Consider the following 55967-nt stretch of genomic DNA (forward strand, 5'->3'; position numbering starts at 1 on the left):
GGCTTCAGGCCGGCCACGCCCTCCAGGGTGACGCCGGCGCGCGGGCCGTCGTCCTTGCTGACCACCGTGCCGTCGGGGAGCGTCACCGGGGTGATCTCGCGCTCCCAGAACCCGTTCTTGATGGCCTGCTCGGCGAGGTTCTGGGAGCGGACGCCGAACTCGTCCATCTCCTGCCGGGTGACGCCCTTCCAGCGGGCGAGGTTCTCGGCGGTCTGGCCCATCGCGATGTACGGGTCGGGCAGCAGGCCGTCCTCGCGCGGGTCGTGCCAGGTCGTGCCCTCCTGCCCGGCGACGGCCTCGGTACGGGCCTCGGCCTCGGCGAACAGCGGGTTGTGCGTGCCCGGCAGGCCGTCGGAGCTGCCCTTGGCGTAGCGGGAGACCATCTCGACGCCGGCCGAGATGAAGACGTCGCCCTCGCCGGCCTTGATGGCGTGCAGCGCCATGCGGGAGGTCTGCAGGGAGGAGGAGCAGTAGCGGGTGACCGTGCAGCCCGGCAGGTGGTCCATGCCCAGCTGTACGGCGACGACGCGGCCGAGGTTGTGGCCCTGTTCGCCGCCGGGGAGGCCGCAGCCGAGCATCAGGTCGTCGATGTCCCTGGGGTCGAGCTCGGGGATCTTGTCGAGCGCGGCCCGGATGATCGTGGCGGTGAGGTCGTCGGGGCGCAGGTCCTTCAGGGAGCCCTTGTTCGCGCGGCCGATGGGGGAGCGGGCGGTCGAGACGATGACGGCTTCGGGCATCACGGCTCCAGGGGAAGGGGGTTCGGGCAGGGCCGGTTCGGAAGTTACCCGGCCGTATGGCCCAGGTCACCGGTACGGCGGTGTGACACTGACCGCAGTTTTCTAAGCGCTTGCTTGGCCGCCCGGCCCTCGCCCGCCGCCCCGCCCGACCCGCCCCGCAGGAAAGCCCCGGCACCGGGACCCGGCCCGCGAACGGGCCCCGGCTGGGACGACGCGGGACGGGGGCCGGTTCGCGGGGCGCCTCGACAGACGGTGCCCCTGCCCCCGGGCGGGTCCGCCGCGTCGGGAGGACCGGCCCTCGGTCTTCCGGGCGTCTTGGGCGGGGGAGGGTTCGCTGTGCCGGGACTGGCCCGGGCGCGGGCAGCGGTGTCGCTGTGCTGTGCTGGGGAGGGCGGTGCCGGGCCCGGGCTTGCCGGCTCGCCGCGTCAGGTGGGGGTCGGTTCGCGGGTGTGTCGATGAGGGTGCCCCTGCCCCCGGGCGGGTCCGCCGGGCCGGGAGGACCGGCCCGGCCGCGAGCAGTGGTGCCGCCGTGCGGTGCCGGAGAGGGCGGCCCCGGGCTTCCCGGGGCACCGCGTCAGGCGGGCGGGTGGACCCGGTCATACCGACGGAGTCGCCGGTTCGGCTTCCGGGACGTGGCGGCGGCGTCTTCGCTTGAGCAACGCCCACGGCCCGCGCGGCCCGGTCGGCATCGCCGCCGTGACCTCCGTGCCCGCCTCCGACGCCGCCTCGGCCGCGGCCCGGGCGACCGGCAGGAAACCCTCGCGGCGCGACACGTCCGGCCGTTCCTCCTCCGCCGGCCACAGCCCCAGCGCCGCGCACACCGTCGGCAGGAGGGCCATCGCCGCCGTGGCGTACCCCTCCGCCGACGGGTGGTAGTTGTCCGGCCCGAACAGCTCCCGCGGATTCGCCTCGAACTCCGGCCCGAGCAGATCCCCCAGCGACACCGTCCGCCCGCCCTGCTCCACCACCCCGATCGTCTGGGCCGCCGCCAGCTGCCGGGACGCCCGCCGGGCCAGCCAGCGCAGCGGCTGCTGCACCGGCTCGATCGTGCCGAGGTCCGGGCAGGTGCCGACCACCACCTCCGCGCCGGCCGTGCGCAGCCGCCGTACCGCCGTCGACAGATGCCGTACCGACCGGGTCGGCGGCATCCGGTGGGTCACGTCATTCGCGCCGATCATGATCACGCACACGTCCGGGACGGGCCCCGGAGCGGACAGCACCAACCCCACCTGACGTTCCAGGTCGTCCGACCGGGCGCCGGTCACCGCCACGTTCCGCAGCTCCACCGGGCGCTCGGCCACCGCCGCCAGCCCCGAGGCCAGCAGCGCCCCCGGTGTCTGGCCCGCCCGGTGCACGCCCTGCCCCGCCGCCGTGGAGTCACCGAGCATGGCCAGCCGCAGCGGCGGTTCCCCCGGGATGTCGTAGGCGCGCCCGTACACGCCCTCGGCCGCCGGCACCCGGTCGCTGAGCCCGTTGCCCAGCTGCCGCCGGGCCAGCCGTACCTCCGCCAGCACCAGACCGACGACGGCCGCGCCGACCAGACCGGCCCCGCCACCGCCGTACGCCGCCCCGGCCGCGATGCGCCGGGCCACCCGCGCCCTCGACATGCTCGTCATGCGTCGCCGCCACCTCCTCGTAGCCGTACACCCACTCCTTGCCCCGTACGCACCGTGCGCCAATCTCGACGAGGAGTGAACGACCACGCTCTCCGGGCGCCTGGCCTTAGGCTGGCGACACCACTACGAACACGTCTTTTTTTGCAGCGACCGGAGACAACGGTGCAATACCACGACTCGATGATCAGCCTCGTCGGCAACACCCCGCTGGTGCGGCTCAACAACGTGACCAAGGGCATCCGGGCGACCGTCCTGGCCAAGGTGGAGTACTTCAACCCCGGCGGCTCCGTGAAGGACCGCATCGCCCTGCGCATGATCGAGGCCGCCGAGAAGAGCGGGGAGCTGAGGCCGGGCGGCACGATCGTCGAGCCGACCAGCGGGAACACCGGTGTCGGACTTGCCATCGTGGCCCAGCAGAAGGGCTACAAGTGCATCTTCGTCTGCCCGGACAAGGTGAGCACCGACAAGATCAACGTGCTGCGCGCGTACGGCGCCGAGGTCGTGGTCTGCCCGACCGCCGTGGCGCCGGAGCACCCGGACTCGTACTACAACGTCTCCGACCGGCTCGTCCGTGAGACCCCGGGCGCCTGGAAGCCCGACCAGTACTCCAACCCCCACAACCCGCTCTCGCACTACCACTCCACCGGCCCGGAGCTGTGGGAGCAGACCGAGGGCAGGATCACCCACTTCGTGGCGGGCGTCGGCACCGGCGGCACCATCTCCGGCACCGGCCGCTACCTGAAGGAGGCCAGCGACGGGAAGGTCAAGGTCATCGGCGCCGACCCGGAGGGCTCGGTGTACTCCGGCGGTTCCGGACGGCCGTACCTGGTCGAGGGCGTCGGCGAGGACTTCTGGCCGACCGCCTACGACCGTGAGGTCGCGGACGAGATCGTCGCCGTCTCCGACAAGGACTCCTTCCAGATGACCCGCCGGCTGGCCAAGGAGGAGGGCCTGCTGGTGGGCGGCTCCTGCGGCATGGCCGTCGTGGCCGCGCTGAAGGTCGCCGAGCGGCTCGGCCCGGACGACGTCGTGGTGGTCCTGCTCCCGGACAGCGGGCGCGGCTACCTCAGCAAGATCTTCAACGACGAGTGGATGGCCGACTACGGCTTCCTGGAGGACGAGGGCCCCAGCGCCCGCGTCGGCGACGTCCTGAGCGACAAGGTCGCCGGCTCCATCCCGTCCCTCGTGCACATGCACCCGGAGGAGACCGTCGGCCAGGCCATCGAGGTGCTGCGCGAGTACGGCGTCTCGCAGATGCCCGTCGTCAAGCCGGGCGCCGGCCACCCGGACGTGATGGCCGCCGAGGTCGTCGGCTCCGTGGTGGAACGGGAGCTGCTCGACGCCCTGTTCAGCAAGCGGGCCTCGCTGGACGACCCGCTGGAGAAGCACATGTGCTCCCCGCTGCCCCAGGTCGGCTCCGGTGAGCCGGTCGGCGACCTGATGCAGGTGCTGGGCGCGGCGGACGCGGCGATCGTGCTGGTCGAGGGCAAGCCGACCGGCGTGATCAGCCGGCAGGACCTGCTCGCCTTCCTGGCCAAGGGCGGCAACAAGTAACCGGGTCCGGCGGAGGGGACGGGGGTTCGCGCAAGTGGTACGAGCGTGTCACGTGCGCGCAGCACCCGCTTAACACGCGTCCGGCAGATTAGGGGGCGTCGGCAGGGCGGGTACGGCTCCCCGCCCGGGCCGGCGCCGAACGGCGCCAGGACCTCCGGAGCGGCTCCCGGACCTCCATGGACGCCACGGACGCGCACCACCGGTCCTGACCGGCCCGCGTCCCTCGCGGGGACCGCCGTCGTCCCGCCCCCCGGAAACGGGGGTGCGGCGGTCCCCGCGACAGTCTTCCCTGGGGCTACAGGGTGGCCCAACTTCCCAGCAGCGCCAGTCGTTCCGCCGTCTCCGAGCTCGGTTCCGGGGTGTAGACCACCAGGGTCTGGTCCGGCTGGGACGGTACCGTCAGGGTTTCGTACGGCAGGGTCAGCAGGCCCGCGACCGGGTGCTGGATCCGCTTCACGCCGTAGGCGCACTCCCGGACCTCGTGGTCGGCCCACAGGCGGCGGAAGTCGTCGCTTTTCAGGGAGAGTTCGCCGACCAGCGCGCACAGGCGGGCGTCGTCGGCGTACCGGCCGGCGCTGAGCCGCAGGTGGGCCACCGCCTGCGCGGCCACCGCCGCCCACTCGGGGTACAGCTCCCGGGCGCCCGGGTCGAGGAAGAGGTGCCGCGGCATGTTCCGTCCGGCCGGTGCCATCCGGCTGAAGCCGTTCACCGCGTCGCCGAGGGCGTTCCAGGCCAGCACGTCCATGCGCTGGTCCAGCACGAACGCCGGGCTGCGCTCCATGCCGTCGAGGAGCGCCTGGATCCCGGGGCGGACCCGGGACGGCCCGGCGGTCCCCGCGCGCCGCCGGCCGGGACGCGCCACCGTGCGCAGGTACGTGTGCTCGGTCTCGTCCAGCCGCAGCACCCGCGCGACCGCGTCCAGGACGGCGTCGCTGACGCTCGTGCCCCGGCCCTGCTCCAGCCGGATGTAGTAGTCGACGCTCACGCCCGCGAGCTGGGCCACCTCCTCGCGGCGCAGGCCCGGCACGCGGCGCCGCCCGTGCGCGGGCAGCCCCACCTCCTCCGGCCGGATGCGGGCGCGGCGCGAGCGCAGGAAGTCGCCCACCTCTGCTTCGGTCCAGTCCCCGTCCATGCGCCGATCGTAGGGGACCGGTGCCGGTCCCATCCTGGTACTGGCAGACCCAGGAAAAGCGCATCCCTGGGTACGGCGGCCGGACCCGGCGACAGTGGTGCCGACCGCCGGGGAAGCGCCCCGGACGGCAGTCACGAGGGAGCACCCCATGTCGTACGAGAGCCTGTCCGGCCGTACCGCCGTCATCACCGGAGCCGCCAGCGGCATCGGCGAGGCCGTCGCCCTGCACCTGGCCGCCGAGGGCGCCCGGGTCGCGCTGCTCGCCCGCCGCGCGGACCGCCTGGAGGCGCTGGTGGACAAGATCCGGGCGGCCGGCGGGCAGGCCCTCGCCGTGGCCGCCGACGTCACCGACGACGCGTCCGTGACGGCCGCCCGGGACCGGATCCACGAGGAGTTCGGGGCCGTCGACCTGGTCGTCAACAACGCCGGTGTCATGCTGCCGGGCCCGGTCGACGAGGGCCGGCTCGACGAGTGGCAGCGGATGCTGGACACCAACGTCACCGGAGTGCTGCGGATCATCCGCGCCTTCACCGCCGACCTGGTCGCCGCCGCGGCCGGGGGCGGCACCGCCGACCTGGTCAACGTCTCCTCCATCGGCGCCCACGTGACCTTCCCGAACTACGCGGTGTACGGGGCGACCAAGGCGGCCGTGACCTATCTGTCGCAGTCCCTGCGCGGCGAGTTCGGGCCGCGGGACGTCCGGGTCACCAACATCGAGCCGGGGCTGACCGAGACCGAGCTGAAGACGCACGTCGGCAGCCCCGAGCTGTCCGGGCAGCTGGAGGAGATGTTCGGGGCGATCGGCGGGCTCTCGGCGGCGGAGGTGGCCGATGTCGTCGCCTACGCCACCAGCCGCCCCCGGCACGTCAACCTCCGCCAGATCATGGTGCTGCCGACCCGGCAGGCGTGACCCGTCCCGGCCTAGTGAGCGGTGGGTGCGGCCGCCTCGGCGCCGGCGGCCCCCGGTTCCGGCGCCGGGGCGGCCGGCGGGACGCGGCGGGCGACCAGCCGGTACAGCAGCGCCGGCACGGCCAGGCCGACGATCCAGGAGATGTCCGCGCCGCCGAGCGGGCCGACCAGCGGGCCGGTCCAGAAACCGGTGGCGAGGAACGGCAGCTGGGCGAGCAGACCGGCCGCGTACACCGCGAGGGCGTCCCAGCGCCAGGCGCCGTAGCGGCCGTGCGGGTCGGTGAGGGCCGCGAGGTCGTAGCGCTCCTTGGAGATCAGGTAGTAGTCGACCAGGTTGATCGCCGACCAGGGCGTGAAGAACGTCAGCAGGAACAGCAGGAAGTCCTTGAAGGAGGACAGGAAGCTGTCCTTGCCCAGCAGGGCCACCGCGGTGCCCGCCGCCATCACCAGCGATATGTACGCCACCCGGCCCGCCGGTGACAGCCGGCGCTGCCCGCGGAAGCCGCTCACGCCCGTCACCAGCGACATGAAACCGCCGTAGGTGTTGAGGACGTTCACGGTGAGCTTGCCGAGCGCGATGACGAAGTACAGGAAGGACGCGACCAGTCCGGTGCCGCCGAGGCCGACGACATACCCGACCTGGCGGTCCAGGAACGCCTCGCCGGCCGTGGCCGCGACCAGCACCCCGAAGGTCATCGACCACTGGGAGCCCAGCGCGGAGCCGGACAGCGTCCACCAGAAGGTCGCCTTCGGGGACGTGGTGCGCGGCAGATAGCGGGAGTAGTCGGCCACGTACGGCCCGAACGCCAGCTGCCAGGACGCCGACAGCGACACCGCCAGCAGGAACACCGGCAGCGAGAAGTGCGCGTCGTGCAGCAGCGCGGAGGTGTCGGCGCGGTCCAGCAGGCGTACGGCGAGGAAGACGAAGGCGAGCGCGCACACCGTGCTCGCCACCCGGCCGAGGGCGTGCACCACCCGGTAGCCGGCGGCGGCGATGACCCCGGTGACGGCGGCGAAGACGAGGATCCCGGTGGTGTCGTCCGTGTGCGTCAGCTCGCCCACCGCCTGCCCGGCCAGCACGCTGCCGGACGCGAAGAAGCCGACGTACATCACGACCACCAGCAGCAGCGGCACGACCGCCCCGCGCACCCCGAACTGGGCCCGGGACTGGATCATCTGCGGCAGGCCCAGGCGCGGCCCCTGCGCGGAGTGCAGGGCCATCACCGCGCCGCCGAGCAGGTTGCCGAGCAGCAGGCCGAGCACCGACCAGACCACGTCGCCGCCGAAGACGACCGCGAGGGCGCCGGTGACGACGGCCGTGATCTGGAGGTTGGCCCCCAGCCACAGCGTGAACTGGCCGAAGGCCCTGCCGTGCCGTTCCTCGTCCGGGACGACATCGATGGAGCGCGGTTCCACGAACTGTGCCATGCGTTCTCCCCACACCGGGCTGTATAACGGTATGCAGCGACACACTGTCTGAATAGGCGGCCGGTGTTTGTCAATGCCCCGGCGCTGTACTCTCCCGGGGCGTCGAGGAGATCTGGAGGGGGAGTACCGCATGAGCGCGAGCGACAGCCCTGCGACCCGGTTGCAGGCGCTCTTCGAGGGCCACCGGCTCACGCCGACCCAGCGCCGCATCGCGCACAGCATGGTGCGCCGGGCCGCCGACGTGCCCTTTCTGTCCAGTGTGGAGCTGGCCGAACTGGCCGGGGTCAGCCAGCCGTCGGTGACCCGGTTCGCCGTCGCCCTCGGCTTCGACGGCTATCCCGCCCTGCGCCGGCACCTGCGCGAGGTCGTCCCGGCCGGACCGGCCCCGGGCGACGGCGCCTACAACGAGTACCAGCAGGCCGTCGAGGCCGAGATCGAGAACCTGCGGCACCTGGCGGAGCTGCTCGCCGACCCGCGCCCGGTGCAGCGGGCCGGCCGGATCCTCGCCGCCTCCCGCCCGCTGCCGGTGCTGGGCCTGCGCGCCGCCGCCTCCCAGGCCTACGGCTTCGCCTACTTCGCCGCCAAGGTCCACCCGGACGTCCGGCTGCTCCACGAGGGCGGCACGATGATCGAGGACCGCATCGACGGCGCCGTCCGCGCCGGGGCCACCGCCCTGCTGTGCTTCGCGCTGCCCCGGCACCCGCGCGAGGTCGTGGACACCCTCGCCCACGCCAAGGACGCGGGCCTGACCGTGGTCACGGTCGCCGACTCGGCGTTCGCGCCCGTCGCCAAGCACTCCGACCTGCTGCTGCCCGCCGCCGTCGGCACCGGGCTCGCCTTCGACACCGCGTGCGCGCCGATGCTGCTCGGCCGGGTGCTGCTGGAGGCGCTGTGCGACAACCTGCCGGAGGCCCAGGCCCGGCTGGAGGAGTTCGACGCCAAGGCGGCGGCCCGGGGGCTGTTCGTGGAATGAACCGGGGGACCGGGCCCCGCCGCTCTCAGACTGGTCTCACGTTCTGCTATTAGCTTCCCTGCGAGACACAAGCGCTGTGTGGACACGTGACACGGGAGGCTGACGTGGCGCGCGGAGGACGTGGAGGACAGGGGCTGGCGCGGGTGGCCGTCGTCGTACGGGCGGGCGCCGCGCCGCTGTGGTGGCTCGGGGTGGTCGCCGCCGGGATCGGCGCCGTTCCCGAGGGGCTGACCGGGCGGCGGATCGGGGTGACGGCCGGGGCGGCGCTGTTCCTGCTCGGCGCGGCCGGTGTGCTGCTGGCCCACCGGGGCCGGTACCGGGCGCTGGCCCGCGGGGCGGCCCGCGCGGGCAAGTACGACGTGCTCCAGGACCGCGCGGTGACCGTGCGCCTGTGGCGCCGGGGGCACCGCTGGTGGCTGCTGCTGGGCTGGGCGCTCGCGCTGGGCTCGGCGTTCGCGGTGCCCGCGGCCGGCGGGCTGCTGCTGGCCGGGCTCGGGGCCGGGCTGTGGCTGAAGGCGGCCTGGATCGGGCGGCTGGAGCGGTCCGCCGAGGCCCTGCTGTGGGTGCGCGTCGACTGGCTCGGCCGCGGCGGCGGGCGCCCGGCGGGCAAGGCGGTCAGGAGCCTGCGGGCCACGGGTATCGCGGCCGGCGACGCGGCCCCGGGCGGGGCCCGCCGCCGTACCCCGGCGCTGGTCTGAGCTGCCGTCAGACCTCCAGGTCCTCCTCGATCCGGCGCAGCTGGTGCCGGGCCATCGCCAGGTTGGCCCGGCCGGCGTCCAGCACCAGGTAGAGGAACAGGCCGTTGCCGCCGCGGCCCCGCAGCAGGCGGATCAGGTGGTACTGGTCCGTGAGGGTGATCAGGATGTCCTCGATCTCGCCCTTGAGGCCGAGGAGTTCCATCGTGCGCATCTTGGCGCGGACGACATCGGTGTTGCCGGCGGCGGCGACGTTCAGGTCGAAGCTCTGGCCGCCGCCCAGCGTGCCCAGCGCCATCCCGCTGGTGTAGTCGACGAGCGCGGCTCCGGTGGCGCCCTCGATGGTGGTGAGGGCCTGCTTCAGCGCGGTCGCGGTGTCGGACATGGGGGTCCTCTCAGCTGTCGGTTGCGGTACGGGCCTCGGCGGCCGTGGTGCGCGGCGCGCGGGGGCCCTGGGTGCGTGCGGGGGTGGTGCCGGGGAGCGGACGGACGGCCTCGGCGGCGTCCAGCAGCTCCCCGATGCGGGCGCCGGCCCGGCGGCCCTCCAGGTGCAGCCGGCCCACGTTGACCCGGTCCTGGGCGAGCAGCGTCAGCACGGCGGTGCGGCCGGCCGCGTAGCTGGCGACATAGCCGTGCTCGCCGCGCACCAGCAGCTCCCGCAGGGCTCCCCGGCCGGTGGCGTCGGCGGTCCGTACGGCGACCCCGAGCGCGGCGGCGGTGAGCGCGGCCAGGCCCTCGGGGTCGACGCCGGGGGTGTCGTGGGCGACGACGAGGCCGTCGACGCCGGCCGCGAGGGCGCCGGTGAGCTGCGGGACCCGGGTGCGCAGCCGGTGCAGTTCGGCCAGCACGGTGCGCAGGTCCTCCTCGGTCACCATGAGCTGTCTCCTCTCGGCGGGGCGGTGCCGTTCAAAGCGCCTCCAGCGCATCCCTGAGCCTCTTCAGCAGCGCGATGTCGGGGTCGGTGGCGGCCGGGCGGGGCGCCGGTGCGGGCGGTGGCGCGGGCGGTGGCGCGGGGCCCGCGGACACCGGCGCGATCCAGCCGGCCGCCGTGAGCCGGCGGACGTCGACCAGCGTGTGGAAGGCCTGCCGGCCCAGGTCCCGGGCGAGGCCGGCGGCCGTGCGGACGCCGTCCACGCGGTCCAGGACGGCCCGCTGCCGGTGGGTGACCGGCGCGGCGGGGGTGCGGCCCAACGCCGGGTCGGCGCGGATCAGCGGGGCGCTGTCGGCGGCCGGGTCGGGCCACAGCCGGTGCAGCAGCAGCCGGCGGCGCAGCGTCTCGCGTTCCAGCGCGACCACCGGCACCGAGGGCAGCGGGCCGAGCCGTGGCCCGGGCTCGTACCGGAACCGGCCCGGGGTGCCGCTCGGTGCCAGCGCGAAGTACCCGGCGTCGTACAGCGCGTCCAGGTGGCACAGCTCCAGCGCGCCGGTGGGCAGCACCCCGGAGCGCAGCAGCAGTTCCGCCGCGTGCGCGGGGTCCGGGGCGTGGGCCGCCGCCCGCTGCCAGGCGGCGGTGGCGAGGGTGCCGTGGGCCGTGAGGAGCACGCCGAGATCCGGGGCGAGGGGGCTCTCGGCGTGCACCACCCGGCCCTCGGCGAGGTGCAGGACGCCGTGTTCGCGGACCAGGACGCCGGTGGCCCGCTCCTCGGCGAGCCGGGTCAGCATCGGGGACAGGGCGCGCGCGGCCCGCCGGTCCCGTACCGGCAGGGCCGGCGGAGGTGTCCGGACCATGGTCATCCCAGCACCAGCCGGGCGGCCATCTCGGCGAGCCGGATCCGGGCGAGCGCGAGGTTGCCCTCCTCGCGGCCGAGCCACAGGTGCAGGAACACGCTGCTGTCGAAGGAGGTGGCGACGAACCGCAGCAGGTGATAGCTCTCGCCGTTGCTGACGATCACGTCCTCCATGGGCGGCAGCCCCTCGCCGGCCGGGGCGAAGGTGCCGTGTTCGGCGGCCGTCCGGGCCAGTTCCGCGGCCTCGGCGGCGCTCGTCTCGTGGTCCCCGCCGGGGGCCTCGCCGACCGTGCCGAGGGCCAGTCCGCTGGTCCAGTCCACCAGCGCGGCTCCCCGGGCACCGGGCAGTCGCATCGCTTCCAGTAAGCACTCGTCGATTCCGGGCACCGTGGCTTCCTCCCGCCTGGGACTCCGGCTGAGTGACGTTGACACTACGCAACGTGTGTGCGGGACGCGGGGCCTTTGGCATTTTCCGATGGAACATGCGTCCGACGTACTAGAGTTGCCCAACTGACGTGTGTTCCGCGGCCGTTGCTCCCTCCGCCGGCGGCCACGCCCTCCCCCTCCCGGCCCCGGTTCCCTGCGCGGCCCTCCCGCGTCCCGCGCGGCCGGGTGCCCTTCCCGGGCCTCTCCGTTCCGCCCCCGGCTCCCGGCGCCTCCAGCCGGACACCTCCCGCGCCCGGACGGGACCGTGCCCCTATTGACTAGCTCTATTCAGCTCGACAGGATGTGAATAGTCGTAGGCACAGGAGGAGACAGAGATGTCGGGACCCCGCCCCGTACGAGCACCGCGCGGCACGGAACTCAGCGCCCTGGGATGGCAGCAGGAAGCCGCCCTGCGCATGCTGCAGAACAACCTCGACCCCGAGGTCGCCGAGCACCCGGACAAGCTCGTCGTCTACGGCGGAACCGGCAAGGCCGCCCGCGACTGGCGCTCCTTCGACGCCATGGTCCGCACCCTGAAGACCCTCAAGCAGGACGAGACCATGCTGGTCCAGTCCGGCCGCCCGGTCGGCGTGATGCAGACCCACGAGTGGGCCCCGCGCGTCCTCATCGCCAACTCCAACCTCGTCGGCGACTGGGCCACCTGGGAGGAGTTCCGCCGCCTGGAGGCCCTCGGCCTGACCATGTACGGCCAGATGACCGCCGGCTCCTGGATCTACATCGGCACCCAGGGCATCCTCCAGGGCACCTACGAGACCTTCGCCGCCGTCGCCGCGAAGAAGTTCGGCGGCACGCTCGCCGGCACCATCACCCTGACCGCCGGCCTCGGCGGCATGGGCGGCGCCCAGCCGCTCGCCGTCACCATGAACGACGGCGTCGCGATCTGCGTCGACTGCGACCCGCGCGCCATCGAGCGCCGCATCGAGCACCGCTACCTGGACGTCCGGGCCGACTCCCTCGACCACGCCCTCCAGCTCGCCGTGGAGGCCCGGGACGCCCGCCGCCCGCTGTCCATCGGCGTCCTCGGCAACGCGGCCGAACTGGTCCCGCAGCTGCTCGCCATGAACGCCCCCATCGACATCGTCACCGACCAGACCTCCGCCCACGACCCGCTGTCGTACCTCCCGGCCGGCGTGGCCTTCGAGGACATGGCCGCCGAGGCCGCCAAGGACCCGGCCGGTTTCACCACCCGCGCCCGCGAGTCCATGGCCCGGCACGTGGAGGCCATGGTCGGTTTCCTGGACGCCGGCGCCGAGGTCTTCGACTACGGCAACTCCATCCGCGGCGAGGCCAGACTCGCCGGCTACGACCGGGCGTTCGCCTTCCCCGGCTTCGTCCCCGCCTACATCCGCCCGCTGTTCTGCGAGGGCAAGGGCCCCTTCCGCTGGGCGGCCCTGTCCGGCGACCCGGCCGACATCGCCAAGACCGACAAGGCGATCCTGGACCTCTTCCCGGAGAACGAGTCCCTGGCCCGCTGGATCAGGCTGGCCGGCGAACGGGTCCGCTTCCAGGGCCTGCCCGCGCGCATCTGCTGGCTCGGCTACGGCGAGCGGGACAAGGCCGGTGAGCGGTTCAACGACATGGTCGCGAGCGGGGAGCTGGCCGCGCCGCTGGCCATCGGCCGGGACCACCTGGACTGCGGGTCGGTCGCCTCGCCGTACCGCGAGACCGAGGCCATGCTCGACGGCTCCGACGCGATCGCCGACTGGCCGCTGCTGAACGCCATGGTCAACGTGGCCTCCGGCGCGTCCTGGGTGTCCCTCCACCACGGCGGCGGGGTGGGAATGGGACGGTCCCTCCACGCGGGACAGGTGACGGTGGCCGACGGCACGAAGCTGGGCGGAGAGAAGATCCGGCGCGTGCTCACCAACGACCCCGGCATGGGCGTCATCCGGCACGTGGACGCGGGGTACGACATCGCCGAGTCGGTCGCGGCCGAGCGGGACGTGCGGGTGCCGATGCGTGAAGGTGACCCGGCGTGACGCAGGACGGCAACGCCCCGCGGAACGACCGCCCGCAGCCCGCGCGGGGCCACGACCCGGAGCCGGTACGGGGCGCCTCCTTCCACGAGATGTGGCGGGAGCTGCTCCCCCTCGGCCGGCACCCCGAGTCCGGTGGGTACCGGCGGTACGCCTGGACCGGCGCCGACGCCGAGTGCCGGGACTGGTTCAAGGAGCAGGCGAAGGCGCGCGGGCTGGCGTACGAGGTCGACCGGAACGGGAACCAGTGGGCCTGGCTGGGCGACCCGGCCGCCGGGGACGCCGTCGTCACCGGATCCCACCTGGACTCCGTACCCGACGGCGGGGCCTTCGACGGCCCCCTCGGCGTGGTGTCCTCCTTCGCCGCCCTGGACGAACTGCGCGGCCGGGGCGCACGGTTCGCCAGGCCGCTCGCCCTCGTCAACTTCGGCGACGAGGAGGGGGCCCGGTTCGGGCTCGCCTGTGTCGGCTCGCGGCTCACCGCCGGGCACCTGACCGCCGGGCAGGCGCACCGGCTCACCGACGGCGACGGGATCACCCTGCCCCGGGCCATGGAGGCGGCCGGGTACGACCCGGAGGCCATCGGACCCGACCCCGAACGGCTGGCCCGGATCGGCGCCTTCGTGGAGCTGCACGTCGAACAGGGCCGCGCGCTGGACCTGTCCGGCGACCGCGTGGGCGTCGCCAGCGCCATCTGGCCGCACGGCCGCTGGCGGTTCGACTTCCGGGGCGAGGCCAACCACGCCGGCACCACCCGGCTGGCGGACCGCCGCGACCCCATGCTGTCCTACGCCGAGACCGTGCTCGCCGCCCGCCGCGAGGCCTCACTCGCCGGTGCCGTCGCCACCTTCGGGAAGATCGCGGTGGAGCCGAACGGCGTCAACGCGATCCCCTCGCTGGTGCGCGGCTGGCTCGACTCCCGCGCCGCCGACCAGCAGACCCTGGACACCGTGGTGGCCGGCGTCGAGAAGGCGGCCCGGGAGTACGCCGACGCCCACGGCATCGCTCTCGACGTCGTCCGGGAGTCCTTCACCCCGGTGGTCGAGTTCGACCACGCCCTGCGGGACGAACTCGCCCGGATCCTCGGCAAGGACACCGGCCTGACCGTGCCCGTCCTCGGCACCGGAGCGGGACACGACGCCGGGATCCTGTCCGGGAGCGTCCCGACCGCCATGCTGTTCGTGCGCAACCCCACCGGCGTCTCGCACTCCCCGGCCGAGTTCGCGGCCGAGGACGACTGCGTGGCCGGGGTGCGCGCACTCGCCGACGTACTGGAAGGACTGGCCTGCCGGTGACCCAGGGAACCTACTGGCTGGAGCACGCCTGGCTCGGCGACCGGGTCGAGCCGGGCGTGGCCGTGGACGTGGCCGGCGGACGCGTCGGCGCCGTGCGCACCGGCGTGGACGCCCCGCCCCCGGGCGCGCAGGTGCTGCGCGGGCTGACCCTGCCGGGGCTCGCCAACGCCCACAGCCACGCCTTCCACCGCGCGCTGCGCGGCACCGTCCAGGTCGGCAGCGGCACCTTCTGGACCTGGCGCGAGGTGATGTACTCCGTCGCCGACCGCCTGACCCCGGACAGCTACCACGCCCTGGCCCGCGCGGTGTACGCGGAGATGGCGCTCGCCGGGATCACCTGTGTCGGCGAGTTCCACTACGTGCACCACGCGCCCGGCGGCACCCGGTACGCCGACCCCAACGCCATGGGGGAGGCGCTGATCGCGGCCGCCGCCGAGGCCGGCATCCGGATCACCCTCCTGGACACCTGCTACCTGTCCGCCGGCTTCGGCGAGCCGCCCAGCGCCCATCAGCTGCGGTTCTCCGACGGCACTGCCGCGGCCTGGGCCGAACGCTGTGGAGTTCTCAAGGAACGGGATCACGCGAAGATCGGGGCGGCCGTCCACTCCGTACGGGCCGTGCCCGCCGGGCAGCTGGCGACGGTGGCCGAGTGGGCCGGCGAGCGCCGGGCGCCGCTGCACGTGCACCTGTCGGAGCAGACCGCCGAGAACGAGGCCTGCCTCGCCGCGCACGGCCGTACCCCCACCCGGCTGCTCGCCGACCACGGCGTCCTCGGCCCGCGCACCACCGGCGTGCACAACACCCACCTGACGGATGAGGACATCGCCCTGCTCGGCGGCTCGGGCACCGGCACCTGCATGTGCCCCACCACCGAACGGGACCTGGCCGACGGCATCGGCCCGGCCGTGGCCCTCCAGCGGGCCGGCTCCCCGCTCTGTCTCGGCTCCGACAGCCACGCCGTCATCGACCTGCTCGAAGAGGCGCGCGCGATGGAGCTGAACGAGCGGCTGCGCAGCCGTACCCGGGGTCACTGGACGGCCGCCGCCCTGCTGCGGGCCGCCGGCGCCGACGGGCACGCCGCCCTCGGCTGGGACGACGCCGGCACCATCGAGCCCGGCGCGCTCGCCGACCTGACCACGATCGCCCTGGACTCGGTCAGGACGGCCGGACCCCTGCCCCGGCTGGGCGCCGAGACGGCCGTATTCGCGGCGGGCGCGGCGGACGTACGGCACACGGTCGTGGGCGGCCGGCACGTCGTGCGCGACGGGGCGCACACGCGCGTACCCGATGTGCCGCAGGCCCTGGCGCGGGCCGTCGCGGCCCTCCGCGCCTGACGATCACCCACGAGGACACCATGAGCAGCAGCACCGTCATCACCAACATCGCCACGCTGGTCACCAACGACCCCTCCCTCGGACGGGGAGGCTCCCCTCTCGGCCTGGTCCGGGACGCGGCCGTCGTCATCGACGGCGACCGGGTCGTGTGGACCGGTGAGTCAAGCAAAGCACCCGCCACTGACAACCGGGTCGACGCGGACGGCCGGGCGGTGCTGCCGGGCTTCGTGGACTCCCACTCCCACCTGGTCTTCGCCGGGGACCGGACGCAGGAGTTCAACGCCCGCATGTCCGGCCGCGCCTACAGCGCTGGCGGCATCCGCACCACGGTCGCGGCCACCCGCGCCGCGAGCGACGCGGAACTGGAGGCGAACCTCACCCGCTACCTCGCCGAGGCGCTGCGCCAGGGCACGACCACGCTCGAGACCAAGTCGGGCTACGGCCTCACGGTCGAGGACGAGGCCCGCGCCCTGCGCCTGGCCGCCCGGCACACCGAGGAGGTGACCTACCTCGGCGCGCACGTCGTCAGCCCCGACCACGCCGACGACCCGGCCGCCTACGTCGCCCTGGTCACCGGGGAGATGCTGGACGCCTGCGCGCCGTACGCCCGCTGGATCGACGTGTTCTGCGAGAAGGGCGCCTTCGACGGCGACCAGGCCCGCGCCGTCCTCACGGCGGGCAGGGCGAAGGGCCTGCACCCCCGTGTGCACGCCAACCAGCTCTCCTACGGCCCCGGTGTGCAACTGGCCGTCGAACTGGACGCGGCCAGCGCCGACCACTGCACCCACCTGACGGACGCGGACGTCGACGCGCTCGCGCACAGCCGTACGGTCGCCACCCTGCTGCCCGGCGCCGAGTTCTCCACCCGCGCCGAGTGGCCCGACGCCCGCCGCCTGCTGGACGCGGGCGTCACCGTCGCCCTGTCCACCGACTGCAACCCGGGCTCGTCCTTCACGTCGTCGGTGCCCTTCTGCATCGCCCTGGCCGTCCGCGACATGCGGATGACCCCGGACGAGGCGGTCTGGTCGGCGACGGCGGGCGGCGCCGCCGCCCTGCGCCGCACCGACATCGGACGGCTCGCCCCGGGCGCCCGCGCGGACCTGCTGCTGCTCGACGCGCCGAGCCATGTCCACCTGGCCTACCGCCCGGGAGTCCCGCTGGTCGCCGGGGTGTGGCGGGCGGGCGTGCGGGTCGTCTGACCGGCGCGCGGCGGGTCCGGCCGCACCGGCCGGACCGCTCACCGCACGCGCGAGGCGTCCCGCGGCGGGTCACTCCTCCAGGGTCAGCCCCTTGCGCAGCCGTACCAGCGTGCGCGACAGCAGCCGGGAGACGTGCATCTGGGAGATGCCCAGTTCCTCGCCGATCTCCGACTGGGTCATGTTCGCCACGAAGCGCAGGGAGAGGATCTTCCGGTCGCGGGGCGCGAGCGAGGCGATCAGCGGCTTGAGGGACTCGATGTACTCGATGCCCTCCAGCCCGTGGTCCTCGTAGCCGATGCGGTCCGCGAGCGCGCCCTCGGTGTCGTCCTCCTCGGGCTGGGCGTCCAGCGAGGAGGCGGTGTAGGCGTTCGAGGCGGCCATGCCCTCGACGACCTCCTCGCTGGAGATGCCGAGGCGTTCGGCGAGTTCCGCGACCGTGGGCGCGCGGTCCAGCTGCTGTGCCAGCTCGTCGCCCGCCTTGGCGAGGTCCAGCCGCAGCTCCTGGAGCCGGCGCGGGACCCGCACGGACCACGAGGTGTCACGGAAGAACCGCTTGATCTCGCCGATGATGGTCGGCATCGCGAAAGTGGGGAACTCCACACCGCGGGAGAGTTCGAAGCGGTCGATGGCCTTGATCAGGCCGACGGTGCCGACCTGGATGATGTCCTCCATCGGCTCGCTGCGGGAGCGGAAGCGGGAGGCGGCGAACTTGACGAGCGCGAGGTTCAGCTCGACGAGGGTGTTGCGGACGTACGCGTATTCGTGCGTCCCTTCCTCCAGCGACTCCAGCCGCTCGAAGAGGGTCTTGGACAGGGCCCGCGCGTCGACCGGGCCGATCTCGTCGTAAGGGGGGATCTCCGGGAGGCCCTCGAAGGGGTCGAGGGGGTCGATGGGATGATCCAGCGGTACCGGTGGGGGTGTCGACGTCGCGATCGGGGTATGCGATGCGTCGAGCCGGGGTGACATGGGTGTCCTCCATCGTTCTCGGCATATGGCTGCCGAAGCCAGTACGTGCACTGCGGTGTGCGGCGCCTCCGAAGCCGGCGTGTAGGGGTGTGTGTCCTTTACTAGCCCTACCCGCTGCACCGAGAGAGTCGCAAGTGCGTTCTGTTGCGGTATGTCCGTTTGTGTGCGGTTGTTCGGGTGTCGGAGTGCGCAGGGAAGGCGTAATGTTCGAGGGCATCAGCAGCCACGACCTCGGGAGAGAGAGACGGCATGGACCACGGGACGGTCGGCAGCGCACAGTCGGGCCGGCTTCTGGTGGAGGTGCGGGAAGAGGGCTCCAGCGCCGTTGTGACACCGGCGGGGGAGCTCGACCACCACACCGCCGATCTTCTGCGTGAGCCCCTCGACGACCTGCTCGACAAGGGCTTCTCGCGGCTCGTCGTGGACTGCTCCCGCCTGGAGTTCTGCGACTCGACGGGACTGAACGTCCTGCTCGGCGCCCGGCTGAAGGCGGACGCCGCCGGCGGAGGGGTCCACCTGGCCGGCATGCTGCCGGTGGTGGCCCGGGTGTTCGAGATCACCGGGGCCGAGACGGTCTTCACCGTCCACGACTCCGTCGAGGCCGCCCTGGCCGACGGTGCCGACTGAGCCGCCGTGTCCTGCCGTACGGACCGGCCCGCACCCGGCCCCCGCGGGTGCCTCGAGGGTCACCCCGAACACGGGGGTGTTCCCTGGGATCGGCCGGGCAGGAGAGGGCACAAGAAGGCGGGGGGCGGCCTGCACGGAACGCGCACGGGGCGTGCGTCCGGCGGACAGCCGGCCGGCCCCCGGGCGGCGCGACGGCCGCCGCGGCCGGCGCCTGTCGCCCGGCTCCTGGACCGGACCGCGGCCCGCGGTGCCGGCCCCGACCACTGACCGGACTTTTGTAATCGTGAACTGGTGAATCGGTGAGGTGAAGCGCTGATGAGCACCACCCGGCCTTACTCGCCGGGCGAGCGCGGCCCGGAGCCCAGCGGCGCTTCCGGGGCGTCCGAGGGGGGCGCGCCGACCGTAGGCGCGGCCGCGGGGGCAGCCGTGCCGTCCGTGCCGACCGCCGCGGGGGCGGCCACGCCGTCCGCGCCGGCCGGCGGCACTCCGCAGGGCCGCGAGCCGCAGGTGCGCAGACTCCGCCTGGAAGGCGAGAGCGGGGTCGTCCCGCTCGCGCGCGACTTCACCCGCCAGGCGCTGCACGCGTGGGGGTGGCTGCCCGCCGCCACCGCCGACCGGCGGGCCGCCGCCGAGGACGTGCTGCTCGTCGTCTCCGAGCTGGTCACCAACGCCTGCCTGCACGCCGAGGGTCCCGACGAGCTGCGGCTCACCTGTGACAACAAGGTGATCCGGATAGAGGTCTCCGACCAGGGCACCGGCCAGCCGGCCCCACGCACCCCGCACCGGGCCGGCCGGCCCGGCGGCCACGGCATGTTCATCGTGCAGCGGCTGTGCCTGGACTGGGGCGTCATCCGGATCACCGGCACGCCGGGCAAGACGGTCTGGGCAGAACTGGGCGCCCCGGCCTGACCGAAGACGGCACCTCGGTCTGACCGCAGGCGGCGACGTCCCGGACCGAGCCGCACGCGGGCGTCCGGCCGACCGCGGACGGTGACGCCGCCCCGGCCCGCCCTGGTCGTCGAGCCAGGCGCCCCGGTAGGTGAGCCACGGGTGGACCGGCGGCGTGCTGCCGCTGCGGAGACCGGTGGCCGGCGGCCTTCCGCCGTCCGGGACAAGGCTCGGCGTCAGCGGCGGGCCCCTCGACGACATCTTCGCCGCAGCCGTGCCCGAACTCGCCCGGGCTGACCGGCTCGGCCTGCCGGGGCCCTTCCCGCCCCGGTGGGGGACGCCGGCTACCGGTGTGCCGCCAGGAACGGCAGGATCACGTCGGCCATCTCGTCGGGTACTTCCTCCGCGAGGTCGTGGCCTGCGTCGAAGACGTGTCCGGTGACGTGGTGGGCCACGAGCCGTGCCTGGGACTCGTTGCGCTCGCCGATGAAAGCGGAGCCGCCGAGCGCCAGGACCGGGATGTCCAGCTTCCGCCGTGCGGCCTGCCGGTTCTGTTCGGCGTCGGTGAGCATCGCCCGGTAGACGGCGAGCATCGCGCGGATTCCGCCGGGCATGGAGTAGCAGCGCACGTACTCCTCGATCGCGTCGGGGGTGGCGGTGTCGGGGTGGCTGCGCTCGTTCTTGATCATGTAGGTGATCAGTTCACGTTCGTGTCCGGATATCAGCATCTCGGGGACGTCGGGCTGGAAGTAGAAGCCCAGGTGCCACAGGTGCATGCCGCTGGAGACGTTCTCGGCGGTGAGGGCGGTGTGGTCCTCGAAGCCGAAGCCGGGGAACAGGGCCTCGGCGTGGACCAGTGCGGTGGCGTGGTCGCGGTGGCGGGCGGCGAGCTGGTAGCCGATCACCGCCCCCCAGTCCTCGCCGATCACGGCGTAGGTCTCGTGTCCGAGGCGGGCCATCAGCTCGGCGATGTCGTCGCTCATCGTCGCAGAGTCGTAGCCGTCGGCGGGGTGGTCGGAGTCCCCGAGACCGCGCAGGTCGGGCACGACGACGGTGTGGTGGGGCGTCAGCCTCGGGACGAGGTGGCGCCAGTGGTAGCCGGTCTTGGGCACGCCGTGCAGCAGTACCACGGCGGGGCCGGTTCCGGCCGTCCGGTAGTGCAGGCTCGTTCCGTTGACGGCGGCACGGCCGGTGCGCAGGGGCGTCGTGGTGTGGTCGTACATCATGACGTGGTGCTTCCTGTCCTGGGTGCGGTGGGTCGATGGGGTGAGCGGGCGGCCCGGACCCCCGGCGCTCATGAGGGTGCCGTGATCGCGGCGAGACAGGGATCCGTTCTTGATCGATCGTTACAGATTCTGGGCATGAGAGCCCTGGGCCGAGACGGCCGGCTTCTCAGTCGAGAATGGTCAGCGCGAGTTCCACGAGGGGTGCGAGGGCGGGCGCGTCGGGTGTGATCTTCGAGGAGACGAGCAGTCCGTTGAGGAAGGTGACCAGGAATGCGGCGAGCGTGTGCGGGTCGTGCCGTGCCGCGATCTCGCCCCGCTCCATCGCGGCACGCAGTACCTCGGTGAGTGCTTCCCGGCTCGCGTCCTGCATGTCGCGCACGGTGCGCCGGGTCGCCGCGTCCTGGGGCAGCCGTTCGCAGACGGCGTTGACGGCCAGGCAGCCCTGACCGCCGTGCCCGACGGCGACGCGGATCCGTTCCGTCAGCAGCGTACGGATCGCCGCGCGGGCGTCCGCCTCCTGCTCCAGGTCGCGCAGGGCGGCCGCCGCGAGGGTGGTGCGGTAGTGCTCCAGCGCGGCCCGGTACAGGCCGTCCTTGTCGCCGAACGCGGCGTACAGGGATCCCTGGCCGATCCCCAGGTGCTGGGTCAGGTCGCGCACGGAGGTCGCCTCGTAGCCGCGCGTCCAGAACAGCTCCATGGCGCGGCTCACCGCCGCTTCGGTGTCGAACTCCCGGGTCCTCGCCATGACCTCACCGTAACTTATGTGGATCGTTCGCTCAAGAAAAGGGGCGGAGGGCCGTTCCGCAACGGAAGAGGGCCGCCGTACCCAGCTGGGTACGGCGGCCCTCCCGGCCGGGACCGACGCCTAGTTGACGTTGCCCATCAGCTTCTTGACCTTGTTGCGGTACATCCACACCGCCACGCCCGCGACCACGGCGAGCACGGCCTCCAGGGCGACGAAGCCCTTCTTGTCGAGGTTGACGCCGCCGACGGCCGGGTTCGACAGCAGGGCGGTGACGGAGTCGCCCGCGGTCACCGCGAGGAACCACACGCCCATCATCTGGGAGGCGTACTTCTGCGGAGCCATCTTCGTGGTCACCGACAGACCCACCGGCGACAGCGTCAGCTCACCGACGGTCTGCACGAAGTAGATCGCGACCAGCCACAGCGCCGCGGCCTTGTGACCGCCCTCGGCGACCGACAGCGGGGCGAGGAAGACGAAGAAGGACACACCGACCAGCACCAGACCGGAAGAGAACTTCACGATCGTGCTCGGCTCCTTGCCGCGCCGGTTCAGCCACAGCCACAGCCACGCGAAGACCGGCGCCAGCGCCATGATCAGCACCGGGTTGACCGACTGGTACCAGGAGACCGGGAAGTCCCAGCCGAGGACCGAGTTCTCCGCGCTGTCCTTGGCGAACAGCGACAGCGTCGAGCCACCCTGGTCGTAGATCATCCAGAAGACGGCCGCGGCGACGAAGAACCAGATGTACGCCGACACCTTCGAGCGCTCGCCCGCGTCCAGGTCCTTGTCCCGCATGATCCGGGCGATGACCAGGATCGGCACGATCAGGCCGATGACGGTGAGCGGGATCAGCGCCCAGTTCAGGGTGAAGTGACCGGTGCCGCCGACGACGCCGTAGAACACCGCGGCGACGGCCAGCCAGACCAGGCCCTTGCGCAGCGTGGCGGCCTTCTCCTCGGCGGTCAGCGGGGTCGGGACCTCGCTGCTCCTCGGGTTCAGGTGGCGGCCGCCCATCAGGTACTGGGCCAGGCCCAGCGCCATGCCCAGCGCGGCCAGCGCGAAGCCCAGGTGCCAGTTGACGTTCTCGCCGATGGTGCCGATGACCAGCGGGGCGACGAAGGCGCCGAGGTTGATGCCGATGTAGAACAGCGTGAAGCCACCGTCTCGGCGCGGGTCCTCCGGGCCGTTGTACAGGTGGCCGACCATCGTGGAGATGTTGGCCTTCAGCAGACCCGAACCGATGGCGACGAGCACCAGGCCGACGTAGAAGCTCGCGGCGAAGGGGACCGCCAGGCACAGGTGGCCCAGCATGATGACCGCGCCCGCGACGGCGACCGTCTTGCGGGGACCGAGCAGACGGTCGGCGAACCAGCCGCCGGGCAGGGCGAGCAGGTACACGAGCGACAGGTACACCGCGTAGATCGCGCTCGCCGTGCCACCGCTGAGGTGCAGGCCACCCGGGGCCACCAGGTACAGCGGGAGCAGGGCCCTCATGCCGTAGTAGGAGAAACGCTCCCACATCTCGGTCATGAAGAGAGTGGCCAGTCCGCGGGGGTGGCCGAAGAAGGTCTTCTCGGAACCGGGGGTGCCCGGTCGGACCGAGTCCTTCGTCAGGCTGGACGCCATGGTCGTTCCTTGCTGGTCGGGACGCGCGGCTGGAGCGTTGCGCGCCCGGTGGGGGTGCGGCCGGCACCGGCAGGTCGGTCGTCCACCCCCACGCCCATGGGGGAGTCCGCCTCCGGATCGCGGAGGCGGCGGACGGCGACCACCGGGATCCACGCCCCACACGCGTCGCTGCGCCCGGAGCCCGGCCAGAGGTCATTCCTTTCGAGGCTGATCCGATCAGCCCGTACACAAAAGAGACCTTCAGCGTCGACTGCTCGCCAAAGGTCCCCGGTGCGTACTACAGGCGTTCAGGTCACCATACGGCAGGACACCGCCGGATATGGAAGGACTTGAGACGCGGATCACAGGTGTCGCGGGAACCGCGCGACCGGTTTCGAAGGTCTCTCCTACGATCCCATCCCCAGGTCAATGGTCTGTACCGGGAGCGTACGAAGGTAAGAAGCCGGGAAGGCGATCACGCCCCGGCACCGCACACGGGCGGACTACCATCACCTCATGACCCGTGTACTGCTCGCCGAGGACGACGCGTCCATCTCGGAGCCGCTGGCCCGCGCCCTGCGCCGGGAAGGTTACGAGGTCGAGGTGCGCGAGGACGGACCCGCCGCGCTCGACGCCGGAATGCAGGGCGGCGTCGACCTGGTCGTGCTGGACCTGGGCCTGCCCGGCATGGACGGCCTGGAGGTCGCCCGCCGGCTGCGGGCCGACGGCCACACCGTGCCGATCCTCATCCTGACCGCGCGGGCCGACGAGGTGGACACCGTCGTCGGTCTGGACGCGGGCGCCGACGACTACGTCACCAAGCCCTTCCGGCTCGCCGAACTGCTCGCCCGGGTCCGGGCGCTGCTGCGGCGCGGGTCCGCGGAGCCGCAGCAGCCGCCGGCCACGCACGGGGTGCGCATCGACGTCGAGTCGCACCGCGCCTGGATGGGCGACGAGGAGCTCCAGCTGACCGCCAAGGAGTTCGACCTGCTGCGGGTGCTGGTGCGGGACGCCGGCCGCGTGGTCACCCGGGACCAGCTGATGCGCGAGGTCTGGGACACCACCTGGTGGTCGTCCACCAAGACCCTCGACATGCACATCTCCTGGCTGCGCAAGAAGCTCGGCGACGACGCGGCGAACCCCCGGTACATCGCGACGGTGCGCGGCGTGGGCTTCCGCTTCGAGAAGAGCTGAGCCGGGCCGGCGGCGATCACCTCAGGTAACGGACCATGCGCCGACGTCTCATCCAGTCCACACTCGCCGTCGTGCTGGTGGTGATCGCCGTCTTCGGTGTCTCGCTCGTCATCGTCGAGACCCGGACCATCAGCAACAGCGCCCAGGAGCGGGTCGAGTCCGAGGCGGTGCGGCTGGCCAGCATCGTGGACAGCCGGATCCTGGCCGCGGAGAACATCAACGCGGAGGTGCTGGCCAACCCGGTCAGCAAGGACCAGTACGCGGTCATCAGCATGCCCGGCAAGGCGCCCATAGAGATCGGCAGCAAGCCCGAGGGCGACACCATCTCCTACACGCAGCGCGGCGAGGAGGGCGAGACCGTCACCGTGCAGGAGCCCCGCTCCGCGGTGACCCGTGAGGTCGGCCGGACGCTGGTGATCATCGGGCTGGTCGCGCTGCTCGCGGTGATCGCGGCGGTGCTCCTCGCCCTCCGGCAGGCGAACCGGCTCGCCTCCCCGCTCACCGACCTCGCCGAGACCGCCGAACGCCTCGGCTCCGGCGATCCGCGCCCGCGGCACAAGCGGTACGGCGTGCCCGAGCTGGACCGGGTCGCCGATGTGCTGGACTCCTCCGCCGAGCGGATCGCACGGATGCTGACCGCCGAGCGGCGCCTCGCGGCCGACGCCTCGCACCAGCTGCGCACCCCGCTCACCGCCCTGTCCATGCGGCTGGAGGAGATCACCCTCACCGACGACCCGGAGACGGTGAAGGAGGAGGCCACCATCGCGCTGACGCAGGTGGAGCGGCTGACGGACGTGGTGGAGCGGCTGCTGACCAACTCGCGCGACCCGCGCACCGGCTCCGCGGTCGCCTTCGACCTGGACGAGGTCATCCAGCAGCAGCTCGCCGAGTGGCGCCCCGCCTACCGCAGCGCCGGCCGGGCCGTCGTCAGCTCCGGCAAGCGGCACCTGACGGCGGTGGGCACACCGGGCGCGGTCGCGCAGGTGCTGGCCGCGCTGATCGAGAACTCGCTGATGCACGGCGGCGGCACCGTGGCCCTGCGCACCCGGGTCACCGGCAACCAGGCCGTGATCGAGGTGACCGACGAGGGGCCGGGGGTGCCGGCGGACCTGGGCGCGCGGATCTTCGAGCGGACGATCAGCGGGCGGAACTCCACGGGCATCGGCCTGGCCGTCGCGCGGGACCTCGCGGAGGCCGACGGCGGCCGGCTGGAACTGCTCCAGGCGCAGCCCCCGGTCTTCGGCCTGTTCCTCTCCCGCACGCCCCCGGCGCGCAAGGAGACGGACGAGGACGAGCCGACGGTCCGCTGACGGATCCGACCGGTTCGCTGACGGGCCCGGCCTGTTCGCTGACGGGCCCGGCGGTCCGCTACGGAACCCGCTGGCGCGGCGCGGGCCGGCGCGACTCCTGCTTCAGAATCGATTCCGCACCCGACACGGCCTCCCCGGCCGGCCGCGTCCGGAACACCCAGCTGCGGTAGGACCAGAACCGGAACAGCGTGGCCACGCCGATGCCGACGAACTTGAAGACGTTGCTCTGCAGCGGGGTGTCCCACCCGAAGGTGTACGTCGCCAGGTACAGCAGGCCGTTCTCGATCACCAGGCCGGCCACGCTGAACAGCAGGAACAGCACCAGTTCCCGGGTGCGCCCGCTCTTGTCGCGGTCGCGGTAGGTCCAGTACCGGAATCCGACGTAGTTGAAGACGATGGCCACGACGGTCGCGATGACGCTCGCCCGCACCACCGGCAGGTCCGACACGTGCCGGACCAGGTTGAACACGGCGAGGTTGACGAGGACCCCGGCGCCGCCGACGGCGCCGAATTTGATCATCTCGCGTACGAGCCGTTGCAGCCTCGAGGAACGAGGTTCCATGGCTGGGCAGCTCCCGTCGGTAGGGTTCGTCAACCCGGCCATGCTAGCCGCGCGGGCCTCCGGGCGCCCATGGACCGGGCCACAGCCGGGAAACCGGCCGGGAAACCGGCCGGAAAGGGACGGGGAAGGCCCGGGTAAGAGTTCGGGAGGGGACGCGATCCGGCCGCCCCCGTGTGGCCGATACGCTAGGGGTGTGACGTTCCCGGTAGTCGGCATGGTCGGCGGGGGGCAGCTCGCGCGTATGACGCACGAGGCGGGCATCCCGTTGGGCATCAGGTTCAAGCTTCTCAGTGACACCCCTCAGGATTCCGCGGCGCAGGTCGTGAGCGATGTCGTCATCGGCGACTATCGCGACCTGGACACCCTGCGGGAATTCGCGCGCGGGTGCGATGTGATCACCTTCGATCACGAACACGTACCCACCGAGCACCTCCGTGCCCTGGAGGCGGACGGCATCCCCGTGCGTCCGGGCCCGGACGCGCTGGTGCACGCCCAGGACAAGGGCGTGATGCGGGCGAGACTCGACGCGATCGGCATCCCGTGCCCACGGCACCGGATCGTTTCCGATCCGCAGGACGTGGTCCGGTTCGCGGCCGAGGGCGAAGGATTCCCCGTCGTCCTCAAGACCGTCCGCGGCGGCTACGACGGCAAGGGCGTGTGGGTCGTGGAGAACGCCGAGGAGGCGGCCGAGCCGTTCCGCGCCGGCGTCCCGGTCCTCGCCGAGGAGAAGGTGGACTACGTCCGCGAGCTCGCGGCCAACGTCGTCCGCTCCCCGCACGGCCAGGCCGTGGCCTACCCGGTGGTGGAGTCCCGGCAGGTGAACGGCGTCTGCGACACCGTGATCGCGCCCGCCCCGGACCTGCCCGAGGACCTGGCCCTGCACGCCGAGCGGCTGGCCCTGACCATCGCGAAGGAACTGGACGTCGTCGGCCACCTCGCCGTCGAGCTGTTCCAGACCCGCGACGGCCGCATCCTGGTCAACGAACTCGCGATGCGCCCGCACAACTCCGGCCACTGGTCCATGGACGGCGCGATCACCTCCCAGTTCGCCAACCACGTCCGCGCGGTCCTGGACCTGCCGCTGGGCGACCCGCGGCCGCGCGCCAGGTGGACGGTCATGGTCAACGTCCTGGGCGGCGACTTCCCGGACATGTACTCCGCGTACCTGCACTGCATGGCCCGCGACCCCAAGCTCAAGATCCACATGTACGGCAAGGACGTGAAGCCCGGCCGCAAGGTCGGACACGTCAACACCTACGGCGACGACCTGGACGACGTGCTGGAGCGCGCCCGTCACGCAGCCGGCTACCTGAGAGGCACGATCACCGAATGAGCCCCCTTGTTGGCATCGTCATGGGGTCGGACTCGGACTGGCCCGTCATGGAGGCCGCCGCCAAGGCCCTCGACGAGTTCGAGATCGCCTACGAGGTCGACGTCGTCTCCGCGCACCGCATGCCCCGCGAGATGATCACCTACGGCGAGCAGGCCGCCGACCGCGGACTGAAGGCGATCATCGCGGGCGCGGGCGGCGCCGCCCACCTGCCCGGCATGCTCGCCTCCGTCACCCCGCTGCCGGTCATCGGTGTCCCCGTGCCGCTGAAGTACCTGGACGGCATGGACTCGCTGCTGTCCATCGTGCAGATGCCGGCCGGTGTCCCGGTCGCCACGGTCTCCGTCGCCGGCGCCCGCAACGCCGGTCTGCTCGCGGTCCGGATGCTGGCCGCGCACGACGAGGAACTGCTGCACCGGATGCGCGACTTCCAGCAGGAGCTGAACGACCAGGCCACCGAGAAGGGCAAGCGGCTGCGCGCCAAGGTCGAGGGCGCGAGCGGCTTCGGCTTCGGGAAGTGACCGGCATGGGCGCGCTGGAGGAGGCCCGGGAGCTGCTGCGCGAGTTCCCGGTCGTCGACGGTCACAACGACCTGCCGTGGGCGCTGCGCGAGCAGGTCCGCTACGACCTCGACGCCCTGGACATCGCCGGGGACCGGCACGACCGGCTGCACACCGACCTGCCCCGGCTGCGCGCCGGCGGGGTCGGCGCCCAGTACTGGTCGGTGTACGTGCCGGCCGAACAGCCCGACCCGGTCGCGGCCACCCTGGAGCAGATCGACTGCGTCCGCCGGATGCTCGACCGCTACCCGGCGGACCTGGCACCCGCGCGGACCGCCGCCGACCTGGAGTCGGCCCGAGCCGAGGGCCGGATCGCCTCCCTGATGGGCGCCGAGGGCGGCCACTCCATCGCCAACTCCCTGGGCACCCTGCGCGCCCTGTACGCGCTGGGCGTGCGCTACCTGACGCTCACCCACAACTCCAACGTGGACTGGGCGGACTCCGCGACCGACGAGCCCAGGGCCGGCGGCCTGAGTGCCTTCGGCCGCGAGGTCGTCCGGGAGATGAACCGGCTCGGCATGCTGGTCGACCTCTCGCACGTGGCCGCCACCACCATGCGGGACGCGCTGGACACCGCCACCGCGCCGGTGATCTTCTCGCACTCCTCCGCCCGCGCGGTCTGCGACCACCCGCGCAACATCCCCGACGACGTCCTGGAGCGGCTGCCCGCCAACGGCGGTATGGCGATGGTGACGTTCGTGCCCAAGTTCGTCCTCCAGGCCGCCGTCGACTGGACGGCCGCCGCCGACGACAACCTGCGCGCCCACGGCCTGCACCACCTGGACACCAGCCCCGAGGCGATGCGGCTGCACCGCGCCTTCGAGGAGCGCCACCCCCGCCCGGTCGCCACGGTGTCCACGGTGGCCGACCACCTGGACCACATGCGCGAGGTGGCCGGCATCGACCACCTGGGCATCGGCGGCGACTACGACGGCACCGCGTTCACCCCGGACGGCCTGGACGACGTGTCCGGCTACCCCAACCTCCTCGCCGAGCTGCTGGACCGCGGCTGGTCCCGGACCGACCTGGCCAAGCTGACCTGGCGCAACGCGGTACGGGTGCTGGGCGCGGCGGAGGACGTGGCCCGGGATCTCCAGGCCACCCGCGGCCCCTCCCTCGCCACCATCGGGGACCTGGACGGCACCCCCGGCGGGAGCTGACCGGGTTACCCCCGAACGCCCCGTTCGCCAGGAGGTTCCGCCCGCTCCGTGCGACCGTGTCGGTACGCCGGCCACAGCCCGCCGTAGCGCGACCGGCGTAGCCGCCGACGACGTACGGAGCTGACCATGGCCGACCTCCAGGACGACATCCCCCGCACGACCGAGGTCGGCGGGGACGACGGCCTGCCGGACGACCCCTTTCGCCTCCCGCCGGCCGGGGACCTGCTGGAGCGGGCCCGCGCCCTGCTCGCCGGGCACCCGGTGGCCGACGGCTACAGCGGCCTGCCCTGGGCCCTGCGCCATCTGCCCGGCCACGACCTCCAGCTGGGCGAGGCCGCCGTCGACACGGACGTGCCCCGGATGCGCGCCGGGCACGTCGGCGCGCTGTTCTGGTCGCTGCTCCTGCCCGAGCAGCCGGCCGGCGAGCGCCCGGTGACGGCGACCCTGGAACAGCTGGACCTGGCGCGCTCGGTCGTCGAGGCGCACCCGGAGGGGCTGCTCCTGGTGCGCACCGCCGGGCAGGTCATCGACGCCCGCAACCGGGGCCGGGTCGCCGTGCTGCTCGGCCCCGCGCACGGCGCCGCGCTGGACGGCTCCCTCGCCGTCCTGCGCATCCTGCACGCCCTCGGCGTGCGCGTCCTCACCCTCGCGGGCACCGCCTGGGCCGGCCCGTCCGGGCTGACCCGGTTCGGGGAGGAGGTGGTGCGGGAGATGAACCGGCTGGGGGTGCTCGCCGATGTCACCGGCGCCGGTGAGGCCACCGTCCGCCGCGCCCTCGCGCTGTCCCGGGCCCCGGTGCTGTGCACCCGCTCGGCCGCCCACGCCCTGTGCCCGCACCCCGCCAACCTGCCCGACGACCTGCTGGCCGCCCTGGGCGCCGCCAAGGGCCTGTGCATGGTGCCGCTGACCGCCGAGCAGACCGGCCCGGCCGTGCCGGACGTCGCCGACCACCTGGACCACGTCCGTGACGTGGCCGGCGCCGAGTGCGTCGGCCTGTCCGGCACCTACGACTCCGGGGCCGTCCACCCCCGTGAACTCGCCGACGCCTCCCGCTACCCGCACCTGATCGCCGAGCTGCTCCGGCGTGGCTGGTCCGAGACCGAACTGTCCCTGCTGACCTGGGGAAACGTCCAGCGGGTGCTGCGCAGCGCGGACTTCACGGCCCGGGCCGCCCAGCACCGCCGGGAGGCACCGACACCGCGGATCACCGACCTGGACGCCCCTTAAGGACCCGGCCCGAAGCCTTACCCGTGCTCGATCCGGGACAGGCAGAACGGATGCCCGGCCGGGTCGGCGTACACCTGGAAGTCCTTCTTCTCGCGGTCCTCCAGGTCCAGCGGGCGGGCCCCGAGCGCGAGCACCTTCTCGTGCGCGGCGTCGACGTCCGCCCACGTCGGGCCCGCGTCGAAGTCGATGTGGAGCTGCTGGCCGTTGCGGTCGGCGCGCGGCCACTCCGGCGGGGTGTAGCCCTCGGCCCGCTGGAAGGCCAGCCGGGGGCCGTCCGGCACCTGGAGGACGACCCAGTCGTCGTCCTCCGCCCGCGGGGTGCCCCCGGCCACCGCCGCGTAGAAGGCGGCCAGGGCGTGCGGGTCGGGGCAGTCGAGCACGACGTTACGGAAACGGGCCACGGGTGCCATGGTGTCCTCCGGATTCTTGTGCGGGGGTCTCAGCCGGCGCAGAGACAGAACGGGTGCCCCGCCGGGTCGGCGTAGACACGGAAGGTGCGGGAGCGGTCGGCGGTGTCCAGCGGCCTGGCGCCCAGTGCCAGCGCCTCCTTCTCGGCCGCGTCCAGGTCCGGCACGGTCAGGTCCAGGTGGAACTGCTGGGAGCGGTCGGCCGCGGGCCACTCGGGCGGCACGAACCCGGGCGCCCGCTGGAAGGCCAGCACCGCGCCGCCGGGCACCCTCAGGTCCACCCACTCGTCGTCCCCCTCCACCGTGCCGCCCAGCACACCGGCGTAGAAGCCGGCCAGGGCGCGGGGGTCGGGACAGTCCACGACCACGGCTTCGAGCCTGGCGAGAGCCATGACTACCTCCTCGGCGTTACCTGTAGAGACGGGTAACCGGTAACGGTTACTGCATGCTCCCGCAGAAGCGGTAACGTCGCAAGCATGAGCGAGAGATCCGCCGCTCCGGGCGGCCTGGCGCTGGTCGAGTCGCTGGTGAACACGCTCGACATCGCGGACGGCACCGACGCGCTGGACACGCCCGAGGGCCGCGTCCGGCTCGGGATCACCGAGGACGGCGTCGCCGAGGCCCGCGAACTGCGCGAGTCGCTGCGGGCCGCGCTGCTCGCCCACGCCGGCCATCCGCCGCACCGCGCCGTGACCCCGCTCGGCACCCTGCTGGCCCGGGCCCCGCTGTACGTCGTCGTGGACGACCACGACGGCTCCGCCCGGCTGGCGCCCGCCGCTCAGGGCCCGCTGCTCTCCCGGGTCGCCGCCGCCGTCGCCGAGGCGCTCGTCGCCGGCACCTGGCCCAGACTCAAGGCGTGCGAGGCCGAGACCTGCCACTGGGCGTACTACGACCGCAGCCCCGCCGGGCGCGGGCGCTGGTGCTCGATGCAGGTGTGCGGGGCGCGCGCCAAGATGCGCCGCTACCGCGCGAAGGCCCCCTGAGGCCCGGCACCGATGGTGCACAATGCGGACAGCCCCCGGTTCGGCCGACTGAGCCTCGGCCGAACCGGGGGCGCCTCAGGCCTCCGGCCGGGGTGTCACGCCGTCGGCCGGCCCATCGCCCGGTACGTCCAGCCGGCCCGCCGCCACAGTTCCGGGTCGAGGGTGTTGCGGCCGTCGAGCAGCACCCGCGCCGCCGCCACCTCGCCGAGGGCCGCCGGGTCCAGCTCGCGGAACTCCCGCCACTCGGTCAGGTGCAGCACGACATCGGCTCCCCGGACGGCCTCCTCCGCGGTGCCGGCGTAGCCGAGGGTCGGGAAGACCTTGCGGGCGTTGTCCATGCCCTTCGGGTCGTACACCGTCACCTGGCCGCCCTGGAGGTGGATCTGCCCGGCCACGTTCAGCGCGGGCGAGTCGCGCACGTCGTCCGAGTCCGGCTTGAAGGTGGCGCCGAGCACCGCGACCCGCTTGCCGAGGAAGGAGCCGCCGCCCAGCGCCTCCCGGGCCATCTCCACCATCTGGCCGCGCCGGCGCATGTTGATGGAGTCGATCTCGCGCAGGAAGGTCAGCGCCTGGTCGGCGCCCAGCTCGCCCGCGCGGGCCATGAAAGCCCGGATGTCCTTGGGCAGGCAGCCGCCGCCGAAGCCGATCCCGGCGCGCAGGAACTTGCGGCCGATCCGGTCGTCGTGGCCGATGGCCTCCGCGAGCTTGGCCACGTCACCGCCGGCCGCCTCGCACACCTCCGCCATCGCGTTGATGAAGGAGATCTTCGTGGCGAGGAAGGAATTCGCGGCCGTCTTCACCAGCTCGGCGGTCGGGAAGTCGGTGACGACGAACGGCGTGCCCTCGGCCACCGGCGTGGCGTACACCTCGCGCAGCAGCTTCTCGGCGCGCTCGCCGCGCACGCCGACCACGATCCGGTCCGGGTGCAGGGTGTCCTGGACGGCGAAGCCCTCGCGCAGGAACTCCGGGTTCCAGGCCAGCTCGACGTCCGCGCCGGCCGGGGCGTGCTCGGCCAGGTAGGCCGCCAGCCGCTCGGCGGAGCCCACCGGCACGGTCGACTTGCCCACGACCAGGGCCGGGCCGTGCAGATGCGGGGCGAGGGAGGCGATGGCGGAGTCCACGTAGGACATGTCGCAGGCGTACTCGCCGTGCTTCTGCGGGGTGTTGACGCACACGAAGTGCACATCGCCGAAGGCGCCGGCCTCGGCCCAGTCCGTGGTGAACCGCAGCCGCCCGGTCGACCCCCCGATCCCGGCGACGTGCCCCCGCAGCAGTTCCTGGAGCCCAGGCTCGTACATCGGGGTCTCGCCGCGTTCCAGCAGGGCGATCTTCTCGGGCACCACGTCCAGGCCCAGCACCTCGAAGCCGAGTTCGGCCATGGCCGCGGCGTGGGTGGCGCCGAGGTAGCCGGTGCCGATCACGGTGATCTTCAGGCTCATGGGTGCTCCAGCTCGGGTCCGTCGGTGGTGCTCGGTCGTGCGGGCCCGAGCATATCCGGGCCGCTCACCGGGCAGATTCTCCGCTGTCGCGCAGGTCACGTAGGCGGGTGGCGGCCGGACCTCTAAAATTTGAGTTACTTAACGGTAATTAGCGTCAGTATCACTGCGTCTTTGGAGCGTGAGAGACCGTGGCCGGATCGGCTGACTTCGACCTGTACCGCCCGTCCGAGGAGCACGACATGCTCCGGGACGCCGTCCGTTCCCTGGTCGAGGCGAAGATCGCGCCGTACGCCGCGGCGGTGGACGAGGAGGCCCGCTTCCCGCAGGAGGCCCTCGACGCCCTGGTGGCCAACGACCTGCACGCCGTGCACGTCCCCGAGGAGTACGGCGGCTCCGGGGCCGACGCGCTCGCCACGGTCATCGTGATCGAGGAGGTCGCCCGCGCCTGTGTCTCCTCCTCGCTCATCCCCGCGGTGAACAAGCTGGGCTCGCTCCCGGTGATCCTCTCCGGCTCCGAGGAGCTGAAGAAGAAGTACCTGGGCCCGCTGGCCAAGGGCGACGCGATGTTCTCGTACTGCCTCTCCGAGCCGGAGGCGGGCTCGGACGCGGCCGGCATGAAGACCAAGGCCGTCCGCGACGGCGACCACTGGGTGCTCAACGGCGTCAAGCGCTGGATCACCAACGCGGGCGTCTCCGAGTACTACACGGTGATGGCCGTGACGGACCCCGCCAAGCGCTCCAAGGGCATCTCCGCCTTCGTCGTGGAGAAGTCCGACGCGGGCGTCTCCTTCGGCGCCCCGGAGAAGAAGCTCGGCATCAAGGGCTCCCCGACCCGCGAGGTCTACTTCGACAACGTCCGCATCCCCGCCGACCGCATGATCGGCGAGGAGGGCACCGGCTTCATGACGGCCATGAAGACCCTGGACCACACCCGCATCACCATCGCGGCGCAGGCCCTCGGCGTCGCCCAGGGCGCCTTCGACTACGCCAAGGGCTACGTCCAGGAGCGCAAGCAGTTCGGCAAGCCGATCGCCGACTTCCAGGGCATCCAGTTCATGCTCGCCGACATGTCCATGAAGATCTCGGCGGCCCGCGCCCTCACCTACCAGGCCGCCGCCGCCTCCGAGCGCGGCGACGCCGACCTCACCTACCTGGGCGCCGCCGCCAAGTGCTTCGCCTCGGACGTCGCCATGGAGGTCACCACCGACGCCGTCCAGCTCCTCGGCGGCTACGGCTACACCCGTGACTACCCGGTGGAGCGCATGATGCGCGACGCCAAGATCACCCAGATTTATGAGGGCACGAACCAGGTCCAGCGCATCGTCATGGCGCGCAACCTGCCGTAACGGCCGGGGCCGCGCGGTTTTCCGGAAGGCGTCCCTCGGGGCGCCTTCCTTCCTCGTTTCGGTGCGGTTCCGATCGTGATCACTTCGAAGGAGACCGCGCCCATGGCGGGCCCTGTCCGACCACACCATCGGCAGGGGTGTCGGAAGCGTCGCGCGCATGGCCCGGCTGCGTACCGACGTCGGACCACATCGAGGCCGATGTCCGCGACCCCGAGGCGATCCTGCGGGGCGCCGCCCGGACCCTGGTCGACGGCGAGGCGATGAGCCAGGCGGTGGAGTACCGGAACGGCCAGGGCTCCGCGCCCATGACCCTGCGCAGCCGCGCAGAGCCGGCCCGCTTCTTCGACCGGGTCGAGCCGCTGGAGCCCGGCCTGGTCTCCTGCTCCCGCTGGCGGCCCGCGCCCGGGGAGCCGGAGCCGGCGGAGGTCACCCGTTTCGGCGCGGTGGGCCGCAAGCCGTAGGCCCGGGGCGGGGAACGCCGGCCCGACGTGCGGGACGGGGGCGCCGGACGTAGGACGGAAGCAGACGGGGTCCGCCCCGGGCCCCCGCCTCCCGAGGAGGAGCCATGACCCAGTCGCCGGCGATGCCCGCCCTCACCCGGCAGATGCAGGAGTGCATCGAGGCCTGCATGGACTGCCACAGCATCTGCGAGGAGACCATGAGCTCCTGCATGCAGCAGGGCGGCCAGCAGCAGATGCAGATCATGCGCGCGCTGATGGACTGCTCCGAGACCACCCGGATCTGCGCCGACATGATGATGCGCCGCTCGCCCATGCACATGGACATGTGCGCGCTGTGCGCCAAGGCGTGCGAGATGTGCGCCGAGGCGTGTACCGCCGTGCCGGACGACCAGCAGCTGGCGCGCTGTGCCGAGGCGTGTCGCCGCTGTGCCGAGACCTGCCGGGCGATGGCGGGCGCCGGACGCGTGTAGTCCCCGCGACGGCACGGCCGGGGGCACCCGGACCGGCGCCCCCGGCCCCCGCCGCCGGCTGCCTAGTTGCCGGAGACGGTGACCTTCTCGTCGTTGTTCAGCTCGTCCACCAGCGTCTTCACCTTGGCCTTGTCCCAGACCAGGTTGCCGCCCACGGAACCGGAGATCGGCATGTTCATCGAGGTGCCGTCACCGCCGCTGACGCCCTTCATCGCCCAGAACATCGACGCCAGGTCCCACAGCGACATGTCCTTGTCGACGATCAGGGAGTCCAGGCCCGCGCCCATGGTCGGGTAGAACGTGAACGGGTTGAGGATCGTCGACGGCGTCGCCACCTGGTGGGCCAGGGCGGCGAGGAACTTCTGCTGGTTCTTGGTCCGCTGGAGGTCGGAGGCGGCGAACGCGTGCCGGGTGCGCACGAACGCGAGCGCCTCCTGGCCGTTCAGCGTCTGCTTGCCGGCCTCGAAGTCGGCGCCCGACCACTTGTCCTTGAAGCCCTTGTCGATGGTGATCTCGACACCGCCCACCGCGTCCACGATGCCGGCGAAACCCTGGAAGCCGATCTCCACGTAGTGGTCGATGCGCAACCCGGTGTTGGCCTCGATCGTGCGGACCAGCAGCGTAGGCCCGTCCTCGGCGTAGGTGGCGTTCAGCTTGGTGTGCCGGCCCTGCGCCGGGAAGACCTTCCCGGACGTCGACCCCTGGTACGAGGGCACCACCACGTCCGAGTCGCGCGGCAGCGAGATCAGCGTGTCGCCGTTGTCGCCGACGTGCAGGATCATCATCGAGTCGGTGCGCTTGCCCTCGGCGCCGCCGGTGTGCAGCTTCTTCTCGTCCTCCTTGGACATGCCCTCCCGGCTGTCCGAGCCGACGATCAGATAGTTCGTGCCGTCGCCGCCCTCCGGCCGGTCGATGACCTTGGAGAGGTCCACTTCGCGGCGCAGCTTGGAGTCGGCCCAGAAGTAGGTCGCGACCGACGTGACGACCAGCACACCCGCCACCGTGATCGCCGTCCACTTGATCCGCCGCCGCCAGTTCGGCGCCGGGCGCGGGCCCCGGGCGGGCGCGCCCCCCGGAGCACCCGGGCCACGGCCGCCGGGGGTGCCGTAGACCTGGCCGGTGTTGTAGCCGCTGTCGTACTCGCCGCCGGCGCCCGGTTCATGGCCCCGGCCGTCCACGTACGACGGCTGCTGCGGCACGCCGGCCCCGTACGGCGGCGCCGCCTGGCCGGAGCCGTCGTGCCCCGAGCGCGCTCCGGGCGGTACCGCCGGGCCGCGCCGCACCTGACGCATCACACGGGCGCTCTCCGGCTGCGCGCCGGCACTGCCGCGTCCGTAGCGCGGGCCGCGGTTCTCGTCGGACCATCCCTCGGGCCAGTCATTCATGCGCACCAGTGTGCCGGGCGCCGAGGTGTGCCGGACAAGGGCTGTCGGAAAATCAGGGCCCCGCTGTTGCGAACCCGACACAAATTCCGCGAAGCGGCGTCGGCATAAGGTGGAGGGCATGACAGACCAGGCCACGGAAGTGGAACCGGAGATCCCGGGCAAGCCCACCTCCGCCTCCCGCACCACCCTCAGCCACATCATGACCCACAGCGACACCAACCTGCTGGGGACGGTGCACGGCGGGGTGATCATGAAGCTGGTCGACGACGCGGCGGGCGCCGTGGCGGGCCGGCACTCCGGGGGGCCCGCCGTCACCGCGTCCATGGACGAGATGGCGTTCCTGGAGCCGGTCCGCGTCGGCGACCTGGTCCATGTGAAGGCGCAGGTGAACTGGACCGGCCGGACCTCCATGGAGGTCGGTGTCCGGGTCCTCGCCGAGCGCTGGAACGAGTCCGCCCCGCCCACCCAGGTCGGCTCCGCCTATCTGGTCTTCGCCGCGGTGGACGCCGACGGCAAGCCGCGCCGGGTGCCGCCGGTCATACCCGAGACCGACCGCGACCGCCGCCGCTACCAGGAGGCGCAGATCCGCCGCACCCACCGCCTGGCCCGCCGCCGTGCCATCCGCGAGCTGCGCGAGCAGCGGGCGGCGGAGGGGTTCGAGGACTGAGCGCTCCCGCGCCCGGCGTCCGGCACCTCGCCCCGTGGCCTCGCGGGGCGCTCAGCACCCCGCCTGGCTGCCCCGCAGGACGCTCTGCTCCGGCCGGCCCGGGTCGTCGAACCGCACGCCGCGGACCTCCTTGAAGTCGGCGCCGGCCGTCACCTTCAGCAGCGGTCCCTGGCCCGGCACCGGGCGCAGCTCGCTGCCCGGCAGGGCCGCGGCCAGCGAGCGGGCGGAGCGGTCCCAGCGGGGGTCGTAGAAGACCAGCGTGCGCGGCACATGGGCGGGGGCCGTCTGCGGCTGCCGGGTGGTGGCGAAGCCGGTCGCCGCGAGCGCCGCGTCGACCCGCTTGCCCAGCCCGATCGTGCCCGTGCCGTTCGCCACCTGCACCCGGATCGTGTCCGGCGCCACCTCCACCGGCACCGGCGCGGACACCCGCGAGCGGTGCGGGGGGTCCTGGGTGAGCGGCTTGTCGTCGCGCACCGCCGCGAACAGCTTCGCCGCCTTCGCCGCATCCCACTTCAGGGTCGAGCCGATGCCCTTGACCTGGTAGTTCAGCTGCCCGATGGGCACGGTGGTGAACTCCGAGGAGGACGGCGAGAAGTCCCGCATGGCCCGGCCGAGGTCGAGCAGCTCGTCGGTGCCGAAACCCGCGTCCGCGCGGACCGAGCCGAGCACCGCCCGGGTCACGTCCCGGAACCGCATCGGGTTCAGCAGCACCCCGGAGGAGGTCGCCCTGTCGAGCAGCGCGGCCAGGAACCGCTGCTGCCGCTTCATCCGGCCCAGGTCGCTGGCCCCGTCGACGTGCCGGGCGCGCACGTACTGGAGCGCCTGCCCGCCCCGCAGGGTGTGGGCGCCGGCGGCGAGGTCGAGCCCGGTGTACCGGTCCTTCATCGGGGTCGGCGTGCAGACCTCGACGCCGCCGAGCACGTCCACGGTCCGCATGAAGCTGGTGAAGTCGACCTCCAGATAGTGGTCGATCTTCACATGGGTCATGTGCTCCACCGTGCGGATGGTCAGCTGCGGGCCGCCCTCGGCATAGGCCGCGTTCAGCCGCACCGGGTGCGGGCCGTGCCGCCGTCCCGAGTTCTGGTCGGTGTGCGCGGGGGTCTCGGCGTACGAGTCGCGCGGCAGGCTCACCACGGTGGCCCGCTCCCGGTCCTCGGCGATGTGCACGATCATCATGGTGTCGGTGCAGTGGCAGGGCTGGCCGCCCAGCCGGAAGGCGCGCCGGTCCCGCTCGCTGAGCTTGTCCCGGCCGTCGGTGCCGACCAGCAGCAGGTTCATCCCGTGGCCGCCCCGCGGCCGGTTCTTCATGTCCTTGAAGGCGTCGATGCGGGCGATGCCCGCGTCCAGGCTGCTGACCACCGCGTGGCCGATGCCGGCGGAGGCGAGCACCACGACCGACAGCGTGGTGACCGCCCGCATGGCCCAGCGCGGGCGCCGGGGCGGCCGGAGGGAGTGGACGGGCCGCTCGGGCGGGTGCGGCACGCGGCGGGGCGGCTGCGGGGGGCGCTGGGGACGCGCCGGGGACCGGGGCGGGCTGGGCAAGAGGGACACCTCCGGACGAGGCCGTACGCGGGATCCGGGAGCACAGTAGGCCGATACGATCTCCAGCCCGCGCCGCGGCCCCGGCGGCGCGCATCCGTGTCCCCCGTTCGCGGTAACGTGAGGCCCCTATGAACGCCAAGTCCGACGTGCGGCTCCCCGCAGTGTCCGTGATCATGCCCGTCCTGAACGAGGAACGGCATCTGCGCGGAGCCGTCGAAGCGATCCTCGCGCAGGAGTACGCCGGCGAGATGGAGGTCGTGATCGCCCTGGGTCCGTCCACGGACCGCACGGACGAGATCGCCGCCGAGCTGGTCCGCGCCGACCCCCGTGTGCACACCGTGCCGAACCCGACCGGCCGCACCCCGGCCGCGCTGAACGCGGCGATCAAGGCGTCCCGGCACCCGATCGTGGTCCGCGTGGACGGCCACGGCATGCTGTCGCCGAACTACATCGCCACCGCCGTGCGGCTGCTGGAGGAGACCGGCGCGCAGAACGTCGGCGGCATCATGCACGCCGAAGGCGAGAACGCCTGGGAGCACGCGGTGGCCGCCGCCATGACCTCGAAGATCGGCGTCGGCAACGCCGCCTTCCACACCGGCGGCCAGGCCGGCCCCGCCGAGACCGTCTACCTCGGCGTGTTCCGGCGCGAGGCGCTGGAGCAGCAGGGCGGCTACAACGAGGAGTTCATCCGTGCCCAGGACTGGGAGCTGAACTTCCGCATCCGCGAGGCGGGCGGGCTGATCTGGTTCTCGCCCGAGCTGCGGGTGTCGTACCGGCCGAGGCCGTCGGTGCGCGCGCTGGCCAGGCAGTACAAGGACTACGGCCGCTGGCGGCACGTCGTCGCCCGGTACCACTCCGGCTCCATCAACCTGCGCTACCTGGCCCCGCCGGTGGCGGTGTGCGCGATCGCGGCCGGTCTCGTCGTCGGCGTGGCGCTGACTCCCTGGGGCCTGGTGGTCCCGGGCGGCTACCTGGCCGCGATCGTCGCGGGCTCGGTCCCGGCCGGCAAGGGGCTGCCGCTGACGGCCCGGCTGCGCATACCCGTGGCCCTGGCCACCATGCACATGTCGTGGGGCTGGGGCTTCCTGACCAGCCCGAAGTCGCTGGCGCGCAAGGTCATCGCCTCCCGCCGGCCCGCCGTCCACGCCTGATCCGTGCCGGGGCCCCGCCGCCGGGGCCCCGGACGCCGGACCGCTACCAGCGGTAGGGCGCGTACACGTCCATGCACTTCGAGGTGTCCGCGCCGTTGACGGCGTCGGAGTTCTCGGGCAGGTCGCCGGCCTTGGGCTCGGACTTCTTCGGGTAGGACGCGCCGGAGCGCCAGTCGGCGCCGACGACGACCGTGACGCCCGAGACCTCGGTCGACTTCTGCACCTGGCTCCTCGGGATGCCCAGCGCCCCGGCCACCGCCTGGGCGTCGCCCTCCAGGTCCGCGCTCGGATAGCGCACCAGCGTCCTGTCCTCGGCCTGGCTGCCCGAGGTGTCGGACTGCGCCCGGCTGTAGCCCTTGCCCACGAGCACCTGGCCGATCGCCGACGCCCGCTGCGGCACCGCGGGCTCGTCGGAGGTGCCGGTGGCGTTCTGCACCAGTACCCCGAGCCGGGCCGGGTCCAGCGAGGGCTTCTTGGCCGGCCCGCTCCCGGCCTTCTCCTTCTTCCCGTCCGCCTTCGTGCCGTTCTTGTCGAACGGCACGTCGTCCCGGAGCATCCGCCACATCCTGTCGGCGTTGTCCTTGTCGGGGATGACGTGGTTCCCGTTCTGCGGGTCCTTCAGGTTGGGCATGGTCACCGAGGTGATGCGGTCCGTCGGCACCGACTTCAGCTGCATGCCGAGGTCGTAGAGCTTCTTGACCGAGGTGATCTCCTCGGACACGTGCAGCGACTTGGTGGCCGCGTCCGCCAGGTCCATCAGCCGGCCCGTGTCGGTGAACACGTTCTGCTGCTTGAGCGTGCGGATCATCGAGTTCAGGTACATGTGCTGGGCGCGGGCCCGCATCAGGTCGTCGCCCCAGGCGTGCCGGGTGCGCAGCCACTGCAGGGCCTGCTTGCCCTTCACCTTGTGCGTGCCCTTGGTCAGCTTCAGCCCGGACCCGCCGGACACGGTGGCCGTCGGGTGGTCCGACACGTTCTGGTTCACGCAGACGTCGACGCCGCCGATCGCGTCGGCCATCCGCACCACGCCGGCGAAGTCGATCGTCATCCAGTGGTCGATATAGACCCCGGTGAGGTTCTCCCAGGTCAGCAGCGTGCATCCGGCCCCGCCCCGGGCCAGGGTGACGTTGATGATGTCGTTCGTCGGCGGATATTCCTTGCCGGTGTCAGGGTCCGTGCACGCGGGGACGTCCACCCGGGTGTCGCGCGGGATGCTGATCATCGCGGCGCTCTTGCGGTCCGCCGAGAGGTGGATGAGCATCTGCACGTCCGCCAGCGGCGGGTCGCCGGCGTGGTCCCTGCTGCCGCCGAGCTTCACGTTCTCCGCGGAGTCCCGGCTGTCGGAGCCGATCAGCAGGATGTTCAGCGGGGTCTGGCCGGCCGCGTTCGGCGCGGTCCGGTGCGCCTTGGAGTCGTCGCCGTTGGCGCGCCGCCCCTTCTGAAGATTGCTGTTGAGATGCTGGTAGTACAGATATCCGGCGCCCGCCGTGCCGAGTATCACCACCGCCAGCACCGTCGCCGACCAGCGCAGCACCCGCCGTCTGCGCCGCCGCCGGTCGGTCCCCCCACCGCCCGGCCGCCGCCTGTGCCCGCCGCCGCCCGGACCCGCCGTCGCCTCGCCGGTGCGGGGCGCGCGCGCCACCGCGTCCTCGACCGCCGGAGTCCTTCCGCGCACCTCGCTCTGCGCCACTCCCTGCCCTCCCCGCCCTCGCGCCAAGCAGCGGGCCCGTCCCGCGTCCGGTTAGACGCACGACGGGCCCCATGGGTTACCTACGAAGCGCACTTCACCGTGTCCGCCGTGGACTTGTCGACCTTCGGCGCCTTCGTCGGAGGTGTCAGGGAGATCCCCGCTCCCTTGAAGTCCTCGCCCAGGGTCAGCGTCATCGCCGGCAGCCCCTGCGCGTTGGTCACGCTCTCGCCCGGTTTCAGCGCGGCCCCGGACAGGCCCATGATCTCGGCCAGCCGGCGCGCCTGGGCCGCCTGGCCGGGCGCGTACTCCAGCGTGGTCTTCGCCAGCTTGCCGGGGGCGTTGCCGCCGTTCTCCGACTTGGTCACGCCCTCGGTGTTCTGCAGCCAGCCGAGCACCGCCTGCGCGCTGCCGGCCTGCGCCCCGCCGTTGAGGACGCGCACCCGCACCTCGGAGGCGGGCGCCTTGGTGCCCTTCAGCCGGGCGGCCTGGGCGTCCTTCGCCGCCTTCTGCCGCTTCTTCACCTCGGTGAAGGAGACGTCGTTCTGGATGGCCTGGAACACCTGCGGGGCCAGCGCCTGGTCCAGGATCACCGTCTTGTGCACGGTGCCGTCGGCCGGGTTGTCCTTGACCGGCAGCGTGGTGAAGGTCAGGTTCTTCGGGTTGAGCTTGCCCAGCTCCAGCCCCAGGTCCTTCAGCCTGTTGATGTCGTCCAGCTTGTCGTCCACGGTCAGCGCCTTGGTGCCGGCCTCCGCCAGCTTCACCATCTTGGTCGGGCTGGTCAGCGTGGAGTTGCCCTTCAGCTTGCGCATCAGCGCGCCCAGGAACTGCTGCTGGAGGCCGATCCGGCTCAGGTCCCCGCCGAAGCCGACGGAGTGCCGGGTGCGCACGAACGCCAGCGCCTGCTCCCCGGAGATCGTGTGGGTGCCCTTGGACAGCTTCAGATGCGAGTCCGGGTCGTCGATGTCCTTGGCCAGACAGACCTCGACGCCGTCGACCGCCTCGGTCAGCGTCTTGACCGCGTTGAAGTCGGCCACCATGAAGTCGTCCGGCTTGATCCCGGTCAGCTCGGTCACCGTGCGCATGGTGCAGCTCGGCGTACGGTCGTCCTGCCCGAGGCTGGTGTTGAAGCGGACGCCCGTCGAGCCCGGGATGACCTTCTGGGTGCCGTCCTCCTGCTCGGTCGGGCAGTCCGGGACGTCGACGATCAGGTCACGCGGGATGCTCAGCGCGGTCGCGTTGGACCGGTCTTTCGACACGTGCAGCAGGATCGTGGTGTCCGCGTGCCCGGCGCTGCCCGCGTCGCCGTAGCCCTCGTTGCCCGTGCCGGTGCGCTTGTCGGTGCCGATCAGCAGGATGTTGATCGCCTCGTCCTTGCGGAAGCCGCCCGTACTGGCGCCGTCGTCGGACACGGACGTGATGTTGTCGTTCAGGTGCTTGATGTAGAGGTAGCCGGCGGCCGTCACGGCGACCAGCACGAACGCCATGGACCCGCCGGTCCACAGCAGCGCCTTCTTCGCCCGCGACGGCTTCTTCGCCGGCCGCCGCGACGCGCGCCGGCCCTGCGGCGCCTGGGGCTCCGCGGCCCGGCGCCGGGCCGAGCGCGGCGGCGGCACCTCGGAGCCGCGCGCCCGGGAGGGCTGCCGGCTCTCGCCGCCCTGCCGCCGGGCACGGCCGCCCGCCGCACCGCCGTCGTCCTCGGCGGACGGTCTGCGCGGTCCGGGAACCGGTGGCTGCGCTGCGGAAGGGCTCAGTCGCAGTTCGTATTCGCCGGTGTTCGGATTGAGCACCCACTGGTCTGCGGGGTCGATGTTGTCCGCCCGCCCACGGCCTTGCGCGTCCACGGTTGTCCGAATCCTCCGTCGGGGCCACGCGGCGCCTTCCCCCTGCAAGGCGCTCGGGTCTCGGTGAAACAGTGCACGGCCCCGACCAAGCCCGTCGGACCTCGCGGCCAAGTGCACCGGATCGCTCACACTATCCGCCCAGTTCAGCGTCGGGCGACGCCGGTGACAAATTCGACGTGCCTACAACCGGGCAATCCGCCTCATTTTCTGAACGGAGGTTCCCCGTCTTTGGTAGACGGTTTACGCACAGCTGTCTCCGACGGCGGTGTACCCGCGGAACGTCGGGGCGGGCGAGGGGCCGTCCGGGCCGCCCGCGCCTGTGTCCTCCCCGGGAACTTCCTGTGAATTCCGCGGGACCACCGCCACCGGCTGATCGGCCCGCAGCCGCGCGAACAGTTTTTCGGCCTCGGGCTCCACGAGCTGGTCACGATTGGCGTTGTAGACGTACGACTCCCTCGGCACCGTCAGGAACCGCACCTGCTCGGCGGGGATGTCGCGCAGCCCGCGCGCCAGCCGGTACAGGCCGCGCAGGCTCGCCAGCTCCGGGTCGGTGGTCAGCGCGGAGGTCGCCGCGTCCAGCAGCGGGTACAGCTTCACCGGATTGAGCAGGATGTCGTCGCCGCGCACCTTGTCGACGAGCGCGCCGAGGAACCGCTGCTGGCGTTCCATCCGTTCGGTGTCGCTGCCGTTGCCGAGCGACTTGCGGGCGCGCACGTACCCGAGCGCCTGCTCGCCGTCCAGGGTGACCCGCCCGGCGGGCAGCCGCAGCTTCGCCGCCTTGTCGTCCACGGGTTCCGCCAGGCAGACCTCCACGCCGTCGACGGCGTCCACGATCTCCTTGAACCCGGCGAAGTCCAGCACCATGTGGTGGTCGACACGGATGCCCGTGAGCTTCTCCACGGTCCGGATCGTGCACGCCGAACCGCCCACCTCGAAAGCGTGGTTGAACATCGCGAACACCGGGTCGCTGCGCGTGCCGTCCGCCCGCAGGCAGGAGGGGACGTCCACCATCAGGTCCCGGGGCAGCGACACGGCGGTGGCGCTGGTCCGGTCGGCGGCCAGGTGCAGCAGGATCGTGGTGTCCGACCGCTGGCCGGTGACGCCCTTGCCGTAGACGCGGTTGGCCTCCCCGGCCCGGGTGTCGGACCCGATCACCAGGATGTTCTGCGCGTCGCGCACCAACGCGGTGGGCCGCTCCCGTTCGTAGCGCGCCAGTTCGGCGGCGGCGGCCTCGTCGGCGGTGATGTTGGCGCTGAGCCGGGCGTAACCGGCCCAGCCGGCGCCGACGGCGGCGAGGAGGAGGACGGCCGTCCCCAGCGCCGCGTTCCGCAGCCGCCGGCGCCGGCGCCGTATCAGCCCGTCCCCGGTGGCCGAGGCCCCCGGCCCGGGACCGGTACCGAGGGACTTGCCTGCGGTGTCGGTCACGGTGGGCCATCCCCTCATGGCGTACGAGCGTCACGTGCTGCCCTTACGACGATGGCGCCAGACGGGACGGCACACCGCCCTTTGCTGCTCCGACCGGGTGAGCGGGGCGAGGGCCGGGGCCGGGAGGCGGGGGCCCGTACGGCCGGCGTACGGCACGCGACCGCGGGCGGATGCCGCGGATCGGGCGTACGGCGGCTGCGGGGCGGGGCGGGGCGGGTCAGGTGGGAGTACGCCTGCGGGGTGGGCAGGGGCCGGGTGGGAGTACGGCTGCCGGGCGGGACGTGGCCGGGTGGCAGTACGGCGTCGGGCGGGACGGGGTCGCGGGGTGAACGCGGTCCCGGGGTGGGCGGGAGCGGCCTGCGAGCACGGCCGCGCGCCGCGGCGGGCCTGCCCACCGGCCGGGCGGGCCTGCCCACCGGCCGGGCGGAGGTGCCCTGGCGGTGGTCCTGGCGGCCGGTCCGCGCCGCGCGCTGCCCGGGCCGCGCGCCGCGCCCGCCCCGGGTCCGTCAGCGGCGTACCGCGGTCACCCGCTCGCTCTCGACGCGCTTGGCGAGGGATTCCTCGTCCAGCCGGTCCAGGTGCCGGCACAGCACCACGGACCCGCCGACGGCCAGGGGTGAGAACAGCCCCGCGCTCAGCCCCTCCCAGGTGTCGTACGGCAGCCCGGACAGCAGCCGGGAACCGGGCCCGGTCAGCTCCAGCGAGGACGCCTGGGCCGAGGCGCGCTCGACCACCTCCGCCCCGCTGAACTCCCGCCCGGCGACGACGAGCGCCGGCTCCTCCGGATCCACCGGCGCGAACGGGAGGAACCGGTCGCTCTGTCCCGGCACTTCCACGGCGTAGTCGAGGAACCCCTCCGGCGGCTGCGGGAACCGCCCGCCCAGGGGCCGCAGCGCCAGTGCCACCCGCTCGCCCCGGCAGGCCCGCGCGGCCTCCAGCGACTCGGGACCGCTCACCACGACATCGGCCGCCGCCGGGTCCCCGGCGACGTCCGCGACCGCGCCCACCGAGGAACAGGCCAGCAGCCACACCGCCGTCTGCCAGTGCGCGGGCAGCAGCAGCGCGACGCGGTCGCCGGGGCCGGCGGCCAGATCGCCCTGGAGGAGATTGGCGGTCTTGGCCACCCAGTTGGCGAGGGTGGCCACGGACAGTTCGACGCGTTCGCCGGTGGCGTCGTCGTAGAAGGTCACCAGCGGACGGCCGGGGTCCGCGGCGAGCGCGGAAGTCAGCAGGTCGGCGGGGGTGCGTTCGGTGGCGTTCACGCGGGACAGGGTACGCGCGGGCGGATCCGCGCACGGCGGGAACGGGCCACCGGTTCGGCGGATCGCCACCCGACGGACCGTCAGCTGACCTATGGACAGATTTGTACGCCTATGTCAAAGATCATGAGCATGCGTGGATTCCTCACCTCACCTTCCGGTATCTCCCCGCTCGCCGTCCGCTCGCTCGGCGCCGCCTGCGCCGCCGTCCTCGCCCTCGTCCCGGCCTCGCCCGCCTCCGGCGCCGTCTCCGGCTCCGTCTCCGGCGGCGCGGTGTCCGGGGGCGCGGTTCCGGGAAGCACCCGCTCGCTGCCGCTCGTCCCGCTGCCCCGGGACGGCGCTCCCGGCGCGGCCCCGGAGCAGGGGCTGCGCCGCACCGGCCTGTCCCGCTTCGCGCTGCTCGGCGTGGTGTGGGACGACCCCGGTGCCGAACTGCGCGGCCGGGTGCGGGTGCGTACCCGGTCCGCCGCGACGGGGAAGTGGACCGGCTGGCAGGACGTCGAGGCGCACACCGCCGGCCATGGCGCCGACCCCGGCACGGCGGAACGTTCCGCCCCCCGGGTGCGCGGGGCGACCGCGCCGCTGTGGGTGGGCGTCTCGGACGGCGTGGACGTACGGGTGCGGGCCGAGGACGCGGACGGCGGCAGCGGCGCCGGGAACACGCGCAGGGCGCTGCCGTCCGGGCTGCGCCTGGAACTGGTCGACCCCGGCGAGGCCGCGGGGGAGACGGGCGCGGTGGGGCGGGCGCCGGCCGCGGGCGGCCCTTCGCCCACCGTGCCGCCCACGGAGGCCGCGCTCGCCGCCTCGGGCGCCAACGCGGACATCGCCGTCTTCGGCACCGCCGGGATCCCGGAACTCGACGGCCCGGCCACCGAGAAGGAACTGACGAGGCTTCAGGGCCCCTCGCGGGGCAAGCCGCACATCGGTCCCCGCCCGAAGATCGTCACGCGCCGGGGCTGGGGCGCCGACGAGTCACTGCGCGGACGCGGGTTCATCTACACGAAGAAGATCAAGGCGGCCTTCCTGCACCACACGGCCTCCGGCAACAAGTACACCTGCGCCCAGGCCCCGGCCGTCATCCGCGGCATCTACCGCTACCACGTCAAGAGCATGGGCTGGCGGGACATCGGCTACAACTTCCTCGTCGACAAGTGCGGGACCCTCTACGAGGGCCGGGCCGGGGGCGTGGCCAAGGCGGTGCTCGGGGCGCACACCCTCGGGTTCAACACCGACACCATGGGCGTCGCCGTGATCGGCAGCCACGGCACGACCCAGCCGCCCGGCGCCGCGGTGACGGCCGTGGCCCGGCTCGCCGCGTGGAAGCTCGGGCTCCACGGGGCCGACCCCCGGGCGAGGACCACGCTCACGTCGGGCGGCGGCAACCTCTACCCCAAGGGAAAGAAGGTCCGGCTGAACGTGCTCTCCGGCCATCGCGACGGGTACGCCACCGAGTGCCCCGGAAAGCGGCTCTACGCCAGACTCGGCACCGTCCGCACCAGCGCGGCGCGCCTGCAGGGGCGCTGAGACCCGGCGTACGGGGGAAAGCGCGCGCCGATCCGGACGCACACCGCGCGGCCGGCGAAGGCCCTGCCGCCGGATCTGCATACACTGACCGGCCGAAACAGACGAGCAGTGCGGCCGGACCCGGCAGGAAGCAGAGACGACAGGTGACGGAAGCGATCCTTCTGGTCGGCGGCAAGGGCACCCGGCTGCGACCGCTCACGGTGTACACGCCCAAGCCGATGGTCCCGGCCGCCGGGGTGCCGTTCCTCACCCACCAGCTGGCACGGGCGCGGGCGGCGGGCGTGGAGCACATCGTCCTCGCGACCAGCTATCTGGCCGAGGTCTTCGAGCCGTACTTCGGCGACGGCTCCACGCTCGGCCTGCACATCGAGTACGTCACGGAGGAGGAGCCCCTCGGCACGGGCGGCGCGATCCGCAACGTCGCCGGGCGGCTGCGCTCCGGCCCCGACGACCCGGTACTGGTCTTCAACGGCGACATCCTGACGGGCCTGGACATCAGGGCCCTGGTGGACACCCACGAGACGACGGGCGCGGACGTCTCGCTGCACCTGACGAAGGTGGCGGACCCGCGCGCCTACGGGCTGGTGCCCACGGACGCCACCGGGCGCGTCCTGGCGTTCCTGGAGAAGCCGCAGACCCCCGAGGAGATCGTCACCGACCAGATCAACGCGGGCGCGTACGTCTTCCGGCGTTCGGTCATCGACACGATCCCGGCGGGCCGGCCGGTCTCGGTCGAACGCGAGACCTTCCCGGACCTGCTGGCGGCCGGCGCCCATCTCCAGGGCATGGTCGACTCCACGTACTGGCTGGACCTCGGCACCCCGGCGGCCTTCGTGCGCGGCTCGGCCGACCTGGTCCTCGGCCGCGCGCCCTCCCCGGCGGTTCCCGGCCGCCGCGGCGACCGCCTCGTCCTGCCCACGGCCACGGTGGCGCCGGACGCCAAGGTGACCGGCGGCACGGTGGTGGGCGAGGGCGCGTTCGTGGCCGAGGGGGCGCGGGTCTTCGGCTCCACCATCCTTCCCGGCGCCGTCATCGAGCCCGGTGCCGTCGTCACCGACTCCCTCATCGGCGCCCGCGCCCGGGTCGGCGAACGCTCCGTCCTCACCGGCACGGTCGTCGGCGACGGCGCGGTCGTGGGCGCCGACAACGAACTCCGCGAGGGCGTGCGGGTGTGGTGCGACGCCCGCATCCCACCGGGTGCGGTCCGCTTCTCCTCCGACCAGTAGCGCGGCGCGGGACCGGTGCGGGTACCGCCTGCTGTGCGCACCGCCCGTCGGGGGTACGCCCCCAGGCTCCGACACGGGGAAGGGGAGGACCCTTGCCGACCGACGCCGCCCGCGGCCCGTCGGTGGCCGCTCGCGCAGTTCCCCGCGCCCCTTTGGGCAACTCCGGCAGCGTCGGCTGCGAAACACTGCCCGGTGCCGGCCCACCGGCTTCGTCGTTCGTCACAGCCGCGGACAGCCGTGCCGCAGCGGCACCCGGCCGGCGCCGCTGAGCGCCCCACCCTCCCGGCCGCGCCACCCGCCTTGCCCGCGCCGTCGAGTGATCCCCGTCCCCGCCCCGGGCAGTACCGCTCACCTCGTCGGTGCCGCTCGGCATGCCCCAGCCCCGGCCCGGCCGCCCCGCACCTCACAGCACCCCGATGTCCACCCACGGCATCTTCGGCTTGCGTCTGGCCGGTACGTGGCCGCTCAGCAGGATCAACCGGGCCGCCCGGTGCCGCTGCCCGGCGTACGGCTCGAGCAGGCGCAGCATCTCCGCGTCGTCGGCGTCCCGGTCACCCGCCAGCGCCCACCCCACGATCCGGGGCAGGTGGAGGTCCCCGACGGTCACCTCGTCCGCCGCCCCGTGACTGCGCTGCACCACTTCCGCCGATGTCCACGGCCCCACCCCCGGCACGACCTCCAGCCGCGCCCGGGCCTCGGCCGCCGGCATCCCCGCCGCCTGCTCCAGCCGCGCGGCGACCCGTACGGCCCGCAGGATCGTGGCCGCCCGCTTGTCGTCCACCCCCGCCCGGTGCCACTCCCAGGAGGGGATCAGCGCCCAGGTCCGGGCCGCCGGCATGACGTACATCGGCCGTTCGCCCGCCCCCGCGGGCCCCGGCGCCGGCTCCCCGAACCGCCGTACCAGCAGGCGCCACGCCCGGTACGCCTCGTCGGTCGTGACCTTCTGCTCCAGCACCGAGGGGATCAACGACTCCAGCACCAGCCCGGTCCGGGTCAGCCGGAGCCCCGGCCGCCGGTGCCGGGCCACTGCCACCACCCGGTGCCGGGGCACGAACGCCCCGGGATCGTCGTCGGCGCCGAGCAGCCGGGGCAACTGCTCCAGCAGCCACTCCGCCCCCGGCCCCCACGCCTCGCCGACCACCTCACCGCCGCGGGCGCGCACGCGCACCGTGCCCGGTCCGGCGGGCGTCCGGCCGGTCCGCCACACGGACCCGTCCGCGGTGGCCCGGAAGGTCGGGTCGGCGGGTCCCCGCCGCAGCGGCCCGAGGGTCAGCCCCAGGTCCAGCGGCCCGTCCGGCACCCACCGCCGGGTCCGCGCGGGCGCGGTCTGCCGGGGTATCCCGGCCGCCGCGGGCACACCGGCCTGCCCGCCGCGCACGGTCGTACGCGTGGGCCGCTGGGGGAAGCGTCCTGCCACGGGGGAGTCCTAGGGGGCTGGCCGGAAGGTTCCGGAAGTACCGGTTCCGCTCTACGAGGGTAGGCGCTCAGCGCACCTCCACGAACGCCCCCGTGTCCCGCTCCGGCCGCGGCCGGGGGTCCTCGGCCGGCCGGCCGACCGCCACCGCGCCCATCGGGTCCCAGTCCGCCGGCAGCGCGAGCACCTCGCGGACCACGTCCCGGCAGAACATCGTGGACGACACCCACGCCGAGCCCAGCCGCTCCCCGGCCAGCGCCACCAGCAGGTTCTGCACGCCCGCGCCCATCGCGACCACGAACATCTCCCGCTCGGCGCCGTCCCGCCGGGCGTCCCCGTAGGTGTGCGCGCCGTCCATGACGAGGCAGGGCACGATCAGGTACGGCGCCTGGCGCAGGACGTCACCGCGCCGGATCCGCTTCGCGACGGACTCCTCGCTCCTGCCGTCCCGGCGCAGGTCGGCGATCCAGGCGTCCCGCATCGCGTCGAGCAGCCGCACCCGCGACTCCTCCGACTCCAGCAGCACGAACCGCCACGGCGTGGTGTGGTGCGGGGCGGGCGCGGTGAGCGCCGCGGCCACCGCGCGCCGGACGGCGCCCGGGTCCACGGGGGCCTCGGCGAACGCCCGCACGGTCCGGCGCTGGGTGACCGCCTCCCGGACCGCCTCCGAGGTGCCGAGCCGGAACATGTCGTCCCGCGCCCGGCGCACCAGCGCCCGCGCGCCCTCGTCCGCGCCGTCGGCGGCCCCGGGGTCCAGGACGTGGGGCAGCCCGCGGACGACGGCCACCGGACGGCCCGCCGCCTTGCCCTTGACCAGGTCGCCGGCGGCGGCCAGCTCGTCCGCCGTGGCGACGACGGTGGCGCTCAGCGGATTGCCGTACGCGTCCGTGCCCCCGCGCAGATCGTCCAGCACGCGCACTCCGGCGGCGCCGATGGCCACGTCCGTGAGCCCCGAGCGCCAAGGTCGCCCGAACGTGTCGGTGACGACAACCCCGACGTTGACGCCGAGGGTCTCGCGCAGGCCCGCCCGGATGGCGCGCGCGGAGGCGTCCGGGTCCTCGGGCAGCAACAGCACCGTTCCGGCCGGGGTGTTGGAGGCGTCGACCCCGGCGGCGGCCATCACCAGGCCCTGCCGGTTCTCCACGATGCGCAGCGTGCCGCGCCGGGCCACCACCCGCACCGTCTCGGCGTCGATCGCCGCCTCCCGGTCGTCGGCCCGCATCAGCCGGCCCTCCGCCTTGGAGACGATCTTGGAGGTGACGATCACCACGTCCCCGTCGGCCAGGCCGGGCTCCGCCGAGGCGATCAGCTTGGCGATGTCGTCGCCCGGCCGCACCTCGGGGATGCCGGACAGGGCCCAGACCCGGAACTCCGGCCGCTCGTCCGCCGCGGCGGACGCCGTCGCGCTCACGCTCCCCGCACCTCCTCGGCCAGCGCCAGCGCCTCGCGCGCCATCCGCGCGGCGGCCTCCACGTCGGTCATCATCAGCGGCACGGCCCGGCAGCGGATGCCGTCCGCCTCGACCCGCTCGACCGCGCCCGCGTCCACGGAGTCGACCAGCCAGCCGTCCAGCAGCCCGGAGCCGTAGTGCTCGGCGACCGCGGCGGCCGTGGACTCCACGCCGACCGCGGCGAGCACCTTGTCGGCCATCCCGCGCACGGGCGCGTCCCCGACGATCGGCGAGAGGCCGACCACGGGCACGCCCGCGTCCGCGATGGCCTCGCGGATCCCGGGCACGGCCAGGATCGTGCCGATGGACACCACCGGGTTGGACGGCGGGAAGAGGATCACGTCCGCCTGGGCGATGGCCTCCAGGACGCCGGGGGCCGGCTTGGCCTGCTCGGCGCCGACCGGGACGATGGCCCGGGCGGGGACGGAGGCGCGCAGCTTCACCCAGTACTCCTGGAAGTGGACCGCCTTGCGCTCGCCGTCCAGCTCGACGGCCACGTGCGTCTCCACGCGGTCGTCGGTCATCGGGATCAGCCTCACGCCCGGCTGCCAGCGGTCGCACAGCGCCTCGGTGACCGCGCTGAGCGGATAGCCGGCCCCCAGCATCTGGGTCCGCACGATGTGGGTGGCGAAGTCCCGGTCGCCGAGGCCGAACCACTCCGGCCCGACGCCGTAGGCCGCCAGTTCCTCCTTGACGTGGAAGCTCTCGTCGGACCGCCCCCAGCCCTGTTCCTCGTTGATGCCGCCGCCCAGCGTGTACATCACCGTGTCCAGGTCCGGGCAGACCTTCAGACCGAAGAGATGGATGTCGTCGCCGGTGTTGCCGATGACCGTGATGTCCGCGTCCGGCGCGGCCCGCTTCAGACCACGCAGGAAACGGGCACCGCCGATGCCGCCTGCCAGAACCACAATGCGCATGGGGGCAAGTCTTGCAGGCGGATACGACAACGCGTCAGGCAGTCACCGCACGCGCCTCGCAGTGGGGGGACGTGTGCATGGGCATCTCGGTCAGCCCCGGGTGATAGACGTGCAGGCTGACCGCCGGCTCCAGCGCGTCGTTGACGACCTCGTGGACGTACCCCGGCGCGAACACCCGCTGCGCGCCCGCCCCGAGCGCGCGCGTGCCGCGCGCCGTGTGCTCCGTGAGCGTGCCCTCCAGGACGGTGAGCACCCCGGAGGAGGGCCCGTGGTCGTGCCGTCCGCTGCCCTGTCCGGGCAGCCAGGACAGCAGCCACACCTCGTAGCCGGGGCCGGTGCGCAGCCGGTGGTACCAGCGGGTGGTGGCGTCGAAACGGACCAGGTCCGCCCACTGCGCCCGGTCGGCGGCGATCAAGCGGGCGAGCCCCACGAACTCGGCCACGGTGACCGGGTGTTCGCGCGGCGGCTGGAGCAGGTGCGGGACTTCGAGGATGTCGCCGGCGATCTGGAGGTCGTTGTCGCTGTTCATGGGGGTGCGGTGGTCCTCGGGCGGAAGAGTGGGGCCGGTGCTGGGAAGCGGAGCTGGGGTGACGCGTACGGCCTGCCCGGGTCACGGGCGGGCGGGATGCCCCGGATGAGGGGGATCAGGAGAGGCGGAACGCGACCGGGCCGGGATGGGCTCGGGAACAGCCGGAGCGGTCTTGGCTCAACAGCTGGGACAGCAGCAACAGCTACAGCGCGCGCGGGCGGCACCGAGGGACCCGGCGGTGCGGGTCGAGGCGGGCGCCAAGTTCGCGAGCATGCCCACTAGGACAGCGGTTCACACGCAGAGTGTCAACTCGACGCCCGGTATGTGGGACATGTTTCACCTCATCCGGTTTATTTCGCAGGCGAAAGGTTTGCTCATCGGGGTCGCGGGACACATGGGGCACATCCGAGCGCGCGAGCCTCGCGGAACGGGATCGAACACGGAGACGTCCTTCTCCGTACAGGGGATCTGTACGGGGTCCGGCCGCCTCCGTGGGCCTTTCTGCGTGTCAAGGTTTATGCCGATTTGAACACTTTCCGCATGGCCTTGGTTCCGCAGAGTGAATAACGGGCCCAATAGCAGATCCCGGCTTGACTCGCCCGGAGCCGCACACTTGTAATTTCACTCGTGTCGTTCAGCCGAAATCGGTAACGGCCACGCACGGGGACGCGAAGACAGACGAGGGGCGCACATGACCGAGCTGGTGCAGCAACTGCTGGTCGACGACGCGGACGAGGAACTCGGCTGGCAGGAGCGCGCACTCTGCGCCCAGACCGACCCCGAGTCCTTCTTCCCCGAGAAGGGCGGCTCCACCAGAGAGGCCAAGAAGGTCTGCCTCGCCTGCGAGGTCCGCTCCGAGTGCCTCGAATACGCCCTCGCCAACGACGAGCGCTTCGGCATCTGGGGCGGCCTGTCCGAACGCGAACGCCGCCGGCTCAAGAAGGCCGCCGTGTGACCATACGCGCGACCACGAAGGGTACGAACGGCCCGTCGGCCGTGGGTTGTCCACAGGCGGCGGGCCGTCGTCATGCCCAGCCGATAGTGTGGACGCTCGTCCGAGACGCCCGCCGTCCCCTCGATCCGCGAGAAGACACGGGCGTCCACCGCAGTCCATCGAACCGGGGCCCGTACCTCGATGTCCGTGCACAGCCATGCGGCAGCCCAACCAGGTGCTGCCTCCCCTGAGTTCCCGCGCCACGTGGTGACCGCGGTCCTCGTCTCCCACGACGGCGCCCGCTGGCTGCCCGACGCGCTCGCCGGGCTGCTCGGCCAGGAGCGTCCCGTCCAGCACGCGGTGGCCGCCGACACCGGCAGCGCGGACCACTCCGCCCAGTTGCTCACCGACGCCCTCGGCGAGGCCAACGTCCTGCACCTCGCCCGCCGCACCGGCTTCGGCCAGGCCGTGGAGGAGGCGAGCCGCACCGCGCCCGTCCTCACCCCCGAGGACCTGCCGTACCTCAGGCGCCCCAGCGGCTGGGACCCGGTCACCCGCACCTGGCGCGACGACGCCTACGACCTGCCCGAACTGCCGCACGGCGAGCCCGTCCAGTGGATGTGGCTGCTGCACGACGACTGCGCCCCCGAACCCGACGCCCTCGCCCAGCTGCTCCGGGTCGTCGACAACGAACTCGAACTCGGCCGCGACGACGTCGCGATCGTCGGTCCCAAGCTGCGCGGCTGGTACGACCGCCGCCAACTGCTGGAGGTCGGCGTCTCCATCGCCAACTCCGGCCGCCGCTGGACCGGTCTGGACCGCCGCGAACAGGACCAGGGCCAGCACGACCACGTGCGCACCGTGCTGTCCGTGTCCACCGCCGGCATGCTCGTCCGCCGCGACGTCTTCGAACAGCTCGGCGGCTTCGACCGCCTGCTGCCCCTCATGCGCGACGACGTCGACCTGTGCTGGCGCGCCCACGCCGCCGGCCACCGCGTCCTGATCGCCCCCGACGCCGTCGTCCGGCACGCCGAGGCCGCCTCCCGCGAGCGCCGCGCCGTCGACTGCGCCGGCCGCACCACCGCCTCCCCGCACAAGGTCGACAAGGCCGGCGCCGTCTACACCCTGCTCGTCAACGCCCGTACGGCCGCGCTGCCCTGGGTCCTGCTGCGGCTCGTCCTCGGCACCGTCCTGCGCACCCTCGCCTACCTCGTCGGCAAGGTGCCCGGCCAGGCCCTCGACGAGATCCGCGGCCTGCTGAGCACCCTGCTGCGGCCCGAGCGGATCATCGCCGCCCGGCGCCGCCGCGGCCCCTCCCGCATCGACAAGGCCGAACTGCGCCGCCTGTTCCCGCCGCCCGGCGCCACCGTCCGGGCCACCGTCGAACAGATCGCCGGCAACCTCACCGGCGGCTCCGACACCGACACCTCCCCGGCCGGCCGGCACGGCGGCGCCGTGGAGTCCGGGCCCGGCGGCGACGACGCC

The 55967-nt window shown here is 73.1% G+C and carries 51 protein-coding genes and 1 pseudogene (2 of these 52 cut by a window edge); 26 read left to right on the forward strand and 26 right to left on the reverse strand.

What is annotated here, in order from left to right:
- Together AB0E62_RS08540 and AB0E62_RS08545 are read right to left on the reverse strand one after the other, a co-directional pair.
- Positions 1–737 carry the 5' portion of an acetyl-CoA C-acetyltransferase gene (locus AB0E62_RS08540; protein WP_362190003.1) on the reverse strand. It extends 484 nt beyond the left edge of the window, so 737 of the gene's 1221 nt are visible here — the first part of the coding sequence; it begins with the start codon at positions 735–737; its stop codon lies beyond the left edge, outside the window.
- Positions 738–1333: 596 nt separating this feature from the next.
- The gene (locus AB0E62_RS08545; RefSeq protein WP_362190005.1) at positions 1334–2353 is read right to left on the reverse strand and encodes an SGNH/GDSL hydrolase family protein; all 1020 of its coding nucleotides are present in this window, start codon (positions 2351–2353) and stop codon (positions 1334–1336) included.
- Between the two features lie 162 nt (positions 2354–2515).
- Between AB0E62_RS08545 and AB0E62_RS08550 the strand changes: the two genes are divergently transcribed.
- The gene (locus tag AB0E62_RS08550) at positions 2516–3907 is read left to right on the forward strand and encodes a cystathionine beta-synthase (RefSeq protein ID WP_362190008.1); all 1392 of its coding nucleotides are present in this window, start codon (positions 2516–2518) and stop codon (positions 3905–3907) included.
- 295 nt (positions 3908–4202) lie between these two features.
- Here AB0E62_RS08550 and AB0E62_RS08555 read toward each other — a convergent pair whose 3' ends face one another.
- The gene (locus tag AB0E62_RS08555) at positions 4203–5039 is read right to left on the reverse strand and encodes a helix-turn-helix transcriptional regulator (RefSeq protein ID WP_362190011.1); all 837 of its coding nucleotides are present in this window, start codon (positions 5037–5039) and stop codon (positions 4203–4205) included.
- A 148-nt stretch (positions 5040–5187) separates the two neighbouring features.
- On the opposite strand from AB0E62_RS08555, the gene AB0E62_RS08560 reads away from it, so the two are divergent.
- Entirely contained in the window at positions 5188–5949 is a 762-nt protein-coding gene (locus AB0E62_RS08560) for an SDR family oxidoreductase (RefSeq protein ID WP_362190014.1), read from the forward strand.
- Positions 5950–5960: 11 nt separating this feature from the next.
- On the opposite strand, the gene AB0E62_RS08565 is transcribed toward AB0E62_RS08560, so the two are convergent.
- Positions 5961–7376 (reverse strand): cytosine permease, encoded by a 1416-nt coding sequence (locus tag AB0E62_RS08565; RefSeq protein WP_362190017.1) that lies wholly within the window; start codon positions 7374–7376, stop codon positions 5961–5963.
- Between the two features lie 130 nt (positions 7377–7506).
- On the opposite strand from AB0E62_RS08565, the gene AB0E62_RS08570 reads away from it, so the two are divergent.
- Both AB0E62_RS08570 and AB0E62_RS08575 read left to right on the forward strand, forming a co-directional pair.
- Positions 7507–8349 (forward strand): MurR/RpiR family transcriptional regulator, encoded by an 843-nt coding sequence (locus AB0E62_RS08570; RefSeq protein WP_362190020.1) that lies wholly within the window; start codon positions 7507–7509, stop codon positions 8347–8349.
- Positions 8350–8453: 104 nt separating this feature from the next.
- Positions 8454–9047 carry a hypothetical protein gene (locus AB0E62_RS08575; protein ID WP_362190023.1) on the forward strand — a complete coding sequence of 198 codons (594 nt, stop codon included), beginning with the start codon at positions 8454–8456 and terminating at the stop codon, positions 9045–9047.
- A gap of 7 nt (positions 9048–9054) precedes the next feature.
- On the opposite strand, the gene AB0E62_RS08580 is transcribed toward AB0E62_RS08575, so the two are convergent.
- Genes AB0E62_RS08580 through AB0E62_RS08595 form a run of 4 tightly spaced genes read right to left on the reverse strand, consistent with a single transcriptional unit; the run spans position 9055 to position 11158 of the window.
- Positions 9055–9429, reverse strand: a complete 375-nt coding sequence (locus AB0E62_RS08580) for a hypothetical protein (protein WP_362190025.1) — start codon at positions 9427–9429, stop codon at positions 9055–9057.
- Between the two features lie 10 nt (positions 9430–9439).
- Positions 9440–9919: a roadblock/LC7 domain-containing protein gene (locus tag AB0E62_RS08585; RefSeq protein ID WP_362190027.1), complete on the reverse strand. Its 480-nt coding sequence runs from the start codon at positions 9917–9919 to the stop codon at positions 9440–9442.
- Positions 9920–9950: 31 nt separating this feature from the next.
- Complete coding sequence (locus AB0E62_RS08590) at positions 9951–10778, reverse strand: transcriptional regulator (protein WP_362190029.1); 828 nt, start codon at positions 10776–10778, stop codon at positions 9951–9953.
- The gene (locus AB0E62_RS08595) at positions 10775–11158 is read right to left on the reverse strand and encodes a hypothetical protein (RefSeq protein ID WP_362190031.1); all 384 of its coding nucleotides are present in this window, start codon (positions 11156–11158) and stop codon (positions 10775–10777) included. The genes AB0E62_RS08590 and AB0E62_RS08595 overlap by 4 nt, the downstream gene beginning before the upstream one ends.
- A gap of 374 nt (positions 11159–11532) precedes the next feature.
- On the opposite strand from AB0E62_RS08595, the gene hutU reads away from it, so the two are divergent.
- From hutU to hutI, 4 genes are all read left to right on the forward strand, one after another.
- Positions 11533–13197 carry a urocanate hydratase gene (gene hutU / locus AB0E62_RS08600; protein WP_362190033.1) on the forward strand — a complete coding sequence of 555 codons (1665 nt, stop codon included), beginning with the start codon at positions 11533–11535 and terminating at the stop codon, positions 13195–13197.
- Between the two features lie 89 nt (positions 13198–13286).
- Entirely contained in the window at positions 13287–14489 is a 1203-nt protein-coding gene (locus tag AB0E62_RS08605; protein ID WP_362190148.1) for an allantoate amidohydrolase, read from the forward strand.
- Positions 14486–15823, forward strand: coding sequence for a formimidoylglutamate deiminase (locus AB0E62_RS08610; RefSeq protein WP_362190035.1), 1338 nt, complete (start codon positions 14486–14488; stop codon positions 15821–15823). Before AB0E62_RS08605 ends, AB0E62_RS08610 begins: the two co-directional genes overlap by 4 nt.
- 20 nt (positions 15824–15843) lie before the next feature.
- A complete protein-coding gene (hutI, locus tag AB0E62_RS08615) occupies positions 15844–17022 on the forward strand; it encodes an imidazolonepropionase (RefSeq protein ID WP_362190037.1) in 1179 nt (392 codons plus the stop codon).
- A 69-nt stretch (positions 17023–17091) separates the two neighbouring features.
- Here hutI and AB0E62_RS08620 read toward each other — a convergent pair whose 3' ends face one another.
- Positions 17092–17988 carry an RNA polymerase sigma factor SigF gene (locus tag AB0E62_RS08620; RefSeq protein ID WP_362190039.1) on the reverse strand — a complete coding sequence of 299 codons (897 nt, stop codon included), beginning with the start codon at positions 17986–17988 and terminating at the stop codon, positions 17092–17094.
- A 249-nt stretch (positions 17989–18237) separates the two neighbouring features.
- Between AB0E62_RS08620 and AB0E62_RS08625 the strand changes: the two genes are divergently transcribed.
- Together AB0E62_RS08625 and AB0E62_RS08630 are read left to right on the forward strand one after the other, a co-directional pair.
- On the forward strand, positions 18238–18615 hold the full coding sequence (locus tag AB0E62_RS08625; protein ID WP_030615625.1) for an STAS domain-containing protein: 378 nt from the start codon (positions 18238–18240) through the stop codon (positions 18613–18615).
- A gap of 315 nt (positions 18616–18930) precedes the next feature.
- Positions 18931–19524, forward strand: a complete 594-nt coding sequence (locus tag AB0E62_RS08630; RefSeq protein ID WP_362190041.1) for an ATP-binding protein — start codon at positions 18931–18933, stop codon at positions 19522–19524.
- Positions 19525–19847: 323 nt separating this feature from the next.
- On the opposite strand, the gene AB0E62_RS08635 is transcribed toward AB0E62_RS08630, so the two are convergent.
- From AB0E62_RS08635 to AB0E62_RS08645, 3 genes are all read right to left on the reverse strand, one after another.
- Positions 19848–20729, reverse strand: coding sequence for an alpha/beta fold hydrolase (locus tag AB0E62_RS08635; RefSeq protein WP_362190150.1), 882 nt, complete (start codon positions 20727–20729; stop codon positions 19848–19850).
- Positions 20730–20895: 166 nt separating this feature from the next.
- Positions 20896–21474: a helix-turn-helix domain-containing protein gene (locus AB0E62_RS08640; protein ID WP_362190043.1), complete on the reverse strand. Its 579-nt coding sequence runs from the start codon at positions 21472–21474 to the stop codon at positions 20896–20898.
- 120 nt (positions 21475–21594) lie between these two features.
- Positions 21595–23100, reverse strand: coding sequence for an oligopeptide:H+ symporter (locus AB0E62_RS08645; protein ID WP_362190045.1), 1506 nt, complete (start codon positions 23098–23100; stop codon positions 21595–21597).
- A 495-nt stretch (positions 23101–23595) separates the two neighbouring features.
- On the opposite strand from AB0E62_RS08645, the gene AB0E62_RS08650 reads away from it, so the two are divergent.
- Both AB0E62_RS08650 and AB0E62_RS08655 read left to right on the forward strand, forming a co-directional pair.
- On the forward strand, positions 23596–24273 hold the full coding sequence (locus AB0E62_RS08650; protein WP_030615631.1) for a response regulator transcription factor: 678 nt from the start codon (positions 23596–23598) through the stop codon (positions 24271–24273).
- 35 nt (positions 24274–24308) lie between these two features.
- Positions 24309–25583: an ATP-binding protein gene (locus AB0E62_RS08655; protein WP_362190048.1), complete on the forward strand. Its 1275-nt coding sequence runs from the start codon at positions 24309–24311 to the stop codon at positions 25581–25583.
- Positions 25584–25641: 58 nt separating this feature from the next.
- Here AB0E62_RS08655 and AB0E62_RS08660 read toward each other — a convergent pair whose 3' ends face one another.
- A complete protein-coding gene (locus AB0E62_RS08660) occupies positions 25642–26145 on the reverse strand; it encodes a GtrA family protein (protein ID WP_362190050.1) in 504 nt (167 codons plus the stop codon).
- Positions 26146–26338: 193 nt separating this feature from the next.
- On the opposite strand from AB0E62_RS08660, the gene AB0E62_RS08665 reads away from it, so the two are divergent.
- The 4 genes from AB0E62_RS08665 (at position 26339) to AB0E62_RS08680 (ending at position 30422) form a co-directional block, all read left to right on the forward strand.
- Positions 26339–27478, forward strand: coding sequence for a 5-(carboxyamino)imidazole ribonucleotide synthase (locus tag AB0E62_RS08665; protein ID WP_362190052.1), 1140 nt, complete (start codon positions 26339–26341; stop codon positions 27476–27478).
- Positions 27475–27996 (forward strand): 5-(carboxyamino)imidazole ribonucleotide mutase, encoded by a 522-nt coding sequence (purE, locus tag AB0E62_RS08670; protein WP_362190054.1) that lies wholly within the window; start codon positions 27475–27477, stop codon positions 27994–27996. Before AB0E62_RS08665 ends, purE begins: the two co-directional genes overlap by 4 nt.
- A gap of 5 nt (positions 27997–28001) precedes the next feature.
- Complete coding sequence (locus AB0E62_RS08675) at positions 28002–29195, forward strand: dipeptidase (protein ID WP_362190152.1); 1194 nt, start codon at positions 28002–28004, stop codon at positions 29193–29195.
- Positions 29196–29321: 126 nt separating this feature from the next.
- Complete coding sequence (locus AB0E62_RS08680) at positions 29322–30422, forward strand: dipeptidase (protein WP_362190056.1); 1101 nt, start codon at positions 29322–29324, stop codon at positions 30420–30422.
- A gap of 17 nt (positions 30423–30439) precedes the next feature.
- Here AB0E62_RS08680 and AB0E62_RS08685 read toward each other — a convergent pair whose 3' ends face one another.
- Both AB0E62_RS08685 and AB0E62_RS08690 read right to left on the reverse strand, forming a co-directional pair.
- Entirely contained in the window at positions 30440–30832 is a 393-nt protein-coding gene (locus tag AB0E62_RS08685) for a VOC family protein (protein ID WP_362190058.1), read from the reverse strand.
- 29 nt (positions 30833–30861) lie between these two features.
- On the reverse strand, positions 30862–31221 hold the full coding sequence (locus AB0E62_RS08690; protein ID WP_362190060.1) for a VOC family protein: 360 nt from the start codon (positions 31219–31221) through the stop codon (positions 30862–30864).
- Between the two features lie 84 nt (positions 31222–31305).
- On the opposite strand from AB0E62_RS08690, the gene AB0E62_RS08695 reads away from it, so the two are divergent.
- Positions 31306–31812: a CGNR zinc finger domain-containing protein gene (locus AB0E62_RS08695; protein ID WP_362190062.1), complete on the forward strand. Its 507-nt coding sequence runs from the start codon at positions 31306–31308 to the stop codon at positions 31810–31812.
- Positions 31813–31907: 95 nt separating this feature from the next.
- On the opposite strand, the gene AB0E62_RS08700 is transcribed toward AB0E62_RS08695, so the two are convergent.
- Positions 31908–33251, reverse strand: a complete 1344-nt coding sequence (locus AB0E62_RS08700) for a UDP-glucose/GDP-mannose dehydrogenase family protein (RefSeq protein WP_362190064.1) — start codon at positions 33249–33251, stop codon at positions 31908–31910.
- Between the two features lie 188 nt (positions 33252–33439).
- Here AB0E62_RS08700 and AB0E62_RS08705 point away from each other — a divergent pair, with 188 nt between their 5' ends.
- The 3 genes and pseudogenes from AB0E62_RS08705 (at position 33440) to AB0E62_RS08715 (ending at position 35528) form a co-directional block, all read left to right on the forward strand.
- Entirely contained in the window at positions 33440–34597 is a 1158-nt protein-coding gene (locus AB0E62_RS08705) for an acyl-CoA dehydrogenase family protein (RefSeq protein ID WP_362190066.1), read from the forward strand.
- 179 nt (positions 34598–34776) lie between these two features.
- Positions 34777–35058, forward strand: a pseudogene (locus AB0E62_RS08710) (SAM-dependent methyltransferase); the annotation flags it as partial.
- 104 nt (positions 35059–35162) lie between these two features.
- Positions 35163–35528, forward strand: coding sequence for a four-helix bundle copper-binding protein (locus AB0E62_RS08715; protein ID WP_362190068.1), 366 nt, complete (start codon positions 35163–35165; stop codon positions 35526–35528).
- Positions 35529–35590: 62 nt separating this feature from the next.
- On the opposite strand, the gene AB0E62_RS08720 is transcribed toward AB0E62_RS08715, so the two are convergent.
- Entirely contained in the window at positions 35591–36913 is a 1323-nt protein-coding gene (locus AB0E62_RS08720; protein WP_362190070.1) for an LCP family protein, read from the reverse strand.
- 118 nt (positions 36914–37031) lie between these two features.
- Here AB0E62_RS08720 and AB0E62_RS08725 point away from each other — a divergent pair, with 118 nt between their 5' ends.
- Positions 37032–37580 (forward strand): acyl-CoA thioesterase, encoded by a 549-nt coding sequence (locus AB0E62_RS08725; RefSeq protein WP_362190072.1) that lies wholly within the window; start codon positions 37032–37034, stop codon positions 37578–37580.
- A 51-nt stretch (positions 37581–37631) separates the two neighbouring features.
- Here AB0E62_RS08725 and AB0E62_RS08730 read toward each other — a convergent pair whose 3' ends face one another.
- A complete protein-coding gene (locus AB0E62_RS08730) occupies positions 37632–38999 on the reverse strand; it encodes an LCP family protein (protein WP_362190154.1) in 1368 nt (455 codons plus the stop codon).
- Positions 39000–39250: 251 nt separating this feature from the next.
- Between AB0E62_RS08730 and AB0E62_RS08735 the strand changes: the two genes are divergently transcribed.
- A complete protein-coding gene (locus AB0E62_RS08735; RefSeq protein WP_362190074.1) occupies positions 39251–40273 on the forward strand; it encodes a glycosyltransferase family 2 protein in 1023 nt (340 codons plus the stop codon).
- Positions 40274–40316: 43 nt separating this feature from the next.
- Here AB0E62_RS08735 and AB0E62_RS08740 read toward each other — a convergent pair whose 3' ends face one another.
- The 4 genes from AB0E62_RS08740 to AB0E62_RS08755 form a co-directional block, all read right to left on the reverse strand.
- Positions 40317–41963: an LCP family protein gene (locus AB0E62_RS08740; protein ID WP_362190076.1), complete on the reverse strand. Its 1647-nt coding sequence runs from the start codon at positions 41961–41963 to the stop codon at positions 40317–40319.
- A gap of 80 nt (positions 41964–42043) precedes the next feature.
- Complete coding sequence (locus AB0E62_RS08745; protein WP_362190078.1) at positions 42044–43804, reverse strand: LCP family protein; 1761 nt, start codon at positions 43802–43804, stop codon at positions 42044–42046.
- Positions 43805–44044: 240 nt separating this feature from the next.
- Complete coding sequence (locus AB0E62_RS08750) at positions 44045–45229, reverse strand: LCP family protein (RefSeq protein WP_362190080.1); 1185 nt, start codon at positions 45227–45229, stop codon at positions 44045–44047.
- A 506-nt stretch (positions 45230–45735) separates the two neighbouring features.
- Entirely contained in the window at positions 45736–46491 is a 756-nt protein-coding gene (locus tag AB0E62_RS08755; protein WP_362190082.1) for a TIGR03089 family protein, read from the reverse strand.
- A gap of 111 nt (positions 46492–46602) precedes the next feature.
- On the opposite strand from AB0E62_RS08755, the gene AB0E62_RS08760 reads away from it, so the two are divergent.
- Together AB0E62_RS08760 and AB0E62_RS08765 are read left to right on the forward strand one after the other, a co-directional pair.
- A complete protein-coding gene (locus tag AB0E62_RS08760) occupies positions 46603–48012 on the forward strand; it encodes a peptidoglycan recognition protein (RefSeq protein WP_362190084.1) in 1410 nt (469 codons plus the stop codon).
- 143 nt (positions 48013–48155) lie between these two features.
- Positions 48156–49238 (forward strand): NDP-sugar synthase, encoded by a 1083-nt coding sequence (locus AB0E62_RS08765; protein WP_362190085.1) that lies wholly within the window; start codon positions 48156–48158, stop codon positions 49236–49238.
- A gap of 403 nt (positions 49239–49641) precedes the next feature.
- Here the strand turns inward: AB0E62_RS08765 and AB0E62_RS08770 are convergent, their stop codons facing one another.
- From AB0E62_RS08770 to AB0E62_RS08785, 4 genes are all read right to left on the reverse strand, one after another.
- Positions 49642–50655 (reverse strand): DNA-3-methyladenine glycosylase 2 family protein, encoded by a 1014-nt coding sequence (locus AB0E62_RS08770; RefSeq protein WP_362190087.1) that lies wholly within the window; start codon positions 50653–50655, stop codon positions 49642–49644.
- A 67-nt stretch (positions 50656–50722) separates the two neighbouring features.
- Positions 50723–52063 (reverse strand): coenzyme F420-0:L-glutamate ligase, encoded by a 1341-nt coding sequence (locus AB0E62_RS08775; protein ID WP_362190089.1) that lies wholly within the window; start codon positions 52061–52063, stop codon positions 50723–50725.
- Entirely contained in the window at positions 52060–53019 is a 960-nt protein-coding gene (gene cofD / locus AB0E62_RS08780; protein ID WP_362190091.1) for a 2-phospho-L-lactate transferase, read from the reverse strand. Before cofD ends, AB0E62_RS08775 begins: the two co-directional genes overlap by 4 nt.
- A 34-nt stretch (positions 53020–53053) precedes the next feature.
- The gene (locus tag AB0E62_RS08785; RefSeq protein ID WP_362190093.1) at positions 53054–53548 is read right to left on the reverse strand and encodes a cysteine dioxygenase family protein; all 495 of its coding nucleotides are present in this window, start codon (positions 53546–53548) and stop codon (positions 53054–53056) included.
- Between the two features lie 691 nt (positions 53549–54239).
- Between AB0E62_RS08785 and AB0E62_RS08790 the strand changes: the two genes are divergently transcribed.
- Entirely contained in the window at positions 54240–54503 is a 264-nt protein-coding gene (locus tag AB0E62_RS08790) for a WhiB family transcriptional regulator (RefSeq protein ID WP_003975777.1), read from the forward strand.
- Positions 54504–54683: 180 nt separating this feature from the next.
- Positions 54684–55967: the beginning of a glycosyltransferase gene (locus AB0E62_RS08795; protein ID WP_362190095.1), read on the forward strand. The gene runs 2388 nt beyond the window's last position; 1284 of the gene's 3672 nt are visible here — the first part of the coding sequence; its start codon is at positions 54684–54686; its stop codon lies off the right edge, out of view.

Source organism: Streptomyces sp. NPDC038707 (genome assembly GCF_040636485.1).
Taxonomy (GTDB): Bacteria; Actinomycetota; Actinomycetes; order Streptomycetales; family Streptomycetaceae; genus Streptomyces.

Excerpts from the sequence above, each read along its gene's own strand:
- AB0E62_RS08545 (WP_362190005.1), bottom strand. The coding sequence starts at position 2,353 with ATGACGAGCATGTCGAGGGCGCGGGTGGCCCGGCGCATCGCGGCCGGG.
- AB0E62_RS08555 (WP_362190011.1), bottom strand. The coding sequence starts at position 5,039 with ATGGACGGGGACTGGACCGAAGCAGAGGTGGGCGACTTCCTGCGCTCG.
- AB0E62_RS08560 (WP_362190014.1), top strand. The coding sequence starts at position 5,188 with ATGTCGTACGAGAGCCTGTCCGGCCGTACCGCCGTCATCACCGGAGCC.
- AB0E62_RS08565 (WP_362190017.1), bottom strand. The coding sequence starts at position 7,376 with ATGGCACAGTTCGTGGAACCGCGCTCCATCGATGTCGTCCCGGACGAG.
- AB0E62_RS08570 (WP_362190020.1), top strand. The coding sequence starts at position 7,507 with ATGAGCGCGAGCGACAGCCCTGCGACCCGGTTGCAGGCGCTCTTCGAG.
- AB0E62_RS08580 (WP_362190025.1), bottom strand. The coding sequence starts at position 9,429 with ATGTCCGACACCGCGACCGCGCTGAAGCAGGCCCTCACCACCATCGAG.
- AB0E62_RS08585 (WP_362190027.1), bottom strand. The coding sequence starts at position 9,919 with ATGGTGACCGAGGAGGACCTGCGCACCGTGCTGGCCGAACTGCACCGG.
- AB0E62_RS08590 (WP_362190029.1), bottom strand. The coding sequence starts at position 10,778 with ATGACCATGGTCCGGACACCTCCGCCGGCCCTGCCGGTACGGGACCGG.
- hutU (WP_362190033.1), top strand. The coding sequence starts at position 11,533 with ATGTCGGGACCCCGCCCCGTACGAGCACCGCGCGGCACGGAACTCAGC.
- AB0E62_RS08605 (WP_362190148.1), top strand. The coding sequence starts at position 13,287 with ATGTGGCGGGAGCTGCTCCCCCTCGGCCGGCACCCCGAGTCCGGTGGG.
- hutI (WP_362190037.1), top strand. The coding sequence starts at position 15,844 with ATGAGCAGCAGCACCGTCATCACCAACATCGCCACGCTGGTCACCAAC.
- AB0E62_RS08620 (WP_362190039.1), bottom strand. The coding sequence starts at position 17,988 with ATGTCACCCCGGCTCGACGCATCGCATACCCCGATCGCGACGTCGACA.
- AB0E62_RS08625 (WP_030615625.1), top strand. The coding sequence starts at position 18,238 with ATGGACCACGGGACGGTCGGCAGCGCACAGTCGGGCCGGCTTCTGGTG.
- AB0E62_RS08630 (WP_362190041.1), top strand. The coding sequence starts at position 18,931 with ATGAGCACCACCCGGCCTTACTCGCCGGGCGAGCGCGGCCCGGAGCCC.
- AB0E62_RS08635 (WP_362190150.1), bottom strand. The coding sequence starts at position 20,729 with ATGATGTACGACCACACCACGACGCCCCTGCGCACCGGCCGTGCCGCC.
- AB0E62_RS08640 (WP_362190043.1), bottom strand. The coding sequence starts at position 21,474 with ATGGCGAGGACCCGGGAGTTCGACACCGAAGCGGCGGTGAGCCGCGCC.
- AB0E62_RS08645 (WP_362190045.1), bottom strand. The coding sequence starts at position 23,100 with ATGGCGTCCAGCCTGACGAAGGACTCGGTCCGACCGGGCACCCCCGGT.
- AB0E62_RS08650 (WP_030615631.1), top strand. The coding sequence starts at position 23,596 with ATGACCCGTGTACTGCTCGCCGAGGACGACGCGTCCATCTCGGAGCCG.
- AB0E62_RS08655 (WP_362190048.1), top strand. The coding sequence starts at position 24,309 with ATGCGCCGACGTCTCATCCAGTCCACACTCGCCGTCGTGCTGGTGGTG.
- AB0E62_RS08660 (WP_362190050.1), bottom strand. The coding sequence starts at position 26,145 with ATGGAACCTCGTTCCTCGAGGCTGCAACGGCTCGTACGCGAGATGATC.
- purE (WP_362190054.1), top strand. The coding sequence starts at position 27,475 with ATGAGCCCCCTTGTTGGCATCGTCATGGGGTCGGACTCGGACTGGCCC.
- AB0E62_RS08675 (WP_362190152.1), top strand. The coding sequence starts at position 28,002 with ATGGGCGCGCTGGAGGAGGCCCGGGAGCTGCTGCGCGAGTTCCCGGTC.
- AB0E62_RS08680 (WP_362190056.1), top strand. The coding sequence starts at position 29,322 with ATGGCCGACCTCCAGGACGACATCCCCCGCACGACCGAGGTCGGCGGG.
- AB0E62_RS08685 (WP_362190058.1), bottom strand. The coding sequence starts at position 30,832 with ATGGCACCCGTGGCCCGTTTCCGTAACGTCGTGCTCGACTGCCCCGAC.
- AB0E62_RS08690 (WP_362190060.1), bottom strand. The coding sequence starts at position 31,221 with ATGGCTCTCGCCAGGCTCGAAGCCGTGGTCGTGGACTGTCCCGACCCC.
- AB0E62_RS08695 (WP_362190062.1), top strand. The coding sequence starts at position 31,306 with ATGAGCGAGAGATCCGCCGCTCCGGGCGGCCTGGCGCTGGTCGAGTCG.
- AB0E62_RS08700 (WP_362190064.1), bottom strand. The coding sequence starts at position 33,251 with ATGAGCCTGAAGATCACCGTGATCGGCACCGGCTACCTCGGCGCCACC.
- AB0E62_RS08715 (WP_362190068.1), top strand. The coding sequence starts at position 35,163 with ATGACCCAGTCGCCGGCGATGCCCGCCCTCACCCGGCAGATGCAGGAG.
- AB0E62_RS08720 (WP_362190070.1), bottom strand. The coding sequence starts at position 36,913 with ATGAATGACTGGCCCGAGGGATGGTCCGACGAGAACCGCGGCCCGCGC.
- AB0E62_RS08725 (WP_362190072.1), top strand. The coding sequence starts at position 37,032 with ATGACAGACCAGGCCACGGAAGTGGAACCGGAGATCCCGGGCAAGCCC.
- AB0E62_RS08730 (WP_362190154.1), bottom strand. The coding sequence starts at position 38,999 with ATGCGGGCGGTCACCACGCTGTCGGTCGTGGTGCTCGCCTCCGCCGGC.
- AB0E62_RS08735 (WP_362190074.1), top strand. The coding sequence starts at position 39,251 with ATGAACGCCAAGTCCGACGTGCGGCTCCCCGCAGTGTCCGTGATCATG.
- AB0E62_RS08760 (WP_362190084.1), top strand. The coding sequence starts at position 46,603 with ATGTCAAAGATCATGAGCATGCGTGGATTCCTCACCTCACCTTCCGGT.
- cofD (WP_362190091.1), bottom strand. The coding sequence starts at position 53,019 with ATGCGCATTGTGGTTCTGGCAGGCGGCATCGGCGGTGCCCGTTTCCTG.
- AB0E62_RS08785 (WP_362190093.1), bottom strand. The coding sequence starts at position 53,548 with ATGAACAGCGACAACGACCTCCAGATCGCCGGCGACATCCTCGAAGTC.
- AB0E62_RS08790 (WP_003975777.1), top strand. The coding sequence starts at position 54,240 with ATGACCGAGCTGGTGCAGCAACTGCTGGTCGACGACGCGGACGAGGAA.